The following is a 57,671-nucleotide window of genomic DNA, read 5'->3' on the forward strand; positions in this document are numbered from 1 at the left end:
AATAAAAACCCCGGCCCCTACCCCTACCATCAGGGCCAAGGAATTGCGGATATATTCAGCCAAAACGGTTTCCCAAAGATGGCTAAAAATTTCTCCCTGCCAGGAAAAAATTCCCAGAAAAACAAAAACCACGGGCACCGCAATCCAAGCGGCGATCAGCAAACTGACCAAAACCCAAATATTGAGGGAAATCTTAGGCGAGGCAGGGGAAGTGGTCAAAAAATTAAACACGGCGAACCAAACACAGAGATGAAGCTGGGTTATCAAAGATCGATCTAAGAGCCTGTTTGGAAAGTTTTATTCCGCCCCCTAAATCCCCCAATACTGGGGGACTTTCGCTCAGTTTCCCCCCAAATTTGGGGGGGCAGGGGGGCTTTTCAAACATGTTCTAAAAGATTTAAGGTAAAGCTTAACTGCTGGGGGGATCGGTGGGTTTAAAAGGGTCCTCCCCAATGCCCAATTCTTTTTTGCTTTCCTTCAGACTTTTCCAAAGTCGTTTGATTCTTTCATAGGCTTCCATGGTTTCAATTTTACCTGCGGTCTCCAGATTGCAGATAACGCTGACTTTTTGGGCGAATTCCTGCAAATTTGCATTAAAAACCAACTTTTCCGGCTTGAAATCCCCATAATATTTACTCTTGGGATAGAGGAATGCGTCTTTTTCCGGATTATCAGCCATATTATCTCTTCAACGGGCAAGAACAGTAACCATTGTAGGCGCATTGACCATTTCCTGGGGTCGGAGGGCAAAACAATATCCATCCCAAGCCCATGGCACCCAAGGGTTTTGCCCCATTGTGCCGCAATCTAGCCCAAACTGGGACAATGGTGGTTGTTCCCCTACATTATTTCCATTGTGTTCACTGGCATTATCCAATCCCTCGGTTATCTTTCTGCCCAACGGGCCGATCGCCTGGAAATTACCCTTGCCCCCGCCGATGCCCACAGGGTTTTGGGGGATATGGAACTGGGGGATAGCATTGCTGTAGATGGAGTTTGCCTCACCGTAGAGGCGATCGCCCACCAGGGATTTTTGGCCGACGTTTCCCCAGAAACCTTGCAACGCACCACCCTAGGCCGAGCTAAGGAAAGACGTACAGCGGTCAACATTGAAACTTCCCTCAGAGTTGGGGGAAAAGTGGGGGGGCATTTTGTCTCTGGACATGTGGACGGAGTAGGGCAATTATTGAGCAATGAACAAACTGATAATGCTTGGTTGCTCAGCTTCGGAGTGGTGGGTAGTTTACAGGGGCAATGGCAACAATATTTAGCTCCCTACCTTGTGCCCAAGGGCAGTATTGCCGTCAATGGCATCAGTTTAACGGTGGCGGACTGTGGCGAAGACTGGTTTAACGTGGCCGTGATTCCCCACACCTACAGCGAAACCAATTTACAGTTACTGCAACCGGGGGATTGGGTAAATTTGGAGGGGGATATTCTAGGTAAATATGCAGCCCGATTTTTGTCCCGAGGCCAAGCAATGGGTCAGACGAAAGATATCGACCTAGCATTTTTGCATGAACATGGCTACGGCTAAGATTATGATTGCAAAGTTCAGATCGATCCATTGAATCCAACTTTGGACGCCCCAAATTGTCTTTGCCTCACCGGATTGTTTTGCTAGGCTGGGGAAAGATTCTGCAAAATTTGCCCCTATGTTTTCTTTGCTTTTTTCTGGCTGGCGGCGATGGCTCCAAATTCTCGTCCTGGCGATCGCCTTGGTGTTGCTCTGGGCTCCGTCAGTGCTGGCCCAAGCCAATACGGTTAACTACACCTACGGAGATTTGGCCCGATCAGATTTCTCCCACCAGGACTTAAATAAGGCCGTATTTGCGGCGGCAGATTTGCGGGAAAGCAATTTTGAGGGTAGTGATCTCACTTTTTCCATTTTGACCGATGCGGTTTTTCTCCATGCCAATCTACGGGGAGCTAACTTGAGTGGTTCCCTGGTGGACCGAGTTACTCTGGATTTTGCCGACCTGCGGGATACCATTTTCACCGAGGCGATCGCCACCCGTACCCGTTTTTACGACACCGATATCACCGGGGCAGATTTCAGCGATGCAGTGATCGATGCCTACCAAGTCAAGCTCATGTGTGAACGGGCGGAAGGAGTTAACCCAGTGACAGGGGTGGCCACCAGGGACAGTTTGGGTTGCAGATAATTAACAGATAGTTAAAAGTGTCTAAAACTGGTTAATGTAATTTGAAAATTTTGGGTAAATTTTGTCAGTATTTTGGCAATCTATTTTGACTACTTTAAACTTTAAATCTTTTCAACAACATCCTCCCAAGAGCTATAAATTGCCGCCTGGCCACGGTAAATACCATCAGCATCGTGGAGGTTCCAAACGGTAACATTTTTAATCCAAAAGCGACGTCCCCCCTTGGCAATGCGAATGCCTTGGTAATTTTCCATAAAACCCTGACTAGTAACGGCATCTAACAATTTTTGTCGTTCTATTTGGTTCGGAACTTCCGCAGACTGACGGGAAGGTAATTGGCAAAATTCTGTCCAGGGCAATTCAAATAGTTTTTGGGCGGCAAGATTAGCGTAGTTAAAAATTGGATCGGGTTCCGTACCATGGGATACCACCACATAGGGAGCTTGGTAAATCGCTTCTGCAAAATCTATGCCGGTTAGATCGCTAGGGCCAAAGGTTTTGCCAGTTAAGCGCTCATAGTTTTGACGTAATAAATTAATATGGTCTAGATAAAACTGATTACTAGCATCGGGAACTGGGCGGATCATAGAGTTTATTTTTAGCTAAATAAGATTAATAAATAGGATTGAATTATTAACTATTTTTTATGCCAATGCCGTCCCCCAAATAATTAACACTTAAAACGGTAATAAAAATAGCTAAGCCGGGAAAAATTGCCATCAATGGTGCCGTTTCCAGATAATCCTTGGCGGTGTAAAGCATCTGCCCCCAAGTGGGCACATCCGGAGGAAAACCTAAGCCTAAAAAGCTCAGGGTTGATTCGGTGATAATGGCATTACCCACTGCCAAACTAGCGGCCACAATGATTAAATTCAAGACATTGGGCAGCAGATGACGCCAAATAATATGATTAGAGCCCGCTCCCATGGCGATCGCCGCTTTGACAAATTCCATTTCCCGTAGGCGTAAAATATTGCCCCGTACCAACCGAGCCACACTCATCCAATTGAGCAAACCAATGAGCAAAACCACCAAAATAAAAATGCCTTTTTCAGGGGACGTGGCCCTGGTAACCGGCTCCCGAAATAAATAGACCACCAACAACACCAAAGGCAATTGGGGCAAGGCTAAGAACAGATCTGTAATGCGCATTAATATCACATCCCACCAACCACCAAAATAACCGGCGATCGCCCCGATTAAGGTGCCCAAAGTGAGGGAAACTGCCATAGCATTCAGCCCCACCGCCAAGGAAATTCGGCCACCGATAAGTAAGCGAGCCAATTGATCTTGCCCCAAATCATTAGTTCCCAGGGGATGTTGCCAACTAGGGGCGGCCGCTGTTTGAGTAAAATCAATTTGGTCGATGGGAACCCGATAAAAGATCGGACCAAAAACCACCGCCAAAACAATTATGATCAGGGCAATTAAGCTCAAGGAAGCTAACGGCTTTTGCCAAATAATTTTTTTGAACCTGAAACTTGTCTGGCGATCGCTGACAGGCGATGGATTGGAAACGGGTAAATTCTTAGTCATGGGCGAGGGAAACACTAACAATTTGCCAAGGATTAACCGTATTGTCTCCTGGTTGGGGTTCTTCCAACAGATTTACGTTGGTTTGAATATGGTGGTCACAAATTGTGGTGACACCTAACTGGGCAGATTTTCCGATAGTTTCATAGCAACGCATTATCCAATTTTTTGGGTTATCTTCCTGTCGCTTCAGGGCCATTAAACAAAGATTTTCACTACCAATGGTCAACCAAGGTTTGCCTAACCATGGTTCTGACTGATTTGATATTGCATTTAAATTCTTAGGAAAATAAGACCTCAAGGGACGATGAATACCATAACCCATGGCTACCGTTTTTGCCGATCGCCAATCTCCTGGGTGAGGATAAAAGTAATAACTAAATTGATGTTTGCCTCGGTCAGTGTTGGCATCTGGCCACACACTACTACGCAAAAGTGTTAAGCGCATTAAATTCTCTTTGACATCACAGCCATATTTGCAATTGTTCAGCAGACTAACACCATAACTTTGTGTTTGATCGGTTAAAGAAAACCAATGTTGGTGGGGCACTTCCCATTGCGCTTTTTCCATCTCCGTTTGGGGATTAATCGGGCGATCGACCACAGCACAGGGAGCTTCCGTAGTAAAAAATTCACCGTACAAAGCCACAGGAAAAGCCGCTTTCACCATCACATGGGTTTCTTGCCAATCCACTACTGTTTTTATTTCCAGTAACGGAGAATCTTTGGTTAAGCAATAGTCCTGGATGAAAACCGATTGTTGAAATTTTCTTGTCACCCGCAAACGCCAACGCAGGGGACCTTGTTCCAACCATTGGTGATTAATTAATTGGGCAGAGGGTAAAGAGTATTGCTCGTAATCAGGATCAATATTCCAGGCATCCCAATATTGGCCCTGGTCTCGGAAAAATTGTAATTGATTACCATGGCCAGCTAAAACTTGACGATGGTTAACCAAATCATCAATGCTGATTATTTCGCCACTCTCCGGACTAATTTCAACTTTTAAGCAACCATTATCTAGAATAGTTTCTTGATTAAAAACTTGAGATTGTTGATTATCTGATGGAATTTCTTCACACTGCAACCAGTAACCAATACAGGTTAAAGAAGGCGAATTAACTACAAATAATAAGGTGTCTGACGCTGTTAATTGAGTATCAATTAATCTCTCATTTTGCCAATCATAAACTTGATATTTTTTACCTGGCTGAACTGGAATTTCTACCAACTGATTCTGCGGCCAATGAAGAGGATTAAAAATCAATAAAGGTATGTTTTCATCAGTCGGATTATAAGGATATTTAACTTGGCTACTGAGGCTAGCTAGAGATTGATTAATAATTTCATGACTAGTTTGATAAACTTCTTGCCAAGCTTGATTAGCCGTAACAAAAACTTCAGGAATAGATGTGCCTGGCAAAATATCGTGAAATTGATTGAGTAAAACTTTCTTCCAAGCTGATTCTAGTTGAATTTGCGGATATTCATAATTGCCTAACCAGCTAGCAAAACTACTCCAAAGTTCTGCTTCGTACAGTAAATGCTCACATTGGCGATTATAAAACTTCTGGTCACCATGGACAGTGAAACAACCCCGATGTAATTCTAAATATAATTCCCTCTCCCACACAGGAAAAGATTGATCCGATGGTAGGTCTTGCCTGATTCTAGCCAAAAAATTCTCCGCCGTTCCGGTGTTAATGGTCGGAAAAAATTCTGAATTTTGCCACCGTTCCTTCATGCGCCACATATCCCGGCTAGGACCGCCACCATGGTCTCCCACCCCCGGTAACCAGAGGCATTCCTTCAGTCCAGTTTGATTTTGCCAACGATTAGCATAATTGGCCATGGGTAAAGGTTGATTGTCCATCACCCCCGCTAAATTGGGCGGTGCCATCACAGTGAAAATTTCGGTCCCATCCGGCGATCGCCAGTGGAAAGCCCCGTGGGGAAAGGGATTGGTATCGTTCCAGTGGAGTTTACCCGTAACAAAATAATCTATCCCGCCCTGACGAAAAATTTGGGGCAACTGACCACAAAAACCAAAACTATCAGGAAGCCAACCAACTTTACTGGTCTGACCGAATTTCCTCTGAAAATACCTCTGGCCGTAAAGCAATTGTCTAGCTAAAGATTCGCCGCTAATAATATTTACTTCCGGTTCTACCCACATACCCCCCAATAGCTCCCAGTTTCCCTTTGCAACTGCCATTTGAATTTGCTTAAATAACTCTGGTCTATTCGCTTCGATCCATTCATATAAAACTGGACTGGTGTGGCCAAACACTAAATCGGGAAATTCCCGTTGCAAATTAATTACAGAAAGGAAAGTTCTTTCTCCCACTTCCCAGGTTTCCTCCAGGGGCCAAAGCCAAGCCATATCCAAATGGGCATGGCCTAATAAATTCATTTGTTGCCGTTTCAAGCCCTCAGTTAATGGCAATAATTTTTGACGCAACACCATTAACGATTGATCAAACGCACTTTGATCAGTAACCTGTTCCCACAAAATTTTTTCTAGAACTTGGCTAACTATAGCTACGTTTTCTGGTTCAAATTGGGTTAAATACAAACTTAACACTTCAATTTCATCAGCAATAAACCCCGGATCTAATGCTGGATATTGCCGCTCAAATATTAATTGAGATTGCATTAATCCGCCAATGTCATGGCTAGGACTGGTTAACTTTAATGCTACGTTGAAAGTTTCACCAATTTGGCTATTATCAGTTAATAAAATTCGGGCTTTTGAGTCAAATAAATCCCCCGCTTGGACCAACTTACCATTGACAAAAATTTGGGCATTCTGAGCCCACCAAGTTAAGGCTAGCCTTAATGTCAAACCTTCTAACGGATAATCTGCTAAAGCTTTAGAAACGGTAAAAGTCTGGGCAAACCATTGGATTTTTTCTCCCTTTTCCCAAACCAAATAGCCTTTTTCATTGACTTTTCCCAAGGGATAACTGCGCCAATCTACAATTTCCCAAGGAGCAGAAGGTAAACAATGCCAATGGTGCTGACAATCTTGCCGACAGAAACGCCTTAGTTGTTCCAGTACCAGGGCAATGCTAATCTCCGGTAGTAATGAATTTGATGATTCTGCCATTATTCATCTGCACTCAGAGCGGCTAGATCCAGTAAGACTTCTCCCTTCATTAACCGTCGACTGGCTTCCAACAAAGTTTCCTCAATGTAGGGCTTCACAAAGTAACCTTTGGCACCTTTTTCCGCTGCCATACGCTGCATTTTTTGTGCTCCCCGGGAGGTAATCATGGCCACCGGAATACGGGAAAGGTTGGCATCTTCTTGAATACGCTCCAGCAATTCCAGACCGTTCATGCGGGGCATTTCAATGTCACAGAGAATTAAATCACAGGGCAGGCCTGACTTGAGTTTTTCCCAGGCATCCTGGCCATCCCGGGCGGTTTCTGTGTGGTAATCGGCTTTTTTAAAGGTCATGGAAAGCATTTCCCGCACCATCACCGAATCATCGATAATTAACACCGTTGAACGTAGGGTGCCAGGACTATTTTTCACAATGGTGGGAGCTTCTTCAGAGAAGTTGCCCCGGGCTTTTTTGAAACGGGACAGAATGGAATTGGTTTTGCGGGTACTGCCAGGAAGTAACACTTCTCCACTCAACATCCGGTTAGCCGCATCCAAAATGTCTTTTTCCGTATAGGGCTTAGTGAAATAACCCGTTGCCCCTAGTTTGGCCGCCACCTTACGATGGCGATCGGCTCCCCGGGAAGTGAGTAAGGCCACTGGAATGGAGGAGAGTTCTTCGTCTGCTTGTAGTTCCGACAACAACTCCAAGCCATTTTTACGCGGCATTTCAATGTCACAGAAAACCAAATCACAGGGGAGCCCAGACTTCAACTGGTCCCAGGCTTCTTGCCCATCTCGGGCCTGTTCCACCCGGAAACCAGCTTTTTTGAAGCTGAGGGATAGCAGTTCCCGCACCGTGATGGAGTCGTCCACAATCAGCACAGTGGGGTCCATGTGGACTTCATTGGCTGTGGGTGTGAGAGTTTTACGCCATAGTCCGCCACTACTGTCGGTGCGGAGACGACCCTGGGCGATTTCGATCAGTTCCAAAACATCGGCAATGGGCATGATGCTGCCATCCCCCCGCACAGTGGCCCCGGCAATACCAGGGGGTTTGGGAATGGGTCCCTCAATCTGTTTGATGACAATTTCTTCTTCCCCTAGGATCTGGTCAATCTGCAGGGCTAGCAGGTTACCAGAACTGCCCCGGGCGATGATAACCCGCACCACATCTTCCTCTTGCTTGCCGCCATACACACTTCCCCGGCTCAATTGACGGTTATAGTTGAGCAAATCTTTGAGGGGATAGAGGGGTAAAAGCAGGGCTTCCTTGCCGTATTTGACGCACTTTTGACCATCTTCATCGGTGACAATGTCCTTGGGCAGGTAGTCCCTGGTATCTTCTACTCCGTCCATGGGAAAGGCGATGCGAGCCCGATCGCTCAGGCAACAAAGGGCTTTGCAAATGCTCAGGGTGAGGGGCAAACGGATGGTAAAAGTGGTGCCCTTACCCACAGTGGAGTCGATGTTAATGGCTCCCCGGATATCAATCAGACTGGTACGTACCACGTCCAGACCCACCCCCCTACCGGCAAAGTCGTCTGCCGTATCCTTGGTGCTAAAACCAGCATGGAACAAGAGGTCATAGACTTCCGATTGGGAGAGGCTCTGGGCCTCCATCCGGGTGATGAGACCCTTTTCAACCGCCTTTTGTTTGACCATTTCTGTGTTGATACCGGCCCCATCATCAGAGACAGTAATCAGAGTCTGGTTCCCTTGAAGAAAGGCCCGCACGGCGAGATGTCCTTCGGGGGATTTGCCCAATTGTTGCCGTTCCGCTGGGGTTTCAATGCCGTGGGTGATGGCATTGTTAACCAAGTGGGTCATGGGGTTGTAGAGGTGCTCCAAAATCATTTTGTCGATCAGCACATCGCCCCCTTCCACTTCCAGGTTGACTTTTTTATTCAGCTTCATGGACACTTCCCGGATAGCCCGTGGCAGACGATCGGCCGTTTGGGTGAAGGGCACCATGCGGGATTTGGTCATCCCTTCTTGGAGTTGGGTGGTTACCTGTCTCAGGGTCCTGGCAACTTGATCAGTCTCGTCCACCAGGTACTGAATGTCTGACGCAGACTCCCGCACCCGTACAATTAGTTCAATCATCTCCTGGGAAAGTAGATGAAAGCCCGTAAAACGGTCCATTTCCAGGGCATCTAAGGGCTGTTCGTTCATGGTGGAAGAACCGGAGGCTGTGGCCCTGGCATCGGGGTAGGTCGTTTTCGAGGATTGATAACGGTTGCTGGTGCTGCGACTAGCCAATAGGGCCCCCTCCAGCAAAGTTCTCTCGTATAAGTCCTGCATACGCCCCCCCACATCGCTGAGGTTTTGGGCCTGGTTAAGCAGATTATCCAAAAATTGCCGCAAACGCTCTTGATCCTGTTCGAGGCGGTTCCGTTTGACTACTAGTTCCCCAATTAAGTTACTAAGATTGTCCAGTTGTTTAATGGGCACCCGCATGGTCTGCTCAAAACTACGGGATTTAACTTGCCTGGGCCGGGCAGGTAATCGAGCCCCTCCCATACCGGCTATGCCTCCCCCAAGATTGCTATCCGCTTGTTCCAGCAATGCTTCCAAGTCTTTGAATTCGTCCTCATCTTCCTCTTCCACAGCCACGGGTAAGCGAAAAGGATGGCTGATGGTGGCAAAGGATTTTTGCGCTGGGGTATCGATGAGGCTTTCTAGTTCAGCAAAGGAAAAATTCTCGTCCAGGACAGGGGCATCAATCAGTCCATCTAGGTCATCGATCGCCGCAAACAGCATTACTTTGCCTGTGGATGGGGGCGCCGGCTCAACACCGGCAAAGGTGTGCAAACCAGGGCTGGTGATGGTGGGCTCAGCATCCCCTACCCCTAGTAAATCCTGCAACTCCGCCAAGTCATGGTCATTGAGGCCACCACTGGTTTGATAGGCGGGGGCACTGGTTTCGGGAATGGAGGCAAGGGGATCCGCTTCCATCATTTGGTTAATTTCTAGCCAACTGGAGCTTTCAAAGGGATCGATCGCCGTTGGGGGGGCATCTTCATCCGTAAAGAGAGCGTCTAGTTCCGCTTCCGGGGAATTGAAATCTAGGGTCATGCGGACCGGTGGCTCTTCCTCCCCAGGGGACGATGGGCCAAACCCTTCCCCCTGGATGACGGTGGGCTCTCCTTCAAACAGATCACCAAAATCCAATTCCTCAATGCCGTTATTTTCCTCGTCACCGCCAATGAGGGAAGTAAAGGCATCTTCCCCCTCCTCTTCCTCAAACCAATTTTCGAATGCCTGGGCTGGGTTGGGATCGCTAGTCATTGCTTCTTGCTACTCTTCCACACGGTATCCAAATTCTAACAACTGCTGGCGAGACTGCCGCCATTTTGGTTCAACTTTCACAAATAGTTTTAAATAAACATCCCCGGAAATTAATTTTTGAATTTGTTGCCGAGCCGCACTCCCGATCGCCTGGAGCATACTACCTTTTTGCCCAATGATAATGCCCTTTTGGGAGCCCCTTTCCACTGTAATGGCAGCAAAAACATTGGTACGCTGGGGGGTTTCCTCCACCTTCTCAATGGCGATCGCCACGGAATGGGGCACTTCCTGGCGAGTAAGCAGCAAAATCTGTTCCCGAATTAACTCGCCCATAATGAAGCGTTCTGGCTGATCAGTGACCAAATCCGGCGGATAGTAATAGGGTCCAGGCTCCAGTCTTGTTTCCAGGGCACTCTGAAAATCACTTAAACCTTCCCCTGTCAAAGCGGAAAATTTAAAGCAGGGCCAGCCATGGTCTTCTGTCAGGGTTTCATAGCTAGCGTTAAGTTCTTCGCGCTGGTCTGGGGGCTGTTGATCCTGTTTATTCAGACCCACCACCACCGGCCCATCACTTTTTTGGAGCAAATCCACCACAAACTGGTCTCCCCGACCCAAAGTTGCACTGCTATCCACCAAAAAAACGATCAGATCAACGCTATGGATAGCTTGGATGGCGTTTTTCACCAATACTCTCCCCAACTCATGGTGGGGCTTGTGAATACCAGGGGTATCGAGCAAAATCATCTGACAGGTGGGGGTGGTGACAATGCCTTGGAGTCGATTGCGGGTGGTTTGGGCCACCGGAGAAGTAATGGCAATTTTCTGTCCCACCAATTGGTTCATCAAAGTTGATTTGCCCACATTGGGACGGCCCACAATGGCCACAAAACCGGAACGAAAATCTGGAGGAGCCTGGGGAATAGTTGCAGTGGTGTTGGGGATATCCATCAAAAAAATTGAGCCTAAAAATTCCGCAGTTTATGGTGATCGGGAAGAAAAACTTTAAAAATGTTACTGAATTAATCAGCCACGGGGAAAAGTCAAGGGAGTAAACCATCCCAAGAGAAAACGGCTTGCCAGCTTGACAAAAAAATATGTTGGGTTAACCCCCCTGTGCCATTCGGTAATCCTTCATCCTAGCCCTTGTGGAATCCCTTAATAATTCGTCATCATGGTGATATTGATTTTTTGGGTATCTTTTAGCTATGCGGCTGTAGGAGCGTGATGTTGGTTTCGGTGGCAATACCCCGGACCAAGATCACAAAAATTATTGATTATCCCTGAACCTTGTCACCATTTGCGGCGTCTAAAGGCCCACTCGCTAGGACACGGTGTAAAAAATTGACGACTGCACTACCTACCCTATTCTCCACCATCAATGACTTAGTCTAAGGCATTTTTGGGAAAGATGGTAACAGTGACAGTTATTCTGTTGCTCTTCATTAAGGAGTCATTCCGAATGCCCACCGCCAATCTCTCCTCCCCTACCTCCACCCCCACTTTCACCGCCGATATGGTGAGGTCCTATCTCCATGAAATTGGTCGGGTACCCCTGCTAACCCATGAGCAAGAAATTATCCTCGGCAAACAAGTCCAACAAATGATGGCTCTGCTGGATCAGAGAAAAGTCCTGGCCGACAAGCTGGGCCGAGAGCCCTCCGATGGGGAATGGGCTGAAGCGGCGGATTTGTCGGTGACGAAACTACAGCGTTACCTGGGCCAAGGGGAACGGGCCAAACGCAAGATGATTGAAGCTAACCTCCGTTTGGTAGTGGCGATCGCCAAGAAATATCAGAAGCGGAATATGGAATTTTTGGATCTGATCCAAGAAGGTAGCCTCGGTTTAGAAAGGGGAGTAGAAAAATTTGACCCCACCAAGGGCTATAAATTCTCCACCTACGCCTACTGGTGGATCCGCCAAGCCATCACCCGGGCGATCGCCCAACAGGGTCGGACTATCCGTTTGCCCATTCACATCACCGAAAAGTTAAACAAAATCAAAAAAACCCAACGGGAACTCTCCCAACAGTTGGGTCGCAGTGCCACCCCCGCCGAAGTGGCCCAGGCCCTGGAAATTGATCCGAGTCAAATTCGCGAGTACCTCAGCCTGTCCCGCCAACCCATTTCCCTCGATGTGCGGGTGGGAGATAACCAGGACACGGAATTATCGGAACTGCTGGAGGACGAAGGAGTTTCCCCCGATGCCTACATCACCCAGGAGTCCATGCGCCAGGACTTGCAAAATTTACTGGCGGAATTAACGCCCCAACAACAGGCGGTGCTGACCATGCGCTTTGGTCTTAACGATGGCCAGGAGCTGTCTTTAGCCAAAATTGGCCAGCATCTCAACATCAGCCGGGAAAGGGTCCGCCAATTAGAAAACCAAGCTCTTACCCAACTGAAGCGTCGGCGGGCTAATATGGCAGAGTATATTATCGCCAGTTAGTTGCCCAATTACGGTGCCACTCGGCCAGCATCTGGCCAAGCTAAATAGGACTGAGTTTTTTTCCCTCTGCCATGGTGGGGGGGAAATTTTTTTGCTTGGGCAGGGGAGCATTGAGGGCGGTTTCCAGATCAGCTTTGCCCAGGCGTTGTTCCAGAATATCCATTACTTCCCGACCGAAATCATTGGGGTTTTGTTGCCAAGCCTGGAGGCAAACTTCCCCAAAAAATGAGCCGAGGGGTTCTGGATTCCAGAGTAACTTTTTGGCCGTCCAGGGCATCATGCTCATGGGGTCATAGCCTGGTTTGAGGATTTCTTTGTCCAGGGCATAGGTTTCTAAATGGGTGTGGGGTTGTAGCCCAATGAAGAAAATGGCCGGCTCCACCTTATCGGCTCCGAAAATGGCTTCTAGTTCCCGGTGGTAGGCAATGGTTTGACGGATGGTATCCAGGGTTTCATCGATAACGTTGAAGGAATAATTGACGGAAACCAAATCGTTAAAGCCCGCTCCCTTTAGATCTCGACAGTTCTGCAACACAGTGCGGAGGTTGTAGCCCATGCGCATTTTCCGCACCAATTCCTGGGAGCCGCTGGTGATGCCAATTTCAAAGTAATTCATCCCCGTTTGCACCATCAGTTCACATAACCGTGGGGTTAAATTATCAGCTCGGATATAGGCCGCCCAGTGAATATCCTCCATACCCGAAGCGGCGATCACCTCCAACAGTTCCACCACGTCATCGATGAAAACTTTAGCTGGAATAAATTGGGCATCAGTAAACCAAAAATTGCGGATGCCCCGGTCGTAGAGCTGTCGCATTTCCTGCACCACTTCAGCGGCGGGGTTAATTCTGACCTGTTTCCCTTCCACAACGGTGTAAACGCAGTAACAGCAATTGTGGGGACAACCCCGCTTTGTTTGTACCCCTAGGTAAAAATCATCCTCCTGGAGGTAATAGTCAAAGGCCGGCCAAATGGACTCGATATAGTCATAATCACAGGCGGTTTTGACCATGGGGGAAGGCTGTTCATGGATTAACCGGGGCCGGGGCTGACTGCGGCCCACCACGTAACATCGTTCATCCTCGATGGCTTGCCCCCGCAGGTATTTTTCCAGTAACGTCTCCCCTTCCCCTACTGACACAATGGTGCCCACTGGCAACTTGGTTTTTAGCTGTTCATAAAAAACACTAACTGCTCCGCCCCCGACAATGATTTGGGGATCACTGCAATAACGCTTTGCCCTCCGCAACCCCCGTTTGATTAAGCCCAAATTGCGCCACAATTCGCCGTAATAGGCGCTGGTAACTTTCAAACCCCCCAGAGCTCCCCTCAGTTTCACCAGGGGATTTTTGCCGTAGTAAAACTCAAACGCATTCTGGAGAGGATTGCCGCCCCTTCCCCCCACCGGGGCATAAATTTGAATATCCCGCCAGGAAAAAACTAAAATTGTCGGTTGGAATTCATCAATACACTCATCCAAAGCGCGGTTGAAATCTAGGGGAGGAATAGTGCCTAAATCAAAAATCCGCTGGGCGATCGCCGGAAAGCATTTATGGACATGGTCCGCCAGATAAACCACCCCAATGGGGAAAATTGGGTTACAGGGAAGACGAACGTACAAAAGGCGATCGGTCATGGCGTTGGGACACTGGTAGGGTGAGATCAGCGACGGGAGGGATTAGCCCCACCTCCTCACAATTGTAATATATCTTAATGATTGGCTGGGGCTGCCGAGCCCAGATTTTAACCGTTCCAGCCCCAGGTAATTGCCAAAGACAAAATAAAATACCCAGAAAAAACTTCCCTAAACCCATGGCAAAGCCAGAGTCAAAAAATTTGATTGTAATTATCTTTACAGCGGATCGGGATCAGCGAGTGTTAGCTTTGTCCAGAATAGTAAAAAGATCTTTTTTTAATAAAATCCCATGCCTGCCATGTCTCAAATTCTTGATCCCATCCCCAACGACCAGCCGTCAGCCCTATTCTGTTGCTACGTTAATGCCACCAATCAAATTCAAGTGGCTCGCATTACCAATGTCCCCAATTGGTATTTTGAAAGAGTTGTGTTCCCTGGTCAACGGTTAGTATTTGAGGCGGTGCCCAGTGCTCAGTTGGAAATTCACACTGGCATGATGGCGAGCTCAATTATTTCCGACACCATTCCCTGTGAACAGCTCAGCATCAACCCCGATGGACTGGACTCGGAAGGATTTGCTTCCCCAGAACCAGAAGACCAAAACGACTCCGCCGGAATCCCTTCCCAATCTTTAGTAGCCTAGGAAAACTCAAACCAGAGAGTGAAAAAAAGTCGCCGTTAACCTGACATACTCCCCGATGGAGAACCGGCACCATCATATAATTGAGCGGAAAGCATGGTAACCAGGCCCCGAACTCAATTAGTGGAATTAACGACGGTATGAAGATTTTATTTGTGGCGGCGGAAGTCTCCCCCCTAGCAAAGGTAGGTGGTATGGGGGACGTGGTGGGTTCCCTGCCCAAAGTTCTGCATCAGTTGGGCCATGATGTCCGTGTTTTCATGCCCTACTACGGTTTCATTAGCGACAAAATTGATGTGCCCCTGGAGCCGGTCTGGAAAGGGGAAGCCATGTTCCAGCAGTTTGCCGTTTACCAAGCTAACCTCCCTGATACCGACATTCCCCTTTATTTGTTTGGCCATCCTGTGTTCGATTCCCGTCGTATCTATGGGGGGGAAGATGAGGCTTGGCGTTTTACCTTTTTTTCCAACGGGGCGGCGGAATTTGCCTGGAACCACTGGAAGCCAGAAATTATCCACTGCCATGATTGGCACACCGGCATGATCCCCGTTTGGATGCACCAATCCCCGGACATTGCCACTGTATTTACCATCCACAATCTTGCCTACCAAGGGCCCTGGCGGGCTTTGTTGGAAAGTATGACTTGGTGTCCCTGGTATATGCAGGGAGATAATGTAATGGCGGCGGCGATCCAGTTTGCCAATCGGGTGACCACGGTCTCCCCCACCTATGCCCAACAGATTCAAACCCCTGCCTATGGGGAAAAACTAGAGGGGTTATTGTCCTACCTCAGTGGTAATTTAGTCGGCATTCTCAACGGCATTGATACGGAGACTTATAACCCAGCCGAAGACCGCTTTATTAGTAGCGCCTTTGACGCGGAAAGTTTAGATAAACGGGTAAAAAATAAAATTGCCATCCAGGAGGAGACGGGGTTAGAAATTAACCGTAATGCCATGCTGGTAGGCATAGTAGCGCGCTTGGTGGAACAGAAAGGTATTGATCTGGTGATTCAGATTCTTGACCGCTTCATGTCCTATACCGATTCCCAGTTAATTATCCTCGGCACTGGCGATCGCCATTACGAAACCCAACTTTGGCAGATGGCGTCCCGATTTCCTGGACGGATGGCGGTGCAATTACTCCATAACGATGCCCTTTCCCGTCGAGTCTATGCCGGAGCCGATGTGTTTTTAATGCCTTCCCGCTTTGAGCCCTGTGGCTTGAGTCAACTAATGGCCATGCGCTATGGCTGTATCCCCATTGTGCGGCGTACCGGTGGATTGGTGGATACGGTATCTTTCTACGATCCCATCAATGAAGCGGGTACTGGCTATTGCTTTGACCGCTATGAGCCCCTGGACTGCTTTACCGCCATGGTGAGGGCCTGGGAAGGTTTTCGCTTCAAGGCCGATTGGCAAAAATTACAGCAACGGGCCATGGGGGCAGACTTTAGTTGGTACCGTTCCGCCGGGGAATATATCAAGGTCTATAAAGGCGTGTTGGGCAAGCCCCAGGAGTTGAGTCCCATGGAGGAGGAAAAAATTGCCAAGTTAACCGCCTCCTATCGTTGACCTTCCCAGGGCTAGGAGTTTGTTGGCAAGGTTTTAATCTGCCCCCGAAATCGCCTCACTCCCTGGTATGGGTAGATCTTTCCTTTCCTTACTTCCCCCAGCTTGGAGAGCAGATGGGCTTTTGAAATACCTTTAAGGTTGAAGGTTTCAGCGAGAATTAACTCCGAGGGAACTAGGCTTTGCTGGGCAATGCCACGATGTTATCGCCTCGCCAAATACCCAACTTCAAAAAAATTAGTGCCCAATGCTTGTGATGGGACAAAAGCTATGTTAACGTTATAAATCGTGCCAATGAGGCACAACGGGTCGCTAGCTCAGCGGTAGAGCACTCGGCTTTTAACCGATTGGTCCTGGGTTCGAATCCCAGGCGACCCATATTTTCGCCAAACTATTAGACATAAATAAGTTGTCGACGGGCGTCTCGGTGGATTTTCTTCCCAACCTGGCCGGGGTTCTTGTTAACTGGTTCCCCATGGATTGCCCATCGCCCAACCGCACTATTTGCAGGCGAGAGGAATCGCAAATAAAAGCTATATTGTAGGTAAGTTTCCCCCAGAGGGTTTTGGAACATTTTAGGAATGAACTTTTACTGGCCCCGTTTTGTCAAAGTTTTTTATCGCCGCGAGCCCATCTCCAGCTTCATTTTGATTGTGGCGGCGGTAGATATGGTGTTGGGGGGAATAGATGGCAAGTGGAGCTTATTTTCCCTGGGCTTGATGGTGGCTCTGTTGGGGGTAGGAATACGCTGGTGGCAGTCAGAAAAAACTAAATCGATCGCCGTTAAACAGCCTCCTCGCCGTTATTTACCCCCTAGTGGTGGCACCCAGCGCCAACCCTTACCTATGTTAACTAAGCAACATCGTCGCTGAGCCAGGGGGGGACTCCCCCAGTGGTGAGCCAGGTAACTGGAAGGACTTCGGCAAAGGCTTGAATAACTAGGGGTTGGACTACATCAACAGTGAGACCAGGCAGGAACTGGTTTAAGCTCCCCACAGGCCGATCGCTAATGCCACAGGGCACAATCTGGCTAAATCCTGCCAGATCAGGACAAATATTGAGGGCAAAACCATGGCAAGTGATCCAGCCACTGACCTTAATGGCGATCGCCGCCACCTTATGGCCCCCTAACCAAACCCCCGTTAAACCAGGAATACGCTCCCCCGGTAGGTCTAATTTGCCCAGGGTGACGATCAACACCTCTTCTAGTTGTCGCAAATACCAGTGCAAGTCCTTCTGGAAATGATTTAAATCCAGGATGGGATAGCCCACCAATTGTCCGGGACAATGATAGGTTACTTCCCCGCCCCGTTCCGTGCGCCACAATTCCGCCGGGGGATGTTCCGGGTCGAACTTCAGATACTTGGTTTGGGAACCAGTGCCCAGGGTATAGACCGGGGGATGCTCCAACAGCATCAGTCCGTCCTCCCGTTGGCGATCGCCTTGTTTAGCCCTGACCCATTGGCGTTGATAGTGCCAGGCTTGGCAGTAGGGCACCAGCCCCAACGATAATAAACGACAGGAAGGATTGGCCATGGCGCTACAACGGAAACAGAATTAAGCTAAAGTTGCCAGAAATTAAGAAACGTAAAGAGATGCAAAGGAAAGTCAAAATCACCTAACGGATTAAGTCTTATTCAATACATAGTGCTAATCTGAAGATAGTCTTAGGGGTTGATTATTTACCACCACAATTCTCTGGAAGACTTTACCTCTACCCTAGGGATGGTTAAAAGTGAACCAAAGAATAACAATGTCAGGGTTATAATTCATCACTAAGCCCAAATTTATGGTGCTTTCTTCAATGATCCATACTTTCAATATCCTTAGCGACAAGGCGTTTCAAGTAATGATTCCACCCCACTGTTTCTGGGAATAGTTGCCTAATCTAACCTGGTTTTTAGAACCCAAGGTAGATTCACAAAAACCCAACCATTGCTCATTTTTTATTAATTTTACGAAGGGAGAATTCAGTATGAAACTGTTAATTCAGGGCAATAATATCACAGTTACTGAAGCGATTCATGATTACGTGGAAGAAAAAGTCGAGAGAGCAGTTAAACATTTTCAAAATCTAACTACCAAAGTTGATGTTCATCTTTCCGTGGCCCGCAACGCCCGCATTACTAACAAACATAAGGCGGAAGTAACGGTCTATGCCAACGGTACAGTGATCCGAGCCCAGGAAGGCAGTGAAAATCTTTACGCAAGCATTGATTTGGTGGCCGATAAAATTGCCCGTCAATTGCGGAAATATAAAGAACGTATCCAAGATAAGCAACATGGCAATGTCAAAACTAGCGAAATTGTTGAAGACAAGCCGGTGGAAGCAAATCTAATTGGCGATCGGGCTCCCGAATTACCGTCGGAAGTGTTGCGGATGAAATATTTTGCCATGCCCCCCATGGCCATTGAAGAAGCCCTGGAACAGCTACAGTTGGTGGACCATGACTTTTACATGTTCCGCAATAAGGACACCGATGAAATTAACGTCATCTACATCCGTAACCATGGCGGCTATGGCGTTATTCAGCCCCACCAAGCCAACTAGTTACTGACTGAAACTTAACTTCAAATAAAGCAAGGATGGGTCCGAAAGGCCTATCCTTTTTTGTTGTCCAAAAACTTTATTCCGTGGCCCCCTCAAATAAAAGCCCCCGGGCTTCATGCTGTGAGTAACAACTAAGCTAACCCAGGGGAATAAACACACTTAAGAGGTACGATCCAGCAGTATGGCGACTAAATAGAATCTAGCGACTACGGGGTAACAAGGCCACAGGATTGACGGCATTAGTTCCGCCTACCCGAATTTCAAAGTGGAGGTGGGGCCCGGTACTGCGGCCAGTGCTCCCCATTTCCGCAATTTGTTGACCTTGTTCAACGTATTCTCCCCGACGCACCAACAAACGGTTGTTATGGGCATAGTAGGTAACACTGCCATCACCATGGCGAATTTTAACCAAATTACCAAAACCGCCGGAGTTCCAACCAGAAAAGACCACTTCTCCAGAGGCCGCCGCCATGATAGGGGTGCCAATGGGGGCGGCAATATCAATGCCGCGGTGCATGCGGCCCCAACGGGGACCAAAACCAGAAGTGAAGACTCCCTTAGCGGGCCAGATATAGCCATTAAACTGGGCTGGGCCGCGGGGAAAATCAGGAGTACTCAAGCCCGGCAACTCGGGGCTGACTTCCTGGATAACCGGAATCTGAATACTGTCGTTGTAGCCCTGCACTGGGCTAGGGGCAGCACCGATAATTTGGGACTGGCCAACGGAAGTAGAAAACTGACTCCTCTGTCCCTGGGGAGAATATTGCCGTTGTAATTGGGCTAAATCTTGCCGGGGCTGGTTGAACTTGACAGGTAGGGCTTGGGGGGAACGGGCTTGCCAATCAGGAACCGCTTCGTTGTTAACTTGGCGAGCAACGGTCACGGCCCTTTGGGGTACCATCGGAGTTCTGGTCGGTTGGGTTTGATTGAGCTGGGTTACCTCTGCTTTTAGCTGGGTTTGGTATTGGGCTTCCGGCTCCTCCTGGGCTCTGGCTACCATTGTTTGGGCCGTCGGCTGGGTAGAAACAAAGCTAGGTAAGCTGGGGGTCACAGATTCCGGCACTGCCGCTACGGTAGTGGGAGGGGGAATGACCAAAATCTGCTCTGCTTTGATCTCGTCAGGATTACTCAGACCATTTGCTTGTTGGATTTTTTCCGGCTGAATGTCGTGGCTGCGGGCAATCTGACTGAGGGTGTCCCCTGGCTTAACTTGGTAGGATATTTGCCCATCAACATCGGGAGTAACTGTAGGAGTCGAGGGTAATGCTGCAATGGCAGGGGAAGTTTCCAGCACGACCGGAGTACCGGGCAATGCAGGCTGGGCCACGATCGCCGGGGTTGTTTCGGGGGGAATAACGGCGATCGCCACGGGCTGGTCAATGTTCAACGCCGTTTGCACTGGTTGGGCCGGCTGGGCCATACCATTCTGACGCAAATTATCTAAGGAAATATCTTCCCCAGAGGCTAAGGATTCATCTTGCCGTTGGGCTTTACTGGGAGCTGGGGCCACAGCGGGGAGAGTAGGCACGGGCATAGATTGGGGATTGGCCGGGCTGGAGCTAGGCTGAACTTCAATGGCGGTAAACTCTTCCGGCGCTACCACGGCAATGGGAATGGGGCGATCGCCATGGGCGGCAGCGGCCACTTCTACGGGGCTGGGCAGGGAAGCTTTTGTATCGAGCTTAATGCCTGCATCTTCAGCGGTACTTTTAATTCTTTGGGAAGTTAACTTTTCTTCCAACGGTTCAACGACGGTGCCCTGCATCGGGCGACTCACATCGGCAACTAAAGTTTGGGCCTTGGGCTTAACGGCAATGGTATTAGCGGTGCTGGAAGACTGACCGGGAGCTAAGGATGAAGAGACAACCAGGGAATCAGTCTGCTCCAGGGGAGCTAGGGGCGGAATAGTGGCAGCAGGAGCTTGGTCGTTGGCCGCTTTTACTGAAGAACTAGGTCTGGGAATACTAAGTACTTGTCCTGCCTGCAACGCCGTATCAGTGCTGATGCTATTGGCCAGGGCAATGGCTTTGGCGTCCACTTGAAAAGCTTGACTAATTTGCCAAAGGGACTCACCTTCTTTGACTTGGTGCTTCAGGGAAGGGGACGCCAGCACGGACTCAGTGGGGGAGCCATGGGATTGGTCTAGGGATAAGTTACTCACCGCAGCCAAGGGGGAGTTGCCAGAACTGGTGGCGGCGGTGGCGGTTTGGGAAAACAACATCCCCGTTGCTCCCATGGAAACAGCTAAACCCACCATTGCAGCAGAGCGGCGAACCCGACGGTATCCTTCGCCCAGGGGCACAGTACCCTCTTGTTTAGTGCTTCCATCATAGGAACTAGTCTCCATCGAAGGGGATGAACACGAGGGAAAAAATGTCGCCGGTTGATTGAGTACGTCTTTCAAGAAGAACCTCCTTGTGTGTGAATGAGCCTAAAACCTAGAGCTAGATTGTTAGACCGCCACAGCCATTTCAGGTTTGATGGGAGATTAAATTCCACGACTGAATCTGACTGAGCCAATATACCTAATGAAGAATGAAGACTGCTAAGAAAGATTAACCTGCTTTCAATGATTCGACAAGCTGGTAGAAATTCCTGTTTTTACAGAGTTGTGAAAAATAGTAACGAATTTAGATCAGTGGTTAACTGACCCCCTAGACGTAGGTCTCCGCTTTTTGTTTCTGGCAAATTTCCTTACCCTGCCAAGCTTTTTCCCTAGCTGCTTTGCCTACTTTTCTCGGAAAAAATCCCCCGGCGATCGCCTAGAACCATCAGTTCTAGGTCTATTTTTAATCAGAAATTTTAATTGAATCGAGACCTTGGCTAATTCGCTCCAGCCATCACAATTTCTTATCAGTTCATTAGTTCGATTTTGTCACTTTTGCCCCATCCCATTGCAGTGGCAGAGCTTCCTAACCAAGACTGCGTAACTGTCGCCTGGCCTCAAACAGGGCGATGGCGGTGCTGGAGGCTAAATTCAAGCTCCTCACCTCACAGTGGGGCATGGGAATGCAAAGTAACTGGGTCGATAAATCCCGCATCATCTGGGGTAAACCATCTGTTTCACTGCCCATCATCAGCCAATCCGTGGGCTGGTAAGTATAGTCCCAAAAATTAACCGTGCCAGTGACGCTAAAACCGAGCAGGTTACCCCCCTGGGTACGCCAATGGGCAATAAATTCTTCGCAACTATTGTGATAATGGAGGTCAACATAGGGCCAATAGTCTAATCCTGCCCGTTTGAGATAGCGATCGCCTAGTTCAAAACCCAGGGGGCCGACCAAATGTAATTCTGTCCCAGTGGCGGCACAAGTTCGGGCGATATTGCCAGTATTGGGGGGTATTTGGGGATTAACTAGGACAACTTTCACCATAAAGGTTATTTTTGCGGGATTTAATCAGGATTTATGCGAAAAATGGTCAGAAATATTTTCCCATGTCAGTGATGGAGATCACAAACTATCGATAAACAACAGTTATTAAACTGTCCCCTCGGCAAAAGTTTATGATTTTTTATCAGCTACTGAGGCCATCAGACTAAACTCAGTATTTCATCCCGGGCTTTGGTTAGGGGTAAACAGAGGTCCTGGGCCAGCATGGCTTCCTCCGTCTCCGTTTGGAGAATCGCCTCCTGGACAATGGTTTGGGTACTTTTACCCCGTTCATATTGGCTCAGCCATTGTTGGGCCATGTTGCCTTCCCGCAGAATTTTCAACAATGGGGGCAAAAAGCAAGCAAAGCCTTGGTATTTAGCTTCCGGCTGTACGGACTGGTATAACTCCTCAATCCATTCCCTGGCGGCGATCGCCCGGCCATCTCGCCAATGGTGCAGGGTACTGTGCAAACTACCGACGGCGGCATCCATTTCGTTTTGATCCGCTAGGGTCAGCAATTCTGAGGGGGTAAGCTGGCTTTGCTGAAGGGGGTCTAGGGTGGGGTCAGCCAGCATTTGTTGTAAACGGGCCTCCAGTAGGGCCACGATCGCCAAAAGAGAAAGGGGGTTAGTGACCAAATCGCAGATCCGTAACTCCAAACGGTTCAGGTTATGGGGTCGATTATCGCCGTTGGGACGCACCGCTGACCAAAGATGGCGGACATTTTGCATAGTGCCCAGGGTCAATTGCTCCTCTGTCCATTGCACAAAATGGGCATGGCTCGTAAACAGGGGCACTTCCTGGGGGGTTTTGGGGAACATCTGCCAACGACTGGAATGGTAGCCGGTTACCTGGCCATTTAAAAAAGGGGAAGAGGCACTAAGGGCCAAATATAGAGGTGCTTCCATCCGCACCAAACGACAGGCCCGCATCAACTCCTCCACGTCCCCAATGCCGATATTAATGTGAATACTGGCGGTGACCACCTGGGTGCCGTAGGTCTGTTCGATGTAAGTGTGGTAGGGATTTTGGGGGTCAGAACGGTAAAAGGTGTCCGTCCCCCCCAGGGCCAGGCAACTGCCTGGTATTAAAGTGTAGTCTTGCCCCAATTGACTGAGGTAATGGCGCAATTGGCGACGGGGCTGGAGGATGGCACACAACAGGCGATCATAGCTATTTATAGGGGGCGTAGTGTATTCCACATTGCGGCTGTCCGGCTCCCGCACAAATCCACTTAAATCCCGCACAATGCGATCGGAAAGCCCCACAATCTCCCCGGTCTTCTTGCCGGTATAGATTTCGACTTCTAACCCTTTAGTCAACTGCACTGCACTCGCCTCTTTAAAATTAATTGGGGGGAAGACCACCAGGAAACAGTAAATACGGAAAGGCGCTGAAAATAAATCACCACTCCGCTTTCCTAGTATCTCACCGCCTACCCCGCCAGGGCTAACAACTCTTCCGTTAACTCAAAGTTGCTCGTGACCGATTGCACATCGTCCAAGAATTCTAGCGTTTCAATCATTTGCATAAGGGCTTTGGCCTGGTCTGGGTCAGCAATTTCCATGGTGTTTTCCGGCAACCAACGCAGTTCCGTCTCTGCAATGGCAAAGCCATGGTTCTGTAACACTTGGTTGAGGCTTTCCAGTTGACTTACCTCACTGAAAACTTCCACACCGCCCCCATCTTCCTCGTCTAGCCATTCGTAACGTTCCCCTTCCCCCTCCAGCAAAGCTTCCAGCAATTTTTCCTCCTCCAGTTCCCCCTCCAAGCGAATTACTCCTTTTTTGCTAAACATCCAACTGACACAACCGGTTTCCCCCAAATTCCCCCCTTTTTTGCTGAACGCCGCCCGTAGATCCGCCGCCGTACGGTTGCGATTATCGGTGAGGGCTTCAATTAACACCGCTACTCCCCCTGGGCCATAGCCTTCATAGCGCATTTCTTCGTAGTTACTTTCTCCATCTTCATAGGTTCCGGCCCCCTTGGCGATCGCCCGGTCGATGCTGTCATTGGGAACCCCTGCGGCCCTAGCTTTTTCAATGGCTGTCCGCAGTTGAAAGTTGCCCGCCGGATCCGGGATACCTTGGCGAGCGGCCACAATGATGGCCCTGGATAATTGGGTGGTGGTTTTACCTTTTTGGGCATCCACCCTTGCTTTTTGTCGTTTAATACTTTGCCATTTACGACCGCCCATTGGTCATTACCGTCTAACGAACACCCCCATAATTATTCCATTTCTGGGGGAGAGGAAGAAACAGAGGTGGGGATTTCCTCCTCATCCTCGATCATGCCAGGGTCAATGAGGGTAATATCAAATTGTTCGTTACCCGGAATAGTGCCAAATTGATCCCGACGGCGGTACTCGTAGCGCACGGAGACCTGGGGACCCATGACAATTTCGTCTCCAGTCTGGATGGTATGTTCTTGTCTTTTTTTGCCGTTGATCATCAAACCATTAACACTACTCTGCCCATCTTCATCGCCGTCAATAATCCGGTAAGCCGCCTGAACATCTTCGGAGGATTTACGCACCAGCACCGCATGGATACGGGAAACAAATTGGGATTTGATGCGGATGTCGGCCCTTGGCGATCGCCCGATGGTATAGAAGGTTTCAGTTAGTAAAACTTCCCGACGGCCACCGTCATCTGAAATGATCAGAACGTGCTCTTGCAGGGGTTTTGCCGAGGGATCAGACATGGCCAAGGGAAAAAAGAACAAAGGCGGACGGTGACGGACTCACTAAACTTCCAACCCGGAGGTTAGTCTACAGCGGAAAATTGAGCAAAAGGTCAGTGACTCACCTCAATCAATATTAACCAAGCTAATCTAGCAATCCCTAGTGGTAGCTAAAAGTTGGTGCCGGCCACCCTCTGGGTCGCCCATGGTGACAACAATCAGGCTTGAACGTGTTGCCTGGGTCTTCCGGGGGGGGAGAAGTTACCAGACTACAACTTCTAGACCCCCCTTAGTCTCGATTCCGTTCTGGGGCAGAGGAAAACTGGTACCGCAAGCTCAGGGCATTCAACACCACCACAATGGAGCTACTGGCCATCATAGCGGCGGCGATCGCCGGAGTCAGCACAATGGCAAAACTAGGCAAAAACGCCCCAGCGGCCAGGGGCACAGCCACCAGATTGTAACCTAGGGCCCAAAGTAGATTCTGCTTGATTTTAGCCACTGTGGCACGACTTAGGGTCAAGGCTTTGAGCACATCGGACAATTGGGAGCGCATTAACACCACATCCGCCGTTTCCATGGCCACCGCCGTTGCCCCGGAGAGGGAAATGCCCACATTGGCCTGGGCTAGGGCTGGAGCATCATTGATACCGTCCCCCACCATAGCCACCACTGAGGCCGGATCTAACCCTTGCATTGCCTTAATTTTAGCCACCTTGGCCTGGGGTGTCATCTGGGCCTGGAATTCTGCAATGCCCACCTCCATGGCGATCGCCTCGGCGATGGTGGGATGGTCACCGGTTAACAATAGGGGAGTAATACCCCAATGTTTCAGTTGGGCAATGGTGGCCTTAGCTTCCGGGCGGAGGGTATCCTGCAGGGCTAAAAATCCTTGCAACTGTTGATTGCGGGCCACAAAAATAACCGTTTTTCCCTGGTTACGTAGTTGATCCACCTCTGTTTGCCATTGGGAGTGCCACATTACTCCCTTTTCCATGAGCCATTGTTGATTCCCCACCAATAGGAGATCGCCTTGGTACCAACCTTGAACCCCTTGCCCCGCTTCCGTTTCAATATTCTCCACTGGCAAAAGTTCCAGATCTTGGGCACTGGAGATTAATCCTTGGGCTAGGGGATGGCGGGTTCCCTGCTCCACCGAGGCCGCTAAGGTCAACAACTGGGCCGCTGGAATATCTATCACCGGAAACGTATCCGTTAGCTGTAAATTGCCCTGGGTGAGGGTGCCCGTTTTATCGAAGGCCATCACCGTAGTGCGCTGGAGAATTTCTAAAATGTTGCCTCCTTTGATCAGAATGCCCTGTTCAGCCCCTAAACTGGTGCCCACCAAAATTGCAGTGGGGGTGGCTAAGCCGAGGGCACAGGGACAGGCCACGACTAACACCGAAACGCTTAGTTTAAGGGCTAATAAAAGAGGAGAAAGTCCTGTGCCCGTAACCATCTGGGGGAAAAATGATTGCCCCACCGTGGTCCAAAAGGTCAACGTTCCCAAGGCGATCGCCATCACGCCATAGGCAAACCAGCCCGCCACCTGATCCGCTAACCGTTGCATGGGAGCTTTTTGGGTTTGGGCCGTTTCCACCAGTTGGATAATGCGAGCCAAGGTGGTGTCTGCCCCAATGTGGGTAGCCGCAATGGTAATGGCCCCGGACTGATTCCAAGCTCCGGCAATGACCGCGTCATCAATTTTTTTCTCCACGGGCAGGGATTCCCCCGTCAAGAGGGACTCATCCACCAGGGTTTTTCCCGCCACTAAAATGCCGTCCACCGGAATTTTCTCTCCTGGTAACACCTGCACCCATTCCCCCACCCGCACCTGTTCCACGGGAATTTCAATGCCAGTTTCCCCTTTTGTATCTCCCCTGCCCACCAGTCTGGCTAAGGAAGGTTGCAGGGCTAACAGTTCCGTCAAAGCAGATTTAGCTTTTTGTCTGGCCTTACTTTCTAGGGTTCTGCCCAGCAGTAGCACCCCCAATAGCATCACTGGCTCATCGAAAAAACATTCCCAGCCCAACCCGGGCCAAATCCAGGCAATGCAACTGGTGAGGTAGGCACTGCCAGTACCCAGGGCCACCAAGGTATTCATGTTGGCATGGCCAAATCGTAAACCCCGCCAACCATCGAAGAAAATTTCCCGCCCCGGTATGGCGATCGCCAAAGTAGCCAGACCCCAGTGGAATACAGGGTGATGGAAAAAGGGAATCATGGGGCCACCGAAATGGCTCAGATGGCCCAGTGCCGATAGGAGCAGTAACACCAGGGCAATGGCCAAGCCCCAGTTAACGTTTTCTTTACTGCCGTTTTCCGCCGTTGCTAAAGCAATGCCCCCGTGGCCCTGACGAATTTGGCTGGGAAATCCCCGCTGACTCAAATGTTCGGCGATCGCCTGGGGAGTAATTTTTTCCGGAGCATAGCGTACCACCGCCACTGCTGTAACTAAATTGACGCAACTGTCTGTCACCCCGGCTAATTGACCCAATTGCCTTTCCACCGCCGCTACGCAACCCGCACACTTCATACCGCCCACATCGAGGGTTAGACTACTGGCCTGATTTTGCCCATTGTCATCGTTGTTAGTCAGGGTTGATGCAGGGGTCGGGGAAAGTTGAACCATGGTAGAGGTAATAAAGTAAACAGGGCATCAGTCCCAATCATGGGGGAATTTTTTCCACCTTACCAAGCAATTTTGCTATCTGCCCCAGGATCGGCGATCGGACCAGCACTCCCTGTCCTTGTTAAAGTTAAAGTCCTCCATCTTGCCAATGTCTTCAATTGATCAATGGATGGTCGCAAGTTATTTACTAAGCCCTCTTCAAAAGCCCAGAACTCCCCTTAGCAACAGCATTTATAGACAAATAATTAACCAATGGCCGTGTCAGCCTACGCCAGGGCAAGGGACTTAGATCCTAATTACTATTCAAACCAACAATGTTTAGAGAGCTTTAGCCTTTTGGGTTTTAGCTTTCATTTTGGCCGCACTTTGGCGCAAAGCCTGAAGACGGGTTTCATACTGTTTACGTTGGCGGCGATTGGGGGTTTGTTCAATTAAAGTTTTGAAAGCACTACCAAGACTTTTATAGGCATTGGGCAGGGTGTAACCAAAACGGGTAGCAAGGGTAATGGCCTTTTCGTCCGCCTCGATCGCCTCTTTGATCCGTTTGTCGCCGTTATTTTTTTGCCAGAGCCGATAGCCAGAAATGCCACATAATCCCAAGGCCAGGAGCAACAGCAATCCATCTTGCACCCACAGTTCTCCCACAGCCCCCCCTAAACCAATGGCCAGGGCCGCCATTTCCCAACCTTCCCGGGGAATGGTATCGCTCTGGACGCGGGCTACTTCGTGCCAAAACAGTAAATTCCGCTGGTCAATGGCCAGGTTTTCCCATTTGGCCAAATCCACCTGAATTTCAATCTCATCCCGGCCCAACTCCTCCGAACGGATCAGGGGGGGGTTAACTTCGGTGCTACCTTCCACCATTACCCAACTTTGGAGTTCCGGCGGCAGTAAACTTTTCAAGCGCCGTAGTTCACTCATTTCAGCGCGGGCCGTTGCAGAGGAGTAGGAGGTCATGGCAGTTTGCTATTTTCTTGACTGATCAACAGTGGATCTGGATAATCCTAACCCATTTTGACATTTTCCTTTGGCCCACCGCCAAGGCGATCGCCAGCAACCCGATAAATTTCGTTTTTCGTGGGTTGAGTTGATGAATTTGGAGCATCATAGTAAGTCATAGGTCTGTATTGATAAAGCCATGAGCCAGTGTCTTAACCCCGATTGTCTAGCGGTTAACCCAGTCACCCATAAATTTTGTCAAAAATGCGGTCAAAAGCTTTGGCTCAAGGATCGTTACCAGGCTTTAAAGCTGATTGGCCAGGGAGGATTTGGTAAAACTTTTCTGGCGGTGGATTTGGATAAGCCATCCCAACCCCGTTGTGTGATTAAGCAATTTTTTCCCCAGGGGCAGGGAACTGGATCTTTGGGCAAGGCGGCGGAGTTATTCCAGGAAGAAGCAAAACGCCTGGATGATTTGGGCAATCATGGGCAAATACCAGAATTGCTGGCCTATTTCATTGCCGATGACCAGCGTCAATATTTAGTTCAAGAATATATCGAGGGAGAAAATTTAGCCCAGGAGTTAGAAAGCAAAGGGGTTTTTAATGAGGAAAAAATTCGAGCACTGTTGATGGACTTGTTGCCAGTGTTGGAATTTATTCATAGTCATCAGGTAATTCACCGGGACATTAAACCGGAAAATATTATTCGTCGCCAGTCGGATCAAAAATTGGTTTTGGTGGATTTTGGCGCAGCTAAGGCTGTCGAGCCTGGAAATCGCTCGGTCACGGGAACCATAATTGGCTCGGCGGAATATGTGGCCCCGGAGCAGATGAATGGTAAAGCGGTCAATGCCAGTGATTTGTACAGCTTAGGCGTTACTTGCTTGAATTTATTAACGGGAATTTCCCCCTTTGACTTATTTGACCAGGGAGAACATGAATGGTGCTGGCGGGATTATTTAGTCAATAATTCAGTGAGTAATGAGTTAGACAATATTTTAGAAAAGCTGGTGAGTTTGGGAGTGAAAAAACGCTATCAAAGTGCTGCCGATGCGCTAAAAGATCTGGGCTTTATAACTCCAAAAGTTTCCACCCAGACGAACGTCAAGATACCGACTATACCCAAAACCCAACTGCAGTCAGGAAACACACAAACTCTAATTGACATTTTACCTGGAGGAGTGAAATTAGAAATGATAAAAATTCCTGCTGGTAGTTTTATGATGGGCTCGAATCAAAGTAATGATGAAAAACCAATCCATCGAGTCATTTTGAAAGAATTTTATTTGGGTAAATATCCAGTCACTCAGGAACAATGGCAAGTGGTGATGGAAAATAATCCTTCTGATTTTAGGAATGATCTAAAAAATCCAGTAGAACGTGTTTCTTGGGACAATTGTCAAGAGTTTTGTCACAAGTTATCCAATCTTACTAAGAAAAATTATAGATTAGCCAGTGAAGCGGAATGGGAATATGCTTGCCGGGCTGGAACCACCACCCACTACTCCTTTGGAGATAATCCAGTAGAGCTAGGAAATTATGCCTGGTATTCCCAGAACTCTGCCGCAAGAACCCATCCTGTGGGCCAAAAAAACCCCAATTTCTGGGGACTGTATGATATGCACGGCAATGTGTGGGAGTGGTGTGAGGATAGCTGGCATGAGAACTACAGGGGGGCCTCTGTAGATGGAACTTCCTGGATTAATAGTCGTTCTCAAAATAACTTCCGTGTAGTTCGGGGAGGTTCTTGGGGCAACTACTCCGAAAACTGTCGTTGCGCTAACCGTGGCAGCAGCAATCTTAACTACAGGTATAATTACAGCGGTTTTCGTTTAGCGCTAGGCTGAGGCAAGACTTGGTTATTTTTTGCTTTTTCCTTTTTTAGTTCTCGCTTTCATCGGTCTGTTTTGTGTAGCTAGAAATAATCAGCCCAGTGGGATGTGTTAATAATTAGGGCAGCGAATTATAATGCGAAGTGTACAATATTTACGTCAAATACACACGGTCAACTAACTTCAAAGCAAAAATTGATTACGTCCTTTGGCAACCAAGCAACTGCTGACCTGTTCAACGGCATCAATAGCCGAAATTCAAGAAAAATCCCATCTGAGATTACACAAAAAGCCTTGAATAAATTGGATATTTTAAACGCTGTTGAGAAGTTGGAAGAACTAAATAGTCCCCCCGGCAATCGTTTAGAAGCACTCAAGGGAAACTTAAAAGGATTTTATAGTATTCGGATTAACAACCAATGGCGAATCATTTTTCAATGGCAAAATGGTAATGTCAGTCAAGTCCAAATTATTGATTATCACGATTAAATAATATGCTCCCAACCAATCGCCTCCCCACCCATCCCGGAATCATTCTCTTAGAAGAATTTCTTGAACCCATGAACATCACCCAAGAAACCCTAGCCACTTATTTGAATATTTCAGTAAAACAAATCAATGAAATTATTCAAGAAAAAAATGAAATTACCCCCAAAATAGCCTGGTTATTAGCTCAAGCTTTTGATACTACACCACAGTTTTGGATGAACTTACAGACTAATTATGACTTAGCCTTAAACAAACCACAAGAAACCAAACAAGCAATAAAAGTTTGAAGAATTTGTTGTTGGAGGATGCGATAGTCTGAGCCAGAAATATTTATTCTTGATTGACTGCAGTACTTTAGTTGTATTAGGCTACATTTGCCACAGCGTTAAATATTCAAGAACGGCGATCGCCCTCAATCTCTCAGGGGTCTGATGCTAGGGAAAGCATTAAGTTTGGTTTTTTGCTATAACCACCTGACCACCTCAAAGGCAATTAAGGCGATCAACCCACCCCCATCCCAAATGCCACTGGAGCTTTAGTTAGGGTTTTCTCGTGCAATGATTTGATAGAATTTAAACCGTCTGCCCAGGTTTTAACTCCCTGCATACCAAGGGATCCCCAAAGAGATTTAAGAGATACAACCACCATGATCTACGACATTTTCATGCCGGCCCTGAGTTCCACCATGACCGAGGGTAAAATCGTTTCCTGGACTAAGTCCCCCGGCGACAAAGTAGAAAAAGGCGAAACTGTCTTGGTGGTGGAATCGGACAAGGCCGATATGGACGTGGAGTCCTTTAATGAAGGTTACCTGGCCGCTATTCTAGTCCCAGCAGGGGAAGAAGCCCCCGTGGGAGCAACCCTCGGGTTAGTGGCGGAAACGGAAGCAGAAATTGCCGAAGCTCAAGCTAAAGCAGGCTCTGGTGGTTCCTCCAGTGCGCCCCCTGCTCCAGCCCCCCAACAACCGGAACCAGCGGCGATCGCCACTGCAACTGCCACAGAAACAGCCCCTACCCCCAGCAGTAATGGCCATGGCAATGGCAAGGGTAGTGGCAGGATTGTTGCTTCCCCCCGGGCGAAAAAACTAGCCAAAGAATTAAAAGTTGATCTGGCCACCGTGGCTGGCACCGGTCCCCACGGCAGAATTGTGGCCGCCGATATTGAAGGTGCCGCCGGCAAACCTGTCAGTGCTCCCATCGCTTCCCCCAGTGCCCCTGCCCCGAAAGCATCTCCTGCCCCTGCTCCAGCGGCAACATCTACCCCCACTCCCCCCAGTGTTCCCGTCGGTCAGACAGTGCCCCTGACCACTTTCCAAAAGGCTTTGGTGCAAAATATGGTGGCCGCCATGGCCGCTCCCACGTTCCGGGTGGGCTACACCATCACCACCGATGGGTTGGACCAACTTTATAAGCAAATCAAGGGCAAAGGGGTGACCATGACCGCCCTGTTGGCCAAAGCAGTGGCCCTGGCTTTGAAAAAACATCCCATTGTCAATGCCAGCTATACAGACCAAGGTATTACTTACCATAAAGATATTAATATTGCCCTGGCGGTGGCCATGCCGGATGGCGGTTTAATTACCCCGGTGTTGCAAAACGCAGATCAAGTGGATATCTATTCCCTCTCTCGCCGTTGGAAGGAATTGGTGGACCGGGCCCGGGCCAAGCAGTTACAGCCCGAAGAATACAGCAGTGGTACTTTCACCATTTCCAATTTAGGTATGTTTGGGGTAGACCGGTTTGACGCCATTCTGCCGCCGGGACAGGGGGGAATTTTAGCCGTGGGCGCTTCCCGACCCCAGGTGGTGGCCAATGAAGAAGGTTTAATTGGTACCAAACGGCAAATGGGAGTTAACGTCACCTGTGACCATCGGGTCATCTATGGGGCCCACGCCGCCGCCTTCCTCAAGGATTTGGCCGCCATTATTGAAGAGAATGCTCAGTCTTTGACTATGTAATCCTTTGCCAACTAGGTCAGTTTGGCTGGAGAAGTCCCCCAACTCGTTCAGTTTTGGGGGATTGTCTTTTGGCGCATTTGCCAGCTACTGGGGAAGTTTGAAGTCCAAGATGGCACTGGGCAAACGAGTTCACAAAAGAATCAAAATTTTTTCAAGTTTTCTAATCAGTAACCGGTGCTGGCCAGCCGAGGCGGGTGGGTTGCTGGTAAATCCGATAGAGGGTTCTTAGATCCCTAGGGGAAATCGCCGGTACATCGGCAGTCTGGGCTGGGTATAAAGCATCTTCTTCGCGGTCACTGTGCCCCCAAATGCCCAGGGCGTGCCCTAATTCGTGGCGGGCGGTACCTTGGAGGGAAAGGGGGGCTAGGCCCGGTTTGATGGCGATCGCCATGCGGTGACGCAGTTGAGGTGGAGATGTGTCAGTCCAATAAAACTCATAGCTAGCCTGGGCGGTGCGGGCTCGACCAAAACTAACCAAGCCCGTTTCTGGGTCCACTGTGCGGGATAGGGGCGGTTCCCGGTAAAAAATGGCAATGTCAGCCTCGGTGGTATTTTCAACTATGGTGAGGGGAAAAACACTTTGCCAGTCGGCGATCGCCGTTTTAATGGCCTGTTGCCAGGTGTAGTAACGTTTCTGGGCAGCACTGCCGGGGGTTAATGCGGGGGGATAATCCACCGCTACAGTGACAGGAAATCTAGACCAGACTAGATGCCCGAGGGGGGAAGATTGCACTTGGGCAAAATAGTCACTGCCATCATCCCCAGGGAAACTGCGATTCTCCAGGCTAATGCCCAAATCTACCAATTCAGGGGGGAGGGGATGAACTTGGAGTGCTGGTAAAGTCGGCTTGTCCCCATTGCTGGCGATCGCCGGTAGCTTAACCAGCAGTAAAGTCAACAACAATAGGGCCAGGAAATAGGCCCAGGGTTTTATACGTTCTTTCAAAATTCTTACCCCTGTGGAGCAAACCCCTCAACCGCCAACGCCTAAGGCAGTATCGCCCAAAGCTTGGCCAGATCAAAGAAGTTTTGGCGATCGAGAAGGGTCAAATCGTCCCCCATATCCCCTAACTTAATTGGCCAGCCAGCCAGCACTCAAAATGATGGTCAGCCCAATGAAAATAATGCTCAGGGTCCAGGTCACTTGGTTGAGGGTTTTTTCTGCACTTTTGGCACTGGTAAACAATTGGGCTTGGCCACCAATGCCAGCAATGCCATCCCCTTTAGGGCTGTGGAGCAACACCAGTACGGTCAACAGGGCGGCGGAAGCCATCCAAATAATTCTTAGAACAGTAATTAAAGTCATAACAATCTAGCGCCCCTCGGCGATCGTGCAGGCTTCCCATTTTAGCGCGTTTACATCACCCTAACTAACGGGAGAGGTTAACCGGAGTGCGATTGGTCTTAATTTCCACCAACGGCTGATCAATTAGGGTTTTACCGGTCATTTCTGCTGGAACAGGCAACTGCAAAATATCCAAAATCGTGGGGGCAATGTCCGCCAGCTTCCCCCCTTCCCGCAGCTTGACTTCGCCACCATGGCCAGGAATTTTGCGTCCTTCCCCTTCCACCAAAATAAACGGCACTGGGTTGGTGGTGTGGGCAGTCCAGGGATTACCCGACTCATCGCTCATATATTCCGCATTGCCATGGTCGGCGGTGATTAACACGGTGCCCCCCATTTTAGCGGCACTGGCCAGGAGGCGTCCCACATTGAGGTCGACGGTTTCGATCGCCTGAATCGCTTCTTTGAGTTTACCGGTGTGCCCCACCATATCGGGATTGGCATAGTTGACCACCACCAGGGAGTAAATGCCTTTTTCCATGGCTCGACAAACCGTATCGGTAACGGCTTTGGCAGACATTTGGGGCGCTTTGTCGTAGGTGGATACCATGGGGCTTTGAATTAGCTCCCGGTCTTCCCCGGCAAAGGGTTGTTCCAAACCGCCATTGAAAAAGTAGGTGACATGGGGATATTTTTCCGTTTCTGCCGTGCGGAACTGCTTCATTCCGTGGCGGGCAACAATCTCTCCCAAAATGTTATTCAGATTTTGCGGCTCAAAGGCCACAACCACTGGCAGGGCAGGATCGTACTGGGTGAAGGTGACAAAATCTAGGGGCTGAATCCTTTCCCTGGGAAAACCATCAAAGCTGGGGTTAACCAAAGCGTAGCAAAGTTGTCTAGCTCGGTCGGGACGAAAGTTGTAGAAGATGACCCCGTCCCCAGAGGCGATCGCCCCGGTGCCTACCCTAGTGGGGGGAATAAATTCATCGGTAATGTCGTTGGCGTAATAATCTTTCACCACCTGGGCAGCACTACGGCCATCCCCTACCCCATCCTCTGTCATGACTCGATAGGCCTTTTCCACCCGGTCCCAACGGCGGTCGCGGTCGAGGGCGTAATAGCGGCCACTGACACTGACAATACGCCCCAAACCAATTTTGTCGAGATGGGCTTGGATTTGTTGGACAAAATGGGCCCCTTCATTGGTGGGGGTATCCCGGCCATCGGTAATGGCGTGGATGCAAAGTTGACTAATGCCTTGGAGTTTAGTCAAGTCAATTAGCCCTAAAAGATGGTCAATGTGGGAGTGAACTCCCCCGTCGGAACAAAGACCGATTAAATGCAATTTGCCACGGCGATCGCGCACTCGTTGGCAAACTTTCACCAAGGCTTCATTCTCAAAAAAACTACCGTCTTCAATGGCGTCACTAATACGTACCAACTCCTGGGGCACCACCCGCCCAGCGCCTAAATTGAGGTGACCAACTTCGGAGTTACCCATTTGACCTTTGGGCAAACCCACATCTTTCCCGGAGGTATTCACCAGGGTATTGGGGTAAGCCGTGATCAGACTATCCATAATGGGGGTGTTAGCCTGGGCAATTGCATTTGCGCGGGTATCTGGGCGATAGCCCCAGCCATCTAGGATGACCAGAACCACCGGGGCGATCGGTGCCTCTGCCATGGTTATTGCCTCACTACAGTTAAAAGTCTGCAAAAGATGCCATTGATAATACCATCAAAAACATCCGGGGCAACTACCGCCCTAGGCCAAGCATTAGTTGTTAATATCCATGGCCTGCTCAAGTTGGGCCGGCGTTAGGCTTTGTACTAGTTGTAAGGGCAGGGGAGCTTGACTCATTCTTTGCACTGCTTCATCCGTCAAATACAATGCCGAATCACTATTTTGCTGGAGATAAAGATCAAAGAAAGCTAATCCTAAACTTTTTAGGTAGGTATAGGCTAAATCCTGGCCAGGGCCAACAATTTTTTCCGGCAGATTTTCCGTACCTGCAATGAAGGACAAATGGGTCGCATTTTGCACTAAGAGCAGATATTTATCCGTGTCCTCAATCAGGGAAAAGGGAATGATTTGTTCCGGCACTGGTGGAGCAAAAATATCATCACTACCGGCCACAATCAGGGTGGGTACGGCCAGGTTTTTCATGCCATCGGGGCCAAAAATGGGGTTGGTGACGGGGTTAATGGCCAGCACAGCTTTAATCCGTTTATCCTGGAGGTCGGAGAGGGGTGGGGCACTATCTACCCCCTGGCATTGCCAGAGTAGGGCGGGGTTGAGGTTGATTTGGTTAGGCTGGTTTAACTTTTCGCATTCTTGGAGCAATGCGGGCCATTCCAAACTGGCTCCTCCACTGGCGATCGCCGTGTAGCCACCGAGGGAGTGACCCAAAATTCCCACATTGTTAATGTCAAATTTGCCCTGCCAAGCGGGGTCTGTGGCCGCTTTTTGAGTCAGGGTATCCAGCACTAAGGTGACATCCTTGGGTTGTTCTAGCCAGGCATTGGGATTGGGAAACGCATCTAGGCCCTGGAGGGAATCCTGCATCCGAGCTGCATCACTTTCGGGAAAATCAATGCCGGCGATCGCAAAGCCATAGGAAGCCAAATGATCGGCAATGTAGGTAAAGGCCTGAAAATTAGAATTTAAGCCAGGGGCAATCACCACCAAGGGAACAGGCTTAGTGTTGCCCTGGGGTAGATAAACAAAAACTTTGACTGGTTGACCGTCGGGACGGGGGATGGTGAGATTAGTGGTTTTCCATTGTTGTGGTCCAGGCTCAGCCAAGGCTAAGGGTTTTAGGTTGGGGGGCACGGGGGGAGAGGGACTGTCCTGTTTGCCCAACCAGGTAAAAATTCGATCAGTGGCTTGGTATAAACTATCCGCTTGGTCAATGGTATTTTTAAAAGTATCTAGGTTTAAAACCAAGTCTGAGCCGCCATAGGCATTAATAACATCGATAATTTTAAAGCCATCAGGATTTTGGGCCGCCGTAATAATTGCCCCTTCCAAAAAGGGTTGACTTTCATTGGTTGGAGCGGCAATAATATAGCTCAATTGTTGGGCAATTTCCTTGCCAAAAGTTGTATTAAAAAACCGAAAAGCTTCTATGGAATTGAGCTTAAAAGAATGGTTTAATAAACCACGAAATTTTTCTAGTTCTTCCGGCTTGAGATGTTGGGTATAAAATTTGAAATCTGGGTCGATGGTGCCAGTTTCAGCAAAAGTTGTCAGGCTTTGCACAGAAATATCAAATTGTCCCAGGGGCATAATCGAAAAGGTGATGGTTTCTGCCCCTTTGATTGCCCTTGGTGAAGCTAGGACCAAAAAACTGGAGGTAAGGGCAATTCCTAAAAAGCGTTTGAAGTTAATCATGGCATCAGAAAAATAAATTGTTAATTAATCTGGCAATAAAGTGATAGATCAGTTGGGGAGGATATTTTTTGAGGTTATCCAAAACTGTTTTTTAAGGAAGTTGTTCAAAGCCGGCCACTTCTGCCAAGGTGTATAGGGGCCGCCCTTTTACTTCATCGTAAATTCGGCCAATGTATTCTCCTAAAATGCCAATGCAAATTAGCTGAACCGCACCAAAAAACAGATTGGCAATTACCACTGTGGCAAATCCATCTAAAGGGGAATTGGTTTGGAACAGCCGCCAGTATAAAACTAATACCATCATAGCCATGGCCAGGAGAGCGGCTAAAAGCCCTAGATAGGTGGCCAAACGCAGGGGCACAATGGAAAAGGAAACCAGACTATTGATAGCTAAACGGAGGGATTTGCGAAAAGTGTATTTCACCTCCCCGGCATGGCGAGGATCCCGTTCAAATTTAACACCGGTTTGGGGAAAGCCAACCCAAGCCCTCAATCCCCGAATATAACGATTTCTCTCCGGCATGGCGTTGAGCAAATCCACCACCTGGCGGTCCATTAGGCAAAAGTCTCCTGTATCGGCCGGAATTTTTACGTCCGCCAATCGTTGCAACAGTCGGTAGAATCCATAGGCCGTTAGCCGCTTAAACCAGCTTTCTTGACGACGTTTGACCCGTTGGGCATAGACCACGCTGTAGCCTTCTCGCCACCGTTCCACCAATTGGGGCACCAATTCGGGGGGATCCTGCAAATCTGCATCGAGAATAATCACCGCCTGGCCCCGGGCGAAGTTTAACCCCGCCGTCACCGCCACCTGATGACCAAAGTTACGGGCAAAGCTAAGGTAACAGACCCGTTTATCCTGGCCGTGCAAAGCCCGGATCATCTCCAGGGAACGATCGCCACTGCCATCATTAATCAGCACTAATTCCGTACTTCCCAATTGATCCATGACCGCCTTCAGTCGATCATATAACACGGGAATATTATCTTCTTCGTTATAAATCGGCACAATCAAAGAATACATTGGCCCCTGGCGATCGCCATTGTAAACCCTGATGTCAGACCGGCCTGGTGAATTTGTAGCCATGGTGAAAGGGGATTGTCCTGTGGGTTTAGCCCCAAAAGTCGAACCAAATCATTGGCCGAACTCCAGACGGGCTTGTTCTACCAAATCCACGGTGACCTCATCTAGATCGGCCTGCCGAGCCAACTGCTCAATCCGCTGACGGGCTTGCACCCGGGCAAAATAGGGGATATTCTTCAACTTTTGCCGGGCTTCGGGGGTCCAGGGTAGGGATTCTTGCCACTGCATGGATTGATTGCCTCCGGGTTTGCAAGGGGGAGAATTGACTATATTTTCTCATTGAATAAACCGCTCAATCTTTCCACTTCACTCTGGGCAGTATACATGGGGGTACCGGCCAGAATTCCGGTGACGTTGCGGAAAGGTTTGCCAATGTGCATCCCCTTATGGTCGATGGAAAATTCCCGGATATCTTTATCGTGCATGGAGCCCCGCATTTTCAGCACCGTAATTCCCCGACGCATTTCGCCATACATTTCCACATAGCGCAAAAGAATAATCGAATCGGTAATGGTGGAAATATGGGCATCGGTGATGGAAGCTCCCCCTAATAAATTGGGGGTAGTAGAAGTGAATAAACCGCCAATTTCCTGTTGCTTAATAAAGGAAGTTAGGCCGATGATAAATTCGCGAAAACTTTTCAGGGTGGAAACCCGTTCTAGGGCGGAAAGACTATCCACCGCCACCCGATTGGGCTTAAATTCTTGGATAATATCCTTCATCATGATCAGATGATTTTCCAAGTTGGTGGTTTCTGGATAACGACAAACCACTTTTAGTTTGCCTTCCTTTTCCATTTGTTTGAAATCCACTCCCCAGCCGGTGGCGTTACGAATTAACTGCTCTCGACTTTCCTCAAAGGCAAAGACTAAACAGCGTTCTCCATTGGCCACCCCTCCGTCCATAAACTCAGTCACCATCAGTGTTTTACCAGTGCCCGTAGCGCCGGAAACCAGAATAATGGAATCCCGGAAAAAGCCACTGCCGCACATGCGGTCTAATTCTTCACTACCGGAGGTGATGCGGATGTCGGAGGATTTTTGCTCGAGCTCGATCGCCGACAGGGGAATGATAACAATGCCCTTTTTGTTGATGATGGTGAAGGGAAATTCGCCCTTTTGGTGGTCGGTGCCACGGTATTTGAGAATTTCAATGGTGCGACGGCGTTTTTCATCGGCTAGAACGTTGCGGACAATAACCACGTTATCGGCCACAAATTCTTCCACCCCGTAGCGACTAATTTCACCGTATTCCTCCACCCGTTCTGCGGTCATAATGGCGGTGACTTCCAACTCCCGTAGGGCAGAGGCCAGGCGAAACAGGTCACTCCGTACCTGGGCACTGTCGGTGAGGTGGCTAAAAATTGCCCCCAAGGAGTCGAGGGAAATGCGGCTGGCTTTATATTTGCGGACAGCGTGTTCAATGCGGGCTATCAAGGCCCCTAGGTCATATTCGCCGCTGACAATGGGGCGATCGCCTGGTTGGGGAGAAGCATCGACAAAAACCCACTTACCTTCATTTTCCCATTGCTGAATATCCCAACCAAAACCCCGCATATTTTTTCGTAGGGCCCTGGGAGGTTCCTCAAAAGTGACAAAAACACCATTTTCCCCACGGTGTATACCTTCCACCAAAAATTGACAGGCAAAAATAGTTTTAGAACTGCCCGCTGTCCCGGCAATTAAGGTGGCGCGGCCGAGGGGGAGACCGCCATCGGAAAGAAAATCAAAGCCTGGAATACCCGTCTCCAACTTCTCAATGCCATCTATCCCTTGCTCTAACATCCGTTCACCGCCACTTATTCGTATTCGGAACCAACGGGAATTATACCAGTGTTGACAATGCCACCGATACCACCGATCTCAGCCGGGGGGCAATGATAGAATTTGCACAAGTTAATGGAAAGTGTTTATGATTCCGGCTTGGCTGTGGATTGGGTTGATCGCTTTTGCCCTGGCCTTTGTGTGTAACCGTCTATCCCCCAGGGATTTGCGCTGGTTCAATCGCCTACGTCGCCCCCCTTGGCTAACCTTCGAGTGGGTCATTCCCTTCATTTGGATTGCTATTTTCATTGCGGGAGCGGTCTCCGCTACCCTGGCCTGGAATGCAACGATGGACCCTGGGCACCGCTGGGGACTGATGGTCGGCTATCTTTTGCTGGAGTTGACCATCATGGCCTATACCCCCGTCATGTGCAAGCTTCGCAGTTTGCGGGTGGGCAGTATTATCGGTGCTACGGGTTTCTTTGTCGGTCTGGCCCTGGCGATCGCCGTTAGCCAAGTTTCCACCACTGCTTTTGGTTTTTTGGTACCATTTTTAATCTGGAGTCCCATTGGCACCTATGTTACCTGGGCCATGATCCCCCTCAACCCAGGGGAAATTTAGCGACTAGGGCGTGAAAAAGTTTATAGCAAAAGGCCTGGGGAAAATGAGGTTGGTTTGTTGATGTTGTCCCTCCGAGAGGATTTCATCGGATTCATAGGATATTGAGACGGGCATTAATCGCCCTCAACACCAAAAATTCCCAGACAAAAAGAGAATGGCCTAGGTTTTGATCTTCCACCGCCTGGATCTGGTTTTTGATGGCTTGCAAATCGAAAGGTTTAGCTTTGATGCCGGTGTAAAGGCCAATGCCCACAGGCACGTAACGGGAGGCGGTATAAATGCCAGAGTTGGCAACGGTTTGTTGAACTTCCGCCGGACTAGACCGGTAAACTTGCACGACGACTTCGTCAATGATGCCCTGTCTGACCCAACCGAGCCAATCTTGGTTGTACTCGTTACGGGAAAATTGGTAGGGATTAGGGGAAAGACTTAGTGCCAATTCAGGATTTTTAGCTTTGATGCGTTCATGAACTTTAGCGGTGAGGGCAGTTAAATCCCGCTGGCGATCGCCAAATTGCCGGGGCACAGCCCAATGGTCATCTAGTTGAATACCGGCTAGGGATTGCTCTTGGAGAATGTCGTCAATGTGACCGAGGATGTAGGCCTGCACTCCGGGGTGGGCGGGGTCTAACCAGACCATGGGAATGCCATGATTTTCAATCACCTGCTCACCGTTGGCCATGGTCAATAGCCAATCTGGATTATTTTTAGCAACGGGATCGTATTGGGGCAACATTAGGCCATATTCAAACCAAGCGTAGGGTTTGACGCCCTGGCGGCGGGATTCCCTGGCCATGGAAGCCATGGGATTGATCAAAGGCAGTTTGGGAATTAGTTCCCCCCGTTGTTTTGTGGCATAAAGTTGGCCCCGCAAACCGTAAACACTGAAATAAACCCGGTCATAGCCCGATTTACTGATATGGTGCAGGGTTTCATCCAATAGGGTGGTGTAGGTTAATGCCATGGTGCCCACATCGGTAAGCCAGACCCCCCGCATATGTTTGGGCGAGTTAGCCGTACGGGACGGAGCCCGGTGGCAAGCCCCTAACATGAAGATAATGCCCACCAACAGGGCCGGCCACTTGGCAAATTTGAGTAATTTTTTCATCTAGGCGATCGCCATTGGGACAACTAAATTAATTAAGAACGGGAAGGGGCATGTAAAACCGTGGGTAACTTGCGTAAATCCCCTGTGCCTTCCAATTCCTGCACGAATAAATAAAACAGCCACCGTTCCTTTTCCTGTTCCTCCAACAAAGCCTGTCGTTGGGCATCGTAGGTAAGCTCTGGTATCTCTAGAATTGGCGCTGGTTCTGGAGCTGGGGGAAGCATTTCAGGTGCATCATCAAGTCCAGGGGGAATTTCGGGGACTCGATTGACAATGGAGCAAATTTGACATCCTCCTCTGCCTAAAGCCAGAGGATTCCTGCTTCATCGGGTTTGTCTAGCTTAAAAACATCTCTGTTCAAAAGCCCCGTCCAGATTCCCCTCCACAGGCATCTTTTTTAACGTCCACGATGTGCCTCACCGCAGACCGAACAAATCTTTAGTTTATCTTTTCCCATTCCTAGACTATGACGCCCCTGTGTCCAGGTATTTCCTTTTGGTCATGCATTCTAGATGGCGGGAATAGCCAACCTTGCCTCTCTTTGCACACTTGGGTGCATGGGTCCTTTTAGTTTAACAAAAAGCCGTCCTAAAGGACGGGGTTTTAGACCCAGTTTTTTGATAAATTCAGCCATTAAAGGCCTTGTTGTCTTGTTATATCGCCCCGGTGGAAATTGCCTTTACCACCCAGTCAAACGGTAGCGTGGAGCAGATGAAGTAAATTTCCTGTAATTCACTTCTGCTCAATACCTCAAATATTCAGCCCCATGGTGAATAGCTCAAGCAAACTAAATATAAGTTCTTGAATACTGCATTCCAGGTCGGTTCTAAGTCGATGAAATTAGTAAAACTCTCTTAATTTCGACCTCGAATTAAATCTCGAATAGTCAGCTTTTGTTCAGCGGTGTTACCAGAAAAAGTTCTTTCTGCCACCAGCTCAATTTCTACCCCTGTACCGGGCTCCAAATCCTTAGGGGGAATTGGTAACTGGCCAATATCAATGGTGAACTGATTGCCATTAACTGTGACCAAGTTATCTTCAATTTCACCTTCATAGCGCAGGGTATAGGTGGAGGGGGGACGAAACCGGGGATCTTCATTGGTCACTCGATACCTGAGCCTAAACTTGGTGGCCATCAAATTGGACTGATTAGCTTCATCCACCAGAGAGAGCTGTAAATTATTGCCACTACCGGATAATGTTAAACGTCCTAAACTGGTGGCATCCCCTTCCCACATGGCATTGTAAACCACAAATTCTGTGACATTATTTCTCTGCTGTGTGGTCCCTTCTAGCCAGAGATTGCCTGGTAACTCCGGAGCAATTTGGTTATCTTCAGTCAGGGTTAAACTAACATTGGTGTTAGCAAAACGCTCAAAAGGTTGGGGCGCATTCCACACCACCAAAAAAGACCTTTCTATGCGGTCTAATAGGATTAAATATTCGTCGGCAATGACGGAGCCTGGAGCTAATAGCTGGGCCGCCCCTGGGCGGGTTTCCCAAATATTTTTAGATAGATTAAAGCCCTGATTTTTTAACACATCTAAGCTCACCGTGGTCCCGGGTCGATCCGGCTCTAAGGGCCGGTCTAGATTCAACACCGTCAACCGTCCAGTTAAACCGTCCTGCCCCGCAATACCCGATCGCCCGTCTCGGCCATTCAGACCATTAAAACAACGGAATTCCTCGGTGGAACAACGGTAGCCACTGTCCCCCGGACGACCGGAACAAGTTTCCACTGTCCAATAGGGTTGGCTACATTGACAGGCCTGCCCCCCAGTTCCCCCCAGACCAGGGGATCCCCCTTTCCCACCGGCGGCCCCGACAAAAATTTGGTTGAGGCTGTTGAGATTGCGAGTGTAAATGGTTATGGAACCGCCATTGCCACCGTTACCTCCATTACCTCCATCCCCACCATCACTGCCATTGGCCATTTGCACATCTTGCCGTTGACTGGTGTCCAAAGCGGGGCAATTGGCCGGAGATCCTTCTGCACCGGGAGTACCTGGAGCCCCATCCCTACCGGCCAAATTAAGGGTCATGGGAGAACCATCGCTGAAAACCGTGAGGTTATCGGTGTCGGCACCGTCCTGGCCATCCACACCCCTAGCCCCTGGTGCGCCGACGGAACCAACATTTCTCCTTTGACTGGCTTGGGCCAAAAGTAGGCATTCTCCATTGGTTAAAGGGGTGGCGGTTAGGCTAGGGGCCACTAGATTGAGGGGAATAGCCAGGGCCAAAATGGAGGCAAAACGCAAATTAATTCTCCTTGCAATGCAAAAACCAATTGGAAATTGTGGCACAGGTTTAAACGGAAACCAAGCTAATCTCCTTGACTGGGGGACATTGGGGGTTGGTTCCGCCCTAAACCATCTGGGGCTTGGCAATCTGAGTTTACCCTGGGAGCAAAATTCCCAATAAGATCAATAACAATCCCCCTGTCCAAGCGAGAAAAAGCGGATAGCCAATTAACATTTGGTCTTCCTCATTGGTGATGGTGGCAAACTGCAACTGGGGGGATAAACCCCGCACCACCATGCCACTGACTTTCACGGACCCCAAGGCGATCTCCTCTAAGCGGGTCTGGGGAGAACGAAAGGGGGGTAATAGTCTGGTCCAAAAGGGATAGCGCACAGGAATTACCCCGGTGCGGTCGTGAAAATACAATTTCGGTGCCCGCCAAACACTGGCTTGCACCAAACGGAATTTGCCCTGCCAATTAACCTGAGTGCCCCAGATAGGACTCAAATTAGCGTCGCTAAGCACACTTAGTACGGTGGGGGCGGCCACTTTTCTGTGTCCTAAACTTTGCCAAGCGGTACGGAGTAGAATCCCCGCTCCTAGTCCCACCAGTATGGCTTGGGGGAGGGATAACTTCAAAGTACTATCTTCCTGTTGAATCCACCAACCTAAGCCCAGGGCAAACCAAAGGGGCAACAGCCAAATAAATACTTCCAGGTAAAAGAATATAGTTCTTTTTTTTGCTTCTTCGAGGGAGATTTGCCGACGGCTGAGTACAAGGTTATATTCCGTGTCCAGGTCTAACTGTTCGGCATAATGGCTCAACACCTGGAGCCGCTTGCCCAAAAGGGGATGGGAGCTACACCAAGTAATGATGCCCCGCCAAGGACTGCCCCAGTCCCAGAGGAGTAGATTGCCTACCATTCTCGGATCAAATCTTTCTCCCCGCTCACAGGCCGCCGCTGTGTAGGCATCATAGTTAGCAAAATTACGCATTCCCTCCAGAAACAAAGCGGGTTTCTCCGCCTGTCTTTCTTGCTTTACCAAAGCCCTGGTCATTTTCACCAGGGCCCGGATCAAGGCATTGGGATTACCGGTGTAGTTGACGGAAAAATGGTCAGCGTAATATTCCCTTGTGCGGGCAAAGTAATGGTTAGCCCCCTGATTAATGCGAAACAGGGCCAAGCAAATCCAGACCAACGGGGCGATCAATATCTTGGCGATCGCCGGCCAGGAACTCCGGGCCATTTGTAGCTCACAGTATAACCAGTAGAATATTTGGCCCCAACCACTCATACAGGTCAATAGGGCACAATCCCGGCGGACAATGTGGGCCAACTCATGGCCCAGGAGGGTGGCAATTTCTTCGGCGCTCAGATAACGAAAAATCCCCTGGCTGAGCACAATACGACTATTTTTTTGTTGCACACCATAGGCAAACATAACCGGACGATTATCGGGAATAACCCCCAGCTTGGGAATGGGAAAAGTTTTGGCTCGGGCTACCCGCAACATCAGTTCTCCGGCTTCGGGGCTATATTTTTGCACTGCGCCGAGGTTGACCCATTCAGCGCCATAAATGCGCCGGTTGATCAGATCCATCATGGGGACGCTGTAAAACAAAGCGAGGAAATTAACCGCAATCCCCAGCCCTAGACTAATGGCCAGCAATTTTTGCCACTGTCCCTGGGCCAACCACCATGCCAGCGGTGTCAACAGTACAGAAGTGGTTAAAAGGGGAACCAACAGGCCCACACCAAAAATAAAAGGCAAACTATCGGCCACCCTGGGCAGGGCCACCTTAACCCGACTATTTTCCGCCCGACCAGCTTTCAAGTCAGTGGACAGGGCATCCTCTTCCCCTTCTCCCTCATCAGCATTTTCCTGTTTCAAGAGCATGAGCATCATTGTCTTGGCCCAATTTTCCACCTCCGGGTCGGGATTTCGGGTCAGGTATTCACACAGTTCCCTAGACTGCTCAAATCTTCCCAAAGCTCGATAGGCCCGCACCAAAGCCATCTGAGCTTTGAGAAATTCGGGGGATTCCTGGTTGGGTACCCGGCGACAGACCATTTCCAAAGCTTTGATCGCCGACTGATATTCTTGATTTTGGAGGGCCTTAAGTCCCTTTTGGAGGGTCAGGGCAATTTCATGGGCATTCATGGGAGCAAAAGCGGGGAAACGAGAGCAGAGGAGCCGGAACCAGTATGAAGGCAAAAATTCCATTCTCCCACCCCCAATATGAGCCATGGAAGAGTGTTTTGCTTAATTTTTGTTGCTATTATCTGTGTGATTTGCGGTGGGGACATCCTGTTAGTCCAGTTCCTCGCCGATAGTTTTTATTGCCCAGATTGTCCTATTTTCGGCACAGACAGGGACCCTAGCCGTTGATGCGGGGATTTCCCGGCATGGTTTTGATAAAGTGTTGGAGCAAGTATTTTCCGGGAAAGCTCAGTGGATTCCGAGATTAATCATAGTGGTGGTTTGAGTGCCCCTCGTCCAAGGGAAACTTCACTCAATTTAGCTCTCTACCGGGGTTTGAAGTGGGGAGTGGTGCGGCCCTTGCTCCATGGATTGTTCCAGGCTCGGGTGTATGGTCAGGAATTGGTGCCAACCCAGGGGCCAGCCTTGGTGGTGAGCAACCATGCTAGTTACTTTGACCCACCATTTTTGTCCTGTGCCATGGCCCGACCGGTGGCTTTTATGGCCAAGGAAGAATTATTTAATGTGCCCCTGCTGGGCCCAGCCATTCGCCTCTATGGAGCTTATCCAGTGAAACGGGGCAGTGGCGATCGGGGGGCATTGCGGGCCGCCTTGACAGCCCTGGGGGATGGCTGGTTAGTGGGGGTATTTCTGGAGGGAACTAGAACAAAGGATGGTCGTATTCACCAACCGAAATTGGGGGCTGCCATGATTGCGGCCAAGGCCCAAGTACCCATTATTCCAGTTAGCTTGGGGGGGGTAGAGCAAATTTTCCAGCCCGGTTCCCCCTGGCCCCATCCTGTGCCTTTAACCATTCGCATTGGGAAGGCGATCGCCCCGCCGGTCAAGAATAAGAAACCCGAATTGGAAGCGGTAACTAAAGCTTGCCAAGCACAAATTCACCAAATGCTGGATTTAGGCAGGGATTAATAACGGTATCCAGAGGGGGATTTTCTGTGGAAAACTATTGCTAAAAATGTGGAAAAAGTTACTTTTATGGGGAAATAGACTACCCAACTAAGCCTCTAGATCTGCCAACTGTCCTGGGGCAATGGCCCCCTGTTCCGTAATGATGGCGGTGATTAAACTGGCGGGGGTGACATCAAAAGCGGGGTTATAAAATTCTGCTCCCTCTGGGGTAATGCGGATCGATCCCGGTTGGTAAATTTCCACCGGGTCCCGTTCTTCAATGGGAATTTGACTGCCATCATCCAAGGCAAAATCCACAGTGGATAATGGGGCGGCAACAAAAAAAGGAATGGCATGCATTTTTGCCAACACGGCTAAACCATAGGTGCCAATTTTATTAGCCGTATCACCATTTCTGGCAATGCGATCAGCTCCCACCACTACGGCGTCAATGCGTTGTTGTTGCATGCAATGGGCCGCCATATTATCGGTGATGAGGGTGACGGGGATGCCCGCTTGCACACATTCCCACACTGTTAACTTCGCTCCCTGCAATCTAGGTCTAGTTTCGTCGGCATAGACCCTGGCCAATCGACCCGCAGACCAGGCGGCCCGGATAACCCCGATCGCCGTACCGTAACCAGCGGTGGCCAAAGCACCGGCATTGCAGTGGGTGAGAATGGTTAACTGCTGGGGTTCCCTTGGTAGCGCCTCGAGTCCTGCTGCCCCGATCGCCTGACAAGTACGGAGGTCATCGAGTTGGATTTGTTGGGCCTGGGAGAGGAGATTGGCCTTAACTTGTTCCACATTTTCGCCACTGTGGTAAGCCACATTCAACATTTGATCAATGGCCCAGAATAGATTTACCGCTGTAGGCCGGGTTTGGCGTAACTGGTCCGCCACAAATTCCAACTGCGCCACAAATTCTCTTAATTCCGTCGTTTGAATTCTCCTAGCGCCCAAATACATACCATACGCCGCCGCTACCCCAATGGCAGGTGCCCCCCGCACTACCATGGATTTGATGGCGTGGCCCATGGCCTCATAATCGGCGATCGCCACTTCCGTGTATTCCAAAGGTAAACGGGTCTGGTCAATGAGAATTACCTGATCATCTCGCCACTGTACTGGATAAACATCGACAAAATTAGTAGATTGGGTCATGTTCAAAGTAACTTCTTAACAGAGCAATAAATAGAAAATTGTTTCCCCTGCTAATCTTAGCTTCTCACCTTGCTCAACCATGGACATTTTTAATAATTGGCAAATTATTGCCAAGGGTTGGTATATTGTTTGTCCCAGTCAGACGTTACGGCATGGCCAAGCTAAATCCATAACCCTTTGTGGGCAAAAGATTGTCGTATTTCGGGGCCAAGATGGAAAAGTACGAGCTTTACACGCCTATTGTCCCCACCTCGGCACAGACTTAGGTTTAGGACAGGTGGAAGGCAACTGGATTCGCTGTAACTTTCATCGTTGGGCCTTTGATGAAACGGGTAAATGTCGCCATATTCCCTGCCAGTCAACAATTCCCTCCAAAGCAAAGTTAGCATCCTATGCCACCGCTGAAAAATATGGCTTTATTTGGGTTTTTCCAGAGGCCATTGCCCCCAATGATTTACCAGAATTTGACGAGCTTCAGGGCAAAAAACTGATCATCCAAGCGGATAAAGTCTTTGAAAGAAAGTGTCACCATCATATTTGCATGATGAATGGTATTGATGCCCAACATCTGAAGACAGTCCATCATCTTGATATCAAAATGGATTTATCCCTGCGGCAAAATGAATCAGGAACTCAAATTGATTTCACCATGAAAGGCAATGTGCCAAACACTACTTTTAGAGAAAGTTTAATACACTATTTTTTGGGAGAAACCTATGAATATTCCATGCGCTATGACAATGGTTGCATCGGTTTGTTGACTATTATGAAAAATGTCCGTTTTTTTCCTCCTCTACACATGATCTATGCTTACACGCCTCTGCCCAGTTTACAGGCTGATGGTGTTAATCCCGAGTTGAGTAAAATCCGAATTCAACCTATTTACGTTACCGCAAAACGCCCTGGTATTATGGGTTATTTGGTCAGTCACTTTCTCTTATTTTGTACAAGATTAGCTTACTATTTTCTGCGCCATGAAGATGGTTTAATTTATGACAATATTAAATTTAAGCCAAATATTTTATTGAGTGTTGATAAACCACTAGCCCACTATATTAATTATGTGAACCACCTAGAGCCTTCAGCTTGGTCAAGGCAAAGAAAAACTGGATAGTTTCCCATTTTAATAATATTTTTGCCTCTAATTTAACTATATTTAAATTTTGATTGAATTGCTCCCACCATTTGCTGGGTAAAAAATTGTGGAGCAACATTTCCCACCGATGTCCCCTGCATTTCCCCCAGAAGATGGCATCAATAATTTTTCGCACGGTCGACTTTTTCGGGCAACGGAAACCATGGGATCATGAGTCCAATTAGAAAAAATCCCCTGAACTCCAATAACTAAACAGGAACGGATATAAATTTTATGGAGCTAAGCGGGCTCGAACCGCTGACCCCTTGCATGCCATGCAAGTGCTCTACCAACTGAGCTATAGCCCCGAGTCACAGTATTTCATTGTGCTGAAAGTGGTGCCCATTGTCAAGCTTTTTGCCAAGATTATTATTGCGCCCCTCTCTCCAGTCAGGGTCAACGGCGATCGCCAGGGAGATATTTACCCTCCCGGTTGGGACTAGTCACCATAGATAATCCCGATGCCCAAACCATGTAAAATACAGGGTGATTGTTAAGTTTTTTTAACAGAAAAAGCAAACGGAGGTTGCCATGGAACGCACATTTATCATGATCAAGCCCGACGGGGTACAACGGCAATTAATTGGGGAAATTGTTGGTCGTTTTGAGAAAAAAGGCTTCAAATTAGTCGCCATGAAGGTGATGACTGTTTCCCAGGAATTAGCAGAAAAACATTACGAAGCTCTTAACGATAAACCATTCTTTTCTGGTTTAGTGAAATTTATTTGTTCTTCCCCTGTGGTGGCCATGGTGTGGGAAGGCGATTCTGTGGTTTCCACTTCCCGCCAAATGATTGGGGCCACGGATCCCCATGCCGCCGCCCCTGGCACGATCCGCGGAGACTATGGAGTTTCCGTCGGGCGCAACATCATCCACGGTTCCGATGCCATTGAAACTGCTAAGCGGGAAATTGCCCTCTGGTTCAAGGAAGAAGAAGTGAATGAATGGCACGCCACCCTCAACCCTTGGCTATACGAGTAGATTATTCCCGTAGCTTTTTGCTTAACTGCCATGGCGATGGAAGTGCAACTGTTGTGGGCCAAAATTCCCTTCGTTGGTCGCTGGGCTGTCCACTATTGGTATGTGGTCGGCGATCGCCATGGTCAAAGTTTAGAAAATTTACAAAGATGGGAAGTGTGGCAACGGCGAGAGTTGAAGTCCCCCAGTTGGGGTCATCTCCACCAAAATTTGCTGACTCCCTATGGTGGGGTAGGTAACGGCCCCAGTTTTTTGGCCCAGCACTGGTCTGGTGCCCTTGGCGATCGCCTGGGGGAAATTATTCTTAATAGCCCCCAACTCTATCCCCACTGTTACAACTATCGTTACTGGCCTGGCCCCAATAGCAACACCTATGCCCAATGGGTGCTAGAAAGAGCGGAAATTAATTTTGATCTAGGCTGGCGGGGAGTAGGCCGGGGCTATGGCCAATCTATCTTTTCTCGGTTTTCCCATGGACATCGCCAGTTGGAACGTTAACTCTATTCGTAGTCGCCAACAACATATCCTTGATTGGTTGGGCACAAACACCGTTGATGTGCTTTGCTTGCAGGAAACTAAGGTGGTGGATGAAGATTTTCCCCGGCAACCGTTTGAAGCGGCGGGCTATCATTGCCACATCTCTGGGCAGAAATCATATAATGGCGTGGCCATTTTCAGCCGTGAACCATTGCAGGATGTGAAAATTGGCTTTGCGCCCCTGCTAGGGTCAGAAGTGACGGGGGATTTGGATGAGCAAAAACGGGTCATAAGTGGTGTTTACATGGGTGTAAGAATTGTTAATCTCTACGTTCCCAATGGTTCCGCCCCGGACAGTGAAAAATATTCGTATAAACTGCGTTGGTTAAAAACGCTGAAAACCTATCTCCATAACCTGAGCAAGAGCGATACACCGGAATTTTTAGTCTGTGGGGATTTCAACATTGCCCCAGAGGATCGGGACATTCATGATCCTAAAGGACGAGAAAATCACATTATGGCCACCCCTGTTGAACGACAGGCCTTAAAAGATGTGTTGGCGATCGCCGATTTGCAGGATGCTTTTCGCAAATTTACCGAAGAAACGGGCCATTACAGTTGGTGGGATTATCGCACTAGGGGCTTTAGTCGCAACCGGGGTTGGCGCATTGACCACCATTACCTAACCCCAAAACTCTACGCCCAAGCCCAACGGTGTTGGATTGACCAAGAACCCAGAGGTTGGGAAAAGCCCAGTGACCATGCTCCGGTGGTGGTAACCATCAAGGATTAGCTAGCTTCAAGATGAAGATCCTTTCGCTTTACGGGGGGCCACGGGGGGACTATTTTCATTGATATACCAACTTAAAACTCCCCCGGCGATCGCCGCCGCGGCCAAAAATAACAACACCGGGGTGAGACCAAATAAGCTTTCCGCCACCCCCGCTAGGGCCAAGGGCAAAGACAGGGCGATATTATTGGCATTATTTTCCAAGCCAAATACTTTGCCGTGAAATTCCGGGTCCGTTTCCACCTGCATCAACGTTTGCATCGGCACCCCCACCATGGCAGCGAAAAAACCCATGATGGTGATGGTGACAAAAGTCAGTACTAAACTATGGTCAAACAAGGCCAATCCTGCTAGACAAACCCCCATACCCAGGGAGCCCCAGAGTGCTAATTCCGTGGGGGAAAACCGCTGGCCAATGTAGCCAATACTCAGGGCCCCGATCGCCATGCCCAAACCACCAAAAGCTAGCAAAAAGCCGAATTGGGAAGCCTTCAACCCTGGCAGATGGGCTGCCATACTCACCGCCAATACAGACAGAGCAGCGAAAATGGAAAATAAAATTAACAACTGAATCAGGGCGTTGCGTACCCGATGATTTTCCTGGAGATAACGGATGCCATCCTGAATATCACTCAGTACGTGGGGGTGAACCAAATCGGGATCGGCCTGTTTTTCCCCCGTTTTCAGCATTAGCAAGACAATGCCCGCCACCAAGTAACAACTCGCCACTACCAGCACTGGTCCCACATCTCCAGCCCGGGGAAAAAGACTATCCGCCAAGGTAAGCAGGGGTTCCCCAATGGCAAAACCAATGATCAACACCCCCATCATGGTCAGGGTGGTGAGGGAATTGGCCGCCAATAGATTCCGCCGTCGCACCACCAAGGGCGTGGCCGATTGCTCCGCTGGGGCAAAGAACTGGGTCAGGGTGGACACCGCAAAGGTAACCGCCAACAAAATCGCAAAACCCAATGGCAAAGCAAAGTACTGGTGTTCCTCTGTCTGCCAACGACGCAGAAAACTAGGCAACCATCCCACCGGCAGATTGATATCATGGCGATCGCCAACCCAGAGGAGGAAAGGCAACAGCAAAATTAAAAGGCCCCGACAAAAATTGCTAATCACCAACACCTGTTTTTTTTGCCAACGGTCAACGTAAACCCCCGCCAGGGAACCAAATAGCACCGCTGGAATGGTATTGGCGATCATAATGGCCGACACCCAACCGCTGATGGACTGATTTTCCGCCTGGTAATGGTTGGCGATCAGAGCAATCATCAAAACTAGATAAAACTTATCGGCCAACTGGGAAAAGATTTGACCAACCCAGAGAAACAAAAAACGGGAATTTCTTAAAACCGGGCCAAAGCCTTGATTTGCACTTAGCAACTTAGATTCCATGCACAGGGGGTAGGACGAAAATACTCAACCAACTCGTTGGCCGCAAGATTATCTGCAAACTCCAACGGCTAACTATTCTATTCTCCCAAACAGCGACCGGATTATCGAACCTTCTCCAAGAGCCTGTTTGATTGTTAGATTGGTATCTTCCAATCGTTCTAGGGGAGGGGGCTTGTGTCCCATTTTTTTGTCGTGGGCGTAATTATCGCATTACGACAAGCCTACCAAGGTTTCTAATCGGGCCAAGACTTCCATCATAGTTTCCGTAGGAGCCTCTTCCACAATTTTTGCATTTCTGGCTTGGCAATCCACCGCTCTTATTTGATCTACCAAAACCACCCCTTGGATTTCTAAGTCGGGGGGAAGTTTAACCTCAAAAGGCCAGCCCTTGATCCTGCTAGTAATGGGGCAAATCAGGGTAAGTCTGGAAATGCGGTTATAGTCTGTGGGGGAAATAACCAAGGCTGGGCGATCGCCCGATTGTTCACTACCAATGCGGGGATTAAGCTCCAGAAAAATGATATGGCCCCGTTTGGGAACGATGCCGCTAATCTTTACCAAGACTCTTCCCCTTGGGCATTCCCCCAATCAACTTCGGCGTGTTGGTTTTCCGGTTGGGCCCCATCGAGTAACTCTGCCAGGCTATATTTTGGTCGGGCTAAAGACAGAATAACTTGTTCGTCTTTCGCCGTAATGGCAACCTGTTCCCCTTCTTTCCAGCCAAATTGCTGGACAATGGATTGAGGAAGTCGAATGCCTAGGGAATTTCCCCATTTGGTGATTCTTTGTGTGATCATTTTGGCGATCGCCCTGCACGACGTTTATACATTTAATATACGTGAATACACGTTACGGCGGCAGGGACAGGTACTCCAAAATGCTAACAACAGGAGTTAGTCGGCAAAAATATATTTCCTCAGATCTTCGGGATTCGGTTCGGGACTAGACTCCGCAAAGGTTAACGCATCATCAATCACCCCTTGAATGCGTTTTTGAATTTCCTTCAACTCTTCATTGCTGGCCAACTCGTGTTCCGTTATGAAGGCGGCAAATTTTTTAATGGGGTCCCGGGCGGCCCAAAATTGTTTTTCTTCCGCAGACCGAAGTTCATCGGGATCCGCTAAGGAGTGCCCCCGGAAACGATAGGTCAACGCTTCGATCAACGTCGGCCCTTCCCCAGCCCTGGCCCTAGCCACCGCTTCCGTTGCTACCTTATGCATTGCCACCACATCCATGCCGTCCACTTCTACTCCGGCCATATTGAACACACTGGCTTTTTTGTAAATTTCCGGTTGGGAAGTGGCCCGCTCATGGGCCATGCCGATCGCCCATTTATTGTTTTCCACCACAAACAGAATGGGTAATTTCCAGAGGGCAGCCATGTTTAGGCATTCAAAAAATTGGCCGTTATTGCTGGTGCCGTCCCCAAAAAAGCAGGCCGTGACTTGGTCGTAACTGTCATCTTTTAAAACTTGCCGGCGGTACTTGGTTTGAAACGCTGCCCCCAGGGCCACGGGAATCCCTTCCCCAATGAACGCAAATCCCCCCAGCAGATTATGGGCCGAGGAGAATAGGTGCATAGAACCACCCCGCCCCCGACTGCAACCGGTTTCTTTGCCGAACAGTTCCGCCATTACTTCCCTCGCTGGGACCCCGGCACTAAGGGCATGGACGTGGTCTCGGTAGGTACTGCAAACATAGTCCTCATCCTGGCGCATGGCCTTGATGATGCCGGAAGACACCGCTTCCTGGCCGTTGTAGAGGTGGACAAAACCAAACATCTTGCCCCGGTAATACATTTCAGCGCATTTATCCTCGAAGAAGCGACCCAGGACCATGTCTTCGTAAAGGACTAGGGCCGTTTCTCGGTCCAGGGAAATTTCTGCGGTGTTCAATTCAGGCAAAATGCGTTCTGAAACCATAGTACAATTTGCAGTAGGTGGAATGGAGGGCAGGTTTACACCCCATGGTAGATTCTAAGCGAAGTCGGTCAGCCCCATCTAGTCGGGGTAGGATAGAACACAATCTGATCACTCTGGTCTTTGAGCATTGTGACCATTCCATTGGTAATCGGTAGTTCCCATGTCTAGTTCCCGTGGCCCCTACAAGAGTCGTCTTTTTACCAATCTCAATCGCCAATCCCAACGGTTGCGCGATCGCCTGGGGGAAACGGTGCGTCATCTGCGGGTGGCGGCGGAATGGGGCGTCCAGGCTTTGATGTATCCCTTTTACTGGCTGTTACATCCAGAAAAGTGGTTGGGGCCTGTGTTAGGGGGCGAGGGGAATCAGGAGAGAAGGGCTTTACCCCCCGGCCTGGATGGAGACAAGGTTAATTCCGAGGATAGGTGGCCTTTGGCGATCGCCGCTGACCAACCCATTGAAACGGTACTTACTTCCCTGCAAGCTTGGTTTGACCATGTTGAGGTGAACCAAACAAATCAGGGTTTAGTTTTAGCTCAAGATTTCTCCGTTTTAATTGATGATCAATCCCTTGGGGAAGATAACCTTTCCGTTCATAACCAAGACCTAGCTTTACCCGCCCAGCCAGAAAAGCCGGCTTTACCCCCCAGCAATAATCCGTCCCCACTAGCTAAATTTGGTGAACAGGTAAAAAATATTTTTCGCTCTGGTAACGATGCCATTGTCATTCAAGGTTTAGCTTCCCGTTGTGGCGATCGCCGTTTAGTGCTGACCACCCAAGACAATTTAACTCTGGATGTGTTTTCCCCGGAGCAACAGCAACAATTGCAACAACAAATCCGGCGGGAGTTGGCCCAATGGCATTATCAACGTCGTCGGCAATGGGCTTTGCAGGCCAAACAATGGCGGGGTATCCCTCTAATTAGCGGCAGTGATAACAATGGGCAAGGAGAACAGAGGGTAAAGGTACTTGCCCCCCTGGATTGGCTCTGGCAGGGCATTTACCGTTGGCAAACCAGACCCGCTTTACCTTCATCTACTGCCATTGTTCCAACTAATACCGTCCAGGCTAATGTAGCAGGCATTAAAGATTGGCTGGGGCAAACAAATCGCCATCTCAAAAATTTAGGACAACAACCAGTCATTGAAGCCACCGTAGTTAAATCCCAACAACTGTCCCAGCAAATTGTGGAGGTGTTGCCCCCCACAGTGCAACATCTAGGACAAGATTTACAGCACCGGGTACAACAAACCCTGGAGCAATTATTCAATCCCGATCGCCATCCCGCCAATGCCCCAGACCCGTTTGAGTTGAAAGTGATTCTCCAAGCGGCGATCGCCTACTTTTTTGGTCCCCAGGGCAGTAATTCAGCCCAATCCTTGGGAGGAGAAGGGGTAAATAACCCTGCTTTACCAGGGGAACATCAAAGTCCGTGGTTAGCTTGGGAAGAATTGTTTGCCGATTTACCCATGCCTGCTATAGTTATGCCTCTCCTCGACCAAAGCAGTGGGACATCAGCGGTAATTAGTGGGGGCGAGCATGGGCAGTGGACAGAAGAAACCATTGAAAATTCCCATAATTTTGCCCTATCAGTTGCAGGCAAAAATCCCCAGGCGATCGCCCCTAGCCGCCGTCGCAGTAAACGCCCTGGCCGGAAAAAATCTGCCTTAGTCAATTCCGTTTCCCCTGGTGCTCCTGGGATGGTGGTGCAAGATCCCTGGTTGGAGGAGGATTGGGGTTTAGATGAAAAAGTTTTGTCTGATCAAGGGGAGATTAAACTAAAAGGAAAATTGCTTCACTCCAGCGGGCAAATGGCCAACCAGCGGCGATCGCCCCAGGATTTGGAAACCGCCTTTGATTGGATTGAAACCCAGGCCCAGAGTTTGGGTTATGACAAACACGTTTTGGTTTGGTGCTTGGAATGGCTTGACCGCCTAGTGTACGGCCTAGAACAATTACTGGAAAAAGTCTGGCAATGGCTCCGGCAAAAATTCGGCCAGGGAACGGGGAAAGCTGACATTTTGCCCCCTTCTCCTTAAGGTTGCGGCGAAGGAAGCCTTCATTCCTCTGAGCAAACCTTTGGGCAACTCAGGAAAGAGGAGGTCCGGAAAAATCAAACACCTCCGCTTCGGCTAGGGGAAGACCCCGTTGATCCTTGGGAGATAACAGAGGCGGAGTAGCTAAGGGCCAGTCAATGCCGATGGCCTGGTCATTCCACAGTAAGGTGCGGTCATAGGTCGGCGCATAGTAATCCGTGGCCTTATACAGCACTTCTGCCTCTGGGGAAAGGACGGCGAAACCGTGGGCAAAACCGGCGGGAATCCATAGCTGTCTTTTATTGTGGTCATT

The 57,671-nt window shown here is 49.2% G+C and carries 50 protein-coding genes, 2 tRNA genes and 2 pseudogenes (1 of these 54 running past the window's edge); 20 read left to right on the forward strand and 34 right to left on the reverse strand.

Features of this window, described 5'->3' with window-relative positions:
- Positions 1-231: pseudogene (locus IQ217_RS06890) on the reverse strand (iron ABC transporter permease); the annotation flags it as partial.
- 178 nt (positions 232-409) lie between these two features.
- Complete coding sequence (locus tag IQ217_RS06895) at positions 410-679, reverse strand: DUF7219 family protein (RefSeq protein WP_194019382.1); 270 nt, start codon at positions 677-679, stop codon at positions 410-412.
- Positions 680-856: 177 nt separating this feature from the next.
- Here IQ217_RS06895 and ribE point away from each other — a divergent pair, with 177 nt between their 5' ends.
- Both ribE and IQ217_RS06905 read left to right on the forward strand, forming a co-directional pair.
- Positions 857-1,537, forward strand: coding sequence for a riboflavin synthase (gene ribE / locus IQ217_RS06900; protein ID WP_194019424.1), 681 nt, complete (start codon positions 857-859; stop codon positions 1,535-1,537).
- A gap of 118 nt (positions 1,538-1,655) precedes the next feature.
- A complete protein-coding gene (locus tag IQ217_RS06905) occupies positions 1,656-2,165 on the forward strand; it encodes a pentapeptide repeat-containing protein (protein WP_194019383.1) in 510 nt (169 codons plus the stop codon).
- A 101-nt stretch (positions 2,166-2,266) separates the two neighbouring features.
- On the opposite strand, the gene IQ217_RS06910 is transcribed toward IQ217_RS06905, so the two are convergent.
- The 5 genes from IQ217_RS06910 to era are packed head-to-tail and all read right to left on the reverse strand — an operon-like array spanning position 2,267 to position 11,045.
- Positions 2,267-2,752 (reverse strand): MEKHLA domain-containing protein, encoded by a 486-nt coding sequence (locus IQ217_RS06910; RefSeq protein WP_194019384.1) that lies wholly within the window; start codon positions 2,750-2,752, stop codon positions 2,267-2,269.
- Between the two features lie 46 nt (positions 2,753-2,798).
- A complete protein-coding gene (locus IQ217_RS06915) occupies positions 2,799-3,701 on the reverse strand; it encodes an ABC transporter permease (RefSeq protein ID WP_228023961.1) in 903 nt (300 codons plus the stop codon).
- Positions 3,694-6,807: an alpha-mannosidase gene (locus tag IQ217_RS06920; RefSeq protein WP_194019385.1), complete on the reverse strand. Its 3,114-nt coding sequence runs from the start codon at positions 6,805-6,807 to the stop codon at positions 3,694-3,696. The genes IQ217_RS06915 and IQ217_RS06920 overlap by 8 nt, the downstream gene beginning before the upstream one ends.
- Positions 6,807-10,097, reverse strand: coding sequence for a hybrid sensor histidine kinase/response regulator (locus IQ217_RS06925; RefSeq protein WP_194019386.1), 3,291 nt, complete (start codon positions 10,095-10,097; stop codon positions 6,807-6,809). The genes IQ217_RS06920 and IQ217_RS06925 overlap by 1 nt, the downstream gene beginning before the upstream one ends.
- Before the next feature lie 9 nt (positions 10,098-10,106).
- Positions 10,107-11,045, reverse strand: a complete 939-nt coding sequence (gene era, locus IQ217_RS06930; RefSeq protein WP_190596878.1) for a GTPase Era — start codon at positions 11,043-11,045, stop codon at positions 10,107-10,109.
- A gap of 460 nt (positions 11,046-11,505) precedes the next feature.
- On the opposite strand from era, the gene IQ217_RS06935 reads away from it, so the two are divergent.
- The gene (locus IQ217_RS06935) at positions 11,506-12,543 is read left to right on the forward strand and encodes an RNA polymerase sigma factor, RpoD/SigA family (protein ID WP_338116531.1); all 1,038 of its coding nucleotides are present in this window, start codon (positions 11,506-11,508) and stop codon (positions 12,541-12,543) included.
- 40 nt (positions 12,544-12,583) lie between these two features.
- Here IQ217_RS06935 and IQ217_RS06940 read toward each other — a convergent pair whose 3' ends face one another.
- Positions 12,584-14,179, reverse strand: coding sequence for a photosystem II high light acclimation radical SAM protein (locus IQ217_RS06940; protein WP_194019388.1), 1,596 nt, complete (start codon positions 14,177-14,179; stop codon positions 12,584-12,586).
- Between the two features lie 176 nt (positions 14,180-14,355).
- Between IQ217_RS06940 and IQ217_RS06945 the strand changes: the two are divergent.
- From IQ217_RS06945 to IQ217_RS06960, 4 genes and pseudogenes are all read left to right on the forward strand, one after another.
- Positions 14,356-14,822: pseudogene (locus IQ217_RS06945) on the forward strand (DUF1830 domain-containing protein).
- A gap of 137 nt (positions 14,823-14,959) precedes the next feature.
- A complete protein-coding gene (gene glgA / locus IQ217_RS06950; RefSeq protein ID WP_194019389.1) occupies positions 14,960-16,393 on the forward strand; it encodes a glycogen synthase GlgA in 1,434 nt (477 codons plus the stop codon).
- 303 nt (positions 16,394-16,696) lie between these two features.
- Positions 16,697-16,768: transfer RNA gene (locus IQ217_RS06955), tRNA-Lys, on the forward strand.
- 203 nt (positions 16,769-16,971) lie between these two features.
- Positions 16,972-17,262 (forward strand): hypothetical protein, encoded by a 291-nt coding sequence (locus IQ217_RS06960; RefSeq protein WP_194019390.1) that lies wholly within the window; start codon positions 16,972-16,974, stop codon positions 17,260-17,262.
- Here IQ217_RS06960 and lipB read toward each other — a convergent pair.
- The gene (gene lipB, locus IQ217_RS06965; protein ID WP_194019391.1) at positions 17,243-17,926 is read right to left on the reverse strand and encodes a lipoyl(octanoyl) transferase LipB; all 684 of its coding nucleotides are present in this window, start codon (positions 17,924-17,926) and stop codon (positions 17,243-17,245) included. The genes IQ217_RS06960 and lipB overlap by 20 nt on opposite strands.
- A gap of 439 nt (positions 17,927-18,365) precedes the next feature.
- On the opposite strand from lipB, the gene hpf reads away from it, so the two are divergent.
- A complete protein-coding gene (hpf, locus tag IQ217_RS06970) occupies positions 18,366-18,941 on the forward strand; it encodes a ribosome hibernation-promoting factor, HPF/YfiA family (RefSeq protein ID WP_190596890.1) in 576 nt (191 codons plus the stop codon).
- 199 nt (positions 18,942-19,140) lie between these two features.
- Here the strand turns inward: hpf and IQ217_RS06975 are convergent, their stop codons facing one another.
- The 7 genes from IQ217_RS06975 to IQ217_RS07005 all read right to left on the reverse strand — a co-directional run bounded on the left by IQ217_RS06975 (position 19,141) and on the right by IQ217_RS07005 (position 28,586).
- Positions 19,141-21,288 carry a peptidoglycan DD-metalloendopeptidase family protein gene (locus tag IQ217_RS06975; RefSeq protein ID WP_194019392.1) on the reverse strand — a complete coding sequence of 716 codons (2,148 nt, stop codon included), beginning with the start codon at positions 21,286-21,288 and terminating at the stop codon, positions 19,141-19,143.
- A gap of 565 nt (positions 21,289-21,853) precedes the next feature.
- A complete protein-coding gene (gene trmL, locus IQ217_RS06980) occupies positions 21,854-22,315 on the reverse strand; it encodes a tRNA (uridine(34)/cytosine(34)/5-carboxymethylaminomethyluridine(34)-2'-O)-methyltransferase TrmL (protein WP_194019393.1) in 462 nt (153 codons plus the stop codon).
- A 158-nt stretch (positions 22,316-22,473) separates the two neighbouring features.
- The gene (gene gshA / locus IQ217_RS06985) at positions 22,474-23,643 is read right to left on the reverse strand and encodes a glutamate--cysteine ligase (RefSeq protein WP_194019394.1); all 1,170 of its coding nucleotides are present in this window, start codon (positions 23,641-23,643) and stop codon (positions 22,474-22,476) included.
- 107 nt (positions 23,644-23,750) lie between these two features.
- Positions 23,751-24,512, reverse strand: a complete 762-nt coding sequence (locus IQ217_RS06990) for a YebC/PmpR family DNA-binding transcriptional regulator (protein WP_194019395.1) — start codon at positions 24,510-24,512, stop codon at positions 23,751-23,753.
- A gap of 32 nt (positions 24,513-24,544) precedes the next feature.
- Positions 24,545-25,018 (reverse strand): FHA domain-containing protein, encoded by a 474-nt coding sequence (locus IQ217_RS06995; RefSeq protein WP_190596900.1) that lies wholly within the window; start codon positions 25,016-25,018, stop codon positions 24,545-24,547.
- A gap of 268 nt (positions 25,019-25,286) precedes the next feature.
- Positions 25,287-27,629: a heavy metal translocating P-type ATPase gene (locus IQ217_RS07000; RefSeq protein ID WP_194019396.1), complete on the reverse strand. Its 2,343-nt coding sequence runs from the start codon at positions 27,627-27,629 to the stop codon at positions 25,287-25,289.
- 318 nt (positions 27,630-27,947) lie between these two features.
- A complete protein-coding gene (locus tag IQ217_RS07005; protein WP_190596904.1) occupies positions 27,948-28,586 on the reverse strand; it encodes a DUF3318 domain-containing protein in 639 nt (212 codons plus the stop codon).
- A gap of 181 nt (positions 28,587-28,767) precedes the next feature.
- On the opposite strand from IQ217_RS07005, the gene IQ217_RS07010 reads away from it, so the two are divergent.
- The 4 genes from IQ217_RS07010 to IQ217_RS07025 all read left to right on the forward strand — a co-directional run bounded on the left by IQ217_RS07010 (position 28,768) and on the right by IQ217_RS07025 (position 32,848).
- Complete coding sequence (locus IQ217_RS07010) at positions 28,768-30,417, forward strand: bifunctional serine/threonine-protein kinase/formylglycine-generating enzyme family protein (protein WP_194019397.1); 1,650 nt, start codon at positions 28,768-28,770, stop codon at positions 30,415-30,417.
- Between the two features lie 180 nt (positions 30,418-30,597).
- Positions 30,598-30,891 (forward strand): type II toxin-antitoxin system RelE/ParE family toxin, encoded by a 294-nt coding sequence (locus IQ217_RS07015; RefSeq protein ID WP_194019398.1) that lies wholly within the window; start codon positions 30,598-30,600, stop codon positions 30,889-30,891.
- A 5-nt stretch (positions 30,892-30,896) separates the two neighbouring features.
- On the forward strand, positions 30,897-31,178 hold the full coding sequence (locus IQ217_RS07020; protein ID WP_194019399.1) for a HigA family addiction module antitoxin: 282 nt from the start codon (positions 30,897-30,899) through the stop codon (positions 31,176-31,178).
- A 359-nt stretch (positions 31,179-31,537) separates the two neighbouring features.
- Positions 31,538-32,848 (forward strand): dihydrolipoamide acetyltransferase family protein, encoded by a 1,311-nt coding sequence (locus IQ217_RS07025; RefSeq protein ID WP_194019400.1) that lies wholly within the window; start codon positions 31,538-31,540, stop codon positions 32,846-32,848.
- Between the two features lie 160 nt (positions 32,849-33,008).
- Here IQ217_RS07025 and IQ217_RS07030 read toward each other — a convergent pair whose 3' ends face one another.
- The 7 genes from IQ217_RS07030 to kaiC form a co-directional block, all read right to left on the reverse strand.
- Positions 33,009-33,794 (reverse strand): matrixin family metalloprotease, encoded by a 786-nt coding sequence (locus IQ217_RS07030; protein WP_194019401.1) that lies wholly within the window; start codon positions 33,792-33,794, stop codon positions 33,009-33,011.
- Between the two features lie 126 nt (positions 33,795-33,920).
- Positions 33,921-34,154, reverse strand: coding sequence for a preprotein translocase subunit SecG (gene secG, locus IQ217_RS07035; RefSeq protein ID WP_010873234.1), 234 nt, complete (start codon positions 34,152-34,154; stop codon positions 33,921-33,923).
- Between the two features lie 64 nt (positions 34,155-34,218).
- Positions 34,219-35,817 carry a 2,3-bisphosphoglycerate-independent phosphoglycerate mutase gene (gene gpmI, locus IQ217_RS07040; RefSeq protein WP_190596915.1) on the reverse strand — a complete coding sequence of 533 codons (1,599 nt, stop codon included), beginning with the start codon at positions 35,815-35,817 and terminating at the stop codon, positions 34,219-34,221.
- A gap of 93 nt (positions 35,818-35,910) precedes the next feature.
- Positions 35,911-37,527, reverse strand: coding sequence for an alpha/beta hydrolase (locus IQ217_RS07045; RefSeq protein ID WP_194019402.1), 1,617 nt, complete (start codon positions 37,525-37,527; stop codon positions 35,911-35,913).
- Between the two features lie 91 nt (positions 37,528-37,618).
- Positions 37,619-38,614, reverse strand: a complete 996-nt coding sequence (locus IQ217_RS07050; RefSeq protein ID WP_194019403.1) for a glycosyltransferase family 2 protein — start codon at positions 38,612-38,614, stop codon at positions 37,619-37,621.
- A gap of 48 nt (positions 38,615-38,662) precedes the next feature.
- On the reverse strand, positions 38,663-38,839 hold the full coding sequence (locus IQ217_RS07055) for a PCP reductase family protein (protein ID WP_010873230.1): 177 nt from the start codon (positions 38,837-38,839) through the stop codon (positions 38,663-38,665).
- Between the two features lie 38 nt (positions 38,840-38,877).
- Positions 38,878-40,395: a circadian clock protein KaiC gene (gene kaiC / locus IQ217_RS07060; RefSeq protein ID WP_190596921.1), complete on the reverse strand. Its 1,518-nt coding sequence runs from the start codon at positions 40,393-40,395 to the stop codon at positions 38,878-38,880.
- 121 nt (positions 40,396-40,516) lie between these two features.
- On the opposite strand from kaiC, the gene IQ217_RS07065 reads away from it, so the two are divergent.
- Positions 40,517-40,996, forward strand: coding sequence for a TspO/MBR family protein (locus IQ217_RS07065; protein ID WP_338116532.1), 480 nt, complete (start codon positions 40,517-40,519; stop codon positions 40,994-40,996).
- A gap of 91 nt (positions 40,997-41,087) precedes the next feature.
- Here the strand turns inward: IQ217_RS07065 and IQ217_RS07070 are convergent, their stop codons facing one another.
- The 4 genes from IQ217_RS07070 to IQ217_RS07085 all read right to left on the reverse strand — a co-directional run bounded on the left by IQ217_RS07070 (position 41,088) and on the right by IQ217_RS07085 (position 46,508).
- Positions 41,088-42,104, reverse strand: a complete 1,017-nt coding sequence (locus IQ217_RS07070; RefSeq protein ID WP_194019404.1) for a glycoside hydrolase family 10-like protein — start codon at positions 42,102-42,104, stop codon at positions 41,088-41,090.
- A gap of 32 nt (positions 42,105-42,136) precedes the next feature.
- A complete protein-coding gene (locus tag IQ217_RS07075; RefSeq protein WP_194019405.1) occupies positions 42,137-42,328 on the reverse strand; it encodes a hypothetical protein in 192 nt (63 codons plus the stop codon).
- 630 nt (positions 42,329-42,958) lie between these two features.
- Positions 42,959-44,362 carry a collagen-like triple helix repeat-containing protein gene (locus tag IQ217_RS07080; RefSeq protein ID WP_228023962.1) on the reverse strand — a complete coding sequence of 468 codons (1,404 nt, stop codon included), beginning with the start codon at positions 44,360-44,362 and terminating at the stop codon, positions 42,959-42,961.
- A gap of 136 nt (positions 44,363-44,498) precedes the next feature.
- A complete protein-coding gene (locus IQ217_RS07085; RefSeq protein ID WP_194019407.1) occupies positions 44,499-46,508 on the reverse strand; it encodes a M48 family metallopeptidase in 2,010 nt (669 codons plus the stop codon).
- Positions 46,509-46,799: 291 nt separating this feature from the next.
- Here IQ217_RS07085 and IQ217_RS07090 point away from each other — a divergent pair, with 291 nt between their 5' ends.
- Complete coding sequence (locus IQ217_RS07090; RefSeq protein WP_194019408.1) at positions 46,800-47,477, forward strand: 1-acylglycerol-3-phosphate O-acyltransferase; 678 nt, start codon at positions 46,800-46,802, stop codon at positions 47,475-47,477.
- Positions 47,478-47,564: 87 nt separating this feature from the next.
- On the opposite strand, the gene mtnA is transcribed toward IQ217_RS07090, so the two are convergent.
- Entirely contained in the window at positions 47,565-48,620 is a 1,056-nt protein-coding gene (gene mtnA / locus IQ217_RS07095; RefSeq protein ID WP_194019409.1) for an S-methyl-5-thioribose-1-phosphate isomerase, read from the reverse strand.
- Between the two features lie 79 nt (positions 48,621-48,699).
- Between mtnA and IQ217_RS07100 the strand changes: the two genes are divergently transcribed.
- Positions 48,700-49,734, forward strand: coding sequence for an aromatic ring-hydroxylating oxygenase subunit alpha (locus IQ217_RS07100; RefSeq protein ID WP_194019410.1), 1,035 nt, complete (start codon positions 48,700-48,702; stop codon positions 49,732-49,734).
- 256 nt (positions 49,735-49,990) lie between these two features.
- Here the strand turns inward: IQ217_RS07100 and IQ217_RS07105 are convergent.
- Positions 49,991-50,063: transfer RNA gene (locus tag IQ217_RS07105), tRNA-Ala, on the reverse strand.
- Here IQ217_RS07105 and IQ217_RS07110 point away from each other — a divergent pair.
- The 4 genes from IQ217_RS07110 to xth all read left to right on the forward strand — a co-directional run bounded on the left by IQ217_RS07110 (position 50,031) and on the right by xth (position 52,003).
- Positions 50,031-50,198 (forward strand): hypothetical protein, encoded by a 168-nt coding sequence (locus tag IQ217_RS07110; protein WP_194019411.1) that lies wholly within the window; start codon positions 50,031-50,033, stop codon positions 50,196-50,198. The genes IQ217_RS07105 and IQ217_RS07110 overlap by 33 nt on opposite strands.
- Before the next feature lie 88 nt (positions 50,199-50,286).
- A complete protein-coding gene (ndk, locus tag IQ217_RS07115; RefSeq protein ID WP_190596940.1) occupies positions 50,287-50,736 on the forward strand; it encodes a nucleoside-diphosphate kinase in 450 nt (149 codons plus the stop codon).
- Positions 50,737-50,766: 30 nt separating this feature from the next.
- Positions 50,767-51,231 carry a DUF3750 domain-containing protein gene (locus IQ217_RS07120; RefSeq protein WP_194019412.1) on the forward strand — a complete coding sequence of 155 codons (465 nt, stop codon included), beginning with the start codon at positions 50,767-50,769 and terminating at the stop codon, positions 51,229-51,231.
- Positions 51,206-52,003 (forward strand): exodeoxyribonuclease III, encoded by a 798-nt coding sequence (xth, locus tag IQ217_RS07125; RefSeq protein ID WP_194019427.1) that lies wholly within the window; start codon positions 51,206-51,208, stop codon positions 52,001-52,003. The genes IQ217_RS07120 and xth overlap by 26 nt, the downstream gene beginning before the upstream one ends.
- 6 nt (positions 52,004-52,009) lie before the next feature.
- On the opposite strand, the gene IQ217_RS07130 is transcribed toward xth, so the two are convergent.
- From IQ217_RS07130 to pdhA, 4 genes are all read right to left on the reverse strand, one after another.
- Positions 52,010-53,401, reverse strand: a complete 1,392-nt coding sequence (locus IQ217_RS07130) for an MFS transporter (protein ID WP_194019413.1) — start codon at positions 53,399-53,401, stop codon at positions 52,010-52,012.
- A gap of 210 nt (positions 53,402-53,611) precedes the next feature.
- Complete coding sequence (locus IQ217_RS07135; RefSeq protein ID WP_194019414.1) at positions 53,612-53,962, reverse strand: type II toxin-antitoxin system PemK/MazF family toxin; 351 nt, start codon at positions 53,960-53,962, stop codon at positions 53,612-53,614.
- Positions 53,956-54,198, reverse strand: a complete 243-nt coding sequence (locus IQ217_RS07140; RefSeq protein WP_190596951.1) for an AbrB/MazE/SpoVT family DNA-binding domain-containing protein — start codon at positions 54,196-54,198, stop codon at positions 53,956-53,958. The genes IQ217_RS07135 and IQ217_RS07140 overlap by 7 nt, the downstream gene beginning before the upstream one ends.
- Before the next feature lie 96 nt (positions 54,199-54,294).
- On the reverse strand, positions 54,295-55,323 hold the full coding sequence (gene pdhA, locus IQ217_RS07145) for a pyruvate dehydrogenase (acetyl-transferring) E1 component subunit alpha (protein WP_194019415.1): 1,029 nt from the start codon (positions 55,321-55,323) through the stop codon (positions 54,295-54,297).
- Between the two features lie 160 nt (positions 55,324-55,483).
- On the opposite strand from pdhA, the gene IQ217_RS07150 reads away from it, so the two are divergent.
- Positions 55,484-57,361: a hypothetical protein gene (locus IQ217_RS07150; RefSeq protein ID WP_194019416.1), complete on the forward strand. Its 1,878-nt coding sequence runs from the start codon at positions 55,484-55,486 to the stop codon at positions 57,359-57,361.
- Positions 57,362-57,410: 49 nt separating this feature from the next.
- On the opposite strand, the gene rfbC is transcribed toward IQ217_RS07150, so the two are convergent.
- Positions 57,411-57,671 carry the end of a dTDP-4-dehydrorhamnose 3,5-epimerase gene (gene rfbC / locus IQ217_RS07155; protein WP_194019417.1) on the reverse strand. 306 nt of this gene lie beyond the right edge of the window, so the window shows 261 of its 567 coding nt (coding positions 307-567); the start codon falls outside the window, past its right edge; the stop codon is at positions 57,411-57,413.

The organism is Synechocystis salina LEGE 00031 (genome assembly GCF_015207985.1).
GTDB classification, from domain to species: domain Bacteria; phylum Cyanobacteriota; class Cyanobacteriia; order Cyanobacteriales; family Microcystaceae; genus Synechocystis; species Synechocystis salina.

Excerpts from the sequence above, each read along its gene's own strand:
- IQ217_RS06895 (WP_194019382.1), bottom strand. The coding sequence starts at position 679 with ATGGCTGATAATCCGGAAAAAGACGCATTCCTCTATCCCAAGAGTAAA.
- IQ217_RS06905 (WP_194019383.1), top strand. The coding sequence starts at position 1,656 with ATGTTTTCTTTGCTTTTTTCTGGCTGGCGGCGATGGCTCCAAATTCTC.
- IQ217_RS06910 (WP_194019384.1), bottom strand. The coding sequence starts at position 2,752 with ATGATCCGCCCAGTTCCCGATGCTAGTAATCAGTTTTATCTAGACCAT.
- IQ217_RS06915 (WP_228023961.1), bottom strand. The coding sequence starts at position 3,701 with ATGACTAAGAATTTACCCGTTTCCAATCCATCGCCTGTCAGCGATCGC.
- IQ217_RS06920 (WP_194019385.1), bottom strand. The coding sequence starts at position 6,807 with ATGGCAGAATCATCAAATTCATTACTACCGGAGATTAGCATTGCCCTG.
- IQ217_RS06925 (WP_194019386.1), bottom strand. The coding sequence starts at position 10,097 with ATGACTAGCGATCCCAACCCAGCCCAGGCATTCGAAAATTGGTTTGAG.
- era (WP_190596878.1), bottom strand. The coding sequence starts at position 11,045 with ATGGATATCCCCAACACCACTGCAACTATTCCCCAGGCTCCTCCAGAT.
- IQ217_RS06935 (WP_338116531.1), top strand. The coding sequence starts at position 11,506 with ATGGTAACAGTGACAGTTATTCTGTTGCTCTTCATTAAGGAGTCATTC.
- IQ217_RS06940 (WP_194019388.1), bottom strand. The coding sequence starts at position 14,179 with ATGACCGATCGCCTTTTGTACGTTCGTCTTCCCTGTAACCCAATTTTC.
- glgA (WP_194019389.1), top strand. The coding sequence starts at position 14,960 with ATGAAGATTTTATTTGTGGCGGCGGAAGTCTCCCCCCTAGCAAAGGTA.
- IQ217_RS06960 (WP_194019390.1), top strand. The coding sequence starts at position 16,972 with ATGAACTTTTACTGGCCCCGTTTTGTCAAAGTTTTTTATCGCCGCGAG.
- lipB (WP_194019391.1), bottom strand. The coding sequence starts at position 17,926 with ATGGCCAATCCTTCCTGTCGTTTATTATCGTTGGGGCTGGTGCCCTAC.
- hpf (WP_190596890.1), top strand. The coding sequence starts at position 18,366 with ATGAAACTGTTAATTCAGGGCAATAATATCACAGTTACTGAAGCGATT.
- IQ217_RS06975 (WP_194019392.1), bottom strand. The coding sequence starts at position 21,288 with ATGGAGACTAGTTCCTATGATGGAAGCACTAAACAAGAGGGTACTGTG.
- trmL (WP_194019393.1), bottom strand. The coding sequence starts at position 22,315 with ATGGTGAAAGTTGTCCTAGTTAATCCCCAAATACCCCCCAATACTGGC.
- IQ217_RS06990 (WP_194019395.1), bottom strand. The coding sequence starts at position 24,512 with ATGGGCGGTCGTAAATGGCAAAGTATTAAACGACAAAAAGCAAGGGTG.
- IQ217_RS06995 (WP_190596900.1), bottom strand. The coding sequence starts at position 25,018 with ATGTCTGATCCCTCGGCAAAACCCCTGCAAGAGCACGTTCTGATCATT.
- IQ217_RS07000 (WP_194019396.1), bottom strand. The coding sequence starts at position 27,629 with ATGGTTCAACTTTCCCCGACCCCTGCATCAACCCTGACTAACAACGAT.
- IQ217_RS07005 (WP_190596904.1), bottom strand. The coding sequence starts at position 28,586 with ATGACCTCCTACTCCTCTGCAACGGCCCGCGCTGAAATGAGTGAACTA.
- IQ217_RS07010 (WP_194019397.1), top strand. The coding sequence starts at position 28,768 with ATGAGCCAGTGTCTTAACCCCGATTGTCTAGCGGTTAACCCAGTCACC.
- IQ217_RS07020 (WP_194019399.1), top strand. The coding sequence starts at position 30,897 with ATGCTCCCAACCAATCGCCTCCCCACCCATCCCGGAATCATTCTCTTA.
- IQ217_RS07025 (WP_194019400.1), top strand. The coding sequence starts at position 31,538 with ATGATCTACGACATTTTCATGCCGGCCCTGAGTTCCACCATGACCGAG.
- secG (WP_010873234.1), bottom strand. The coding sequence starts at position 34,154 with ATGACTTTAATTACTGTTCTAAGAATTATTTGGATGGCTTCCGCCGCC.
- gpmI (WP_190596915.1), bottom strand. The coding sequence starts at position 35,817 with ATGGCAGAGGCACCGATCGCCCCGGTGGTTCTGGTCATCCTAGATGGC.
- IQ217_RS07045 (WP_194019402.1), bottom strand. The coding sequence starts at position 37,527 with ATGATTAACTTCAAACGCTTTTTAGGAATTGCCCTTACCTCCAGTTTT.
- IQ217_RS07050 (WP_194019403.1), bottom strand. The coding sequence starts at position 38,614 with ATGGCTACAAATTCACCAGGCCGGTCTGACATCAGGGTTTACAATGGC.
- IQ217_RS07055 (WP_010873230.1), bottom strand. The coding sequence starts at position 38,839 with ATGCAGTGGCAAGAATCCCTACCCTGGACCCCCGAAGCCCGGCAAAAG.
- kaiC (WP_190596921.1), bottom strand. The coding sequence starts at position 40,395 with ATGTTAGAGCAAGGGATAGATGGCATTGAGAAGTTGGAGACGGGTATT.
- IQ217_RS07070 (WP_194019404.1), bottom strand. The coding sequence starts at position 42,104 with ATGAAAAAATTACTCAAATTTGCCAAGTGGCCGGCCCTGTTGGTGGGC.
- IQ217_RS07075 (WP_194019405.1), bottom strand. The coding sequence starts at position 42,328 with ATGCTTCCCCCAGCTCCAGAACCAGCGCCAATTCTAGAGATACCAGAG.
- IQ217_RS07085 (WP_194019407.1), bottom strand. The coding sequence starts at position 46,508 with ATGAATGCCCATGAAATTGCCCTGACCCTCCAAAAGGGACTTAAGGCC.
- mtnA (WP_194019409.1), bottom strand. The coding sequence starts at position 48,620 with ATGACCCAATCTACTAATTTTGTCGATGTTTATCCAGTACAGTGGCGA.
- IQ217_RS07100 (WP_194019410.1), top strand. The coding sequence starts at position 48,700 with ATGGACATTTTTAATAATTGGCAAATTATTGCCAAGGGTTGGTATATT.
- IQ217_RS07110 (WP_194019411.1), top strand. The coding sequence starts at position 50,031 with ATGCAAGTGCTCTACCAACTGAGCTATAGCCCCGAGTCACAGTATTTC.
- ndk (WP_190596940.1), top strand. The coding sequence starts at position 50,287 with ATGGAACGCACATTTATCATGATCAAGCCCGACGGGGTACAACGGCAA.
- IQ217_RS07120 (WP_194019412.1), top strand. The coding sequence starts at position 50,767 with ATGGCGATGGAAGTGCAACTGTTGTGGGCCAAAATTCCCTTCGTTGGT.
- xth (WP_194019427.1), top strand. The coding sequence starts at position 51,206 with ATGGACATCGCCAGTTGGAACGTTAACTCTATTCGTAGTCGCCAACAA.
- IQ217_RS07130 (WP_194019413.1), bottom strand. The coding sequence starts at position 53,401 with ATGGAATCTAAGTTGCTAAGTGCAAATCAAGGCTTTGGCCCGGTTTTA.
- IQ217_RS07140 (WP_190596951.1), bottom strand. The coding sequence starts at position 54,198 with ATGATCACACAAAGAATCACCAAATGGGGAAATTCCCTAGGCATTCGA.
- pdhA (WP_194019415.1), bottom strand. The coding sequence starts at position 55,323 with ATGGTTTCAGAACGCATTTTGCCTGAATTGAACACCGCAGAAATTTCC.
- IQ217_RS07150 (WP_194019416.1), top strand. The coding sequence starts at position 55,484 with ATGTCTAGTTCCCGTGGCCCCTACAAGAGTCGTCTTTTTACCAATCTC.